General features: G+C 71.4%; 56 protein-coding genes and 1 pseudogene. 29 read left to right on the top strand and 28 right to left on the bottom strand.

All coding sequences use genetic code 11. The annotated features are described in order from the left end of the window. Positions 1–208: 208 nt before the first annotated feature. The 7 genes from ACFV6X_RS09180 to mshD all read right to left on the bottom strand — a co-directional run bounded on the left by ACFV6X_RS09180 (position 209) and on the right by mshD (position 8,236). The gene (locus ACFV6X_RS09180; protein WP_385379866.1) at positions 209–634 is read right to left on the bottom strand and encodes an NUDIX hydrolase; all 426 of its coding nucleotides are present in this window, start codon (positions 632–634) and stop codon (positions 209–211) included. 25 nt (positions 635–659) lie between these two features. After that, positions 660–1,772: a CHAD domain-containing protein gene (locus tag ACFV6X_RS09175; protein ID WP_385379863.1), complete on the bottom strand. Its 1,113-nt coding sequence runs from the start codon at positions 1,770–1,772 to the stop codon at positions 660–662. Beyond that, positions 1,753–4,107 (bottom strand): RNA degradosome polyphosphate kinase, encoded by a 2,355-nt coding sequence (locus tag ACFV6X_RS09170; protein WP_385379860.1) that lies wholly within the window; start codon positions 4,105–4,107, stop codon positions 1,753–1,755. Before ACFV6X_RS09170 ends, ACFV6X_RS09175 begins: the two co-directional genes overlap by 20 nt. An 833-nt stretch (positions 4,108–4,940) precedes the next feature. Next, a complete protein-coding gene (locus ACFV6X_RS09165) occupies positions 4,941–5,915 on the bottom strand; it encodes an ABC transporter permease (protein ID WP_385379857.1) in 975 nt (324 codons plus the stop codon). Continuing rightward, positions 5,912–6,799 (bottom strand): ABC transporter ATP-binding protein, encoded by an 888-nt coding sequence (locus ACFV6X_RS09160; protein WP_385379854.1) that lies wholly within the window; start codon positions 6,797–6,799, stop codon positions 5,912–5,914. Before ACFV6X_RS09160 ends, ACFV6X_RS09165 begins: the two co-directional genes overlap by 4 nt. Next, positions 6,796–7,200, bottom strand: a complete 405-nt coding sequence (locus ACFV6X_RS09155; RefSeq protein WP_385379851.1) for a GntR family transcriptional regulator — start codon at positions 7,198–7,200, stop codon at positions 6,796–6,798. The genes ACFV6X_RS09160 and ACFV6X_RS09155 overlap by 4 nt, the downstream gene beginning before the upstream one ends. Before the next feature lie 103 nt (positions 7,201–7,303). Continuing rightward, positions 7,304–8,236 carry a mycothiol synthase gene (gene mshD, locus ACFV6X_RS09150; protein WP_385379848.1) on the bottom strand — a complete coding sequence of 311 codons (933 nt, stop codon included), beginning with the start codon at positions 8,234–8,236 and terminating at the stop codon, positions 7,304–7,306. Positions 8,237–8,414: 178 nt separating this feature from the next. On the opposite strand from mshD, the gene ACFV6X_RS09145 reads away from it, so the two are divergent. Together ACFV6X_RS09145 and ACFV6X_RS09140 are read left to right on the top strand one after the other, a co-directional pair. Continuing rightward, positions 8,415–10,223 (top strand): bifunctional metallophosphatase/5'-nucleotidase, encoded by a 1,809-nt coding sequence (locus ACFV6X_RS09145; protein ID WP_385379845.1) that lies wholly within the window; start codon positions 8,415–8,417, stop codon positions 10,221–10,223. A gap of 109 nt (positions 10,224–10,332) precedes the next feature. Next, entirely contained in the window at positions 10,333–11,487 is a 1,155-nt protein-coding gene (locus ACFV6X_RS09140) for a DUF2993 domain-containing protein (RefSeq protein WP_385379842.1), read from the top strand. 86 nt (positions 11,488–11,573) lie between these two features. Here the strand turns inward: ACFV6X_RS09140 and ACFV6X_RS09135 are convergent, their stop codons facing one another. From ACFV6X_RS09135 to ACFV6X_RS09115, 5 genes are all read right to left on the bottom strand, one after another. After that, positions 11,574–13,016 carry a sensor histidine kinase gene (locus ACFV6X_RS09135; RefSeq protein WP_385379839.1) on the bottom strand — a complete coding sequence of 481 codons (1,443 nt, stop codon included), beginning with the start codon at positions 13,014–13,016 and terminating at the stop codon, positions 11,574–11,576. Next, a complete protein-coding gene (locus ACFV6X_RS09130; RefSeq protein ID WP_385379837.1) occupies positions 13,013–13,750 on the bottom strand; it encodes a response regulator transcription factor in 738 nt (245 codons plus the stop codon). The genes ACFV6X_RS09135 and ACFV6X_RS09130 overlap by 4 nt, the downstream gene beginning before the upstream one ends. A gap of 85 nt (positions 13,751–13,835) precedes the next feature. Beyond that, positions 13,836–14,876: a S1C family serine protease gene (locus ACFV6X_RS09125; RefSeq protein ID WP_385379834.1), complete on the bottom strand. Its 1,041-nt coding sequence runs from the start codon at positions 14,874–14,876 to the stop codon at positions 13,836–13,838. A gap of 91 nt (positions 14,877–14,967) precedes the next feature. After that, positions 14,968–15,987 (bottom strand): LacI family DNA-binding transcriptional regulator, encoded by a 1,020-nt coding sequence (locus ACFV6X_RS09120; protein WP_385379831.1) that lies wholly within the window; start codon positions 15,985–15,987, stop codon positions 14,968–14,970. A 105-nt stretch (positions 15,988–16,092) separates the two neighbouring features. Then, entirely contained in the window at positions 16,093–16,872 is a 780-nt protein-coding gene (locus ACFV6X_RS09115; RefSeq protein WP_385379828.1) for a response regulator transcription factor, read from the bottom strand. A gap of 180 nt (positions 16,873–17,052) precedes the next feature. Between ACFV6X_RS09115 and ACFV6X_RS09110 the strand changes: the two genes are divergently transcribed. The 8 genes from ACFV6X_RS09110 to ACFV6X_RS09075 all read left to right on the top strand — a co-directional run bounded on the left by ACFV6X_RS09110 (position 17,053) and on the right by ACFV6X_RS09075 (position 22,213). Then, positions 17,053–17,904 (top strand): alpha/beta hydrolase, encoded by an 852-nt coding sequence (locus ACFV6X_RS09110; protein WP_385379825.1) that lies wholly within the window; start codon positions 17,053–17,055, stop codon positions 17,902–17,904. Between the two features lie 47 nt (positions 17,905–17,951). Then, positions 17,952–18,206 carry a MoaD/ThiS family protein gene (locus ACFV6X_RS09105; RefSeq protein WP_385379822.1) on the top strand — a complete coding sequence of 85 codons (255 nt, stop codon included), beginning with the start codon at positions 17,952–17,954 and terminating at the stop codon, positions 18,204–18,206. An 8-nt stretch (positions 18,207–18,214) separates the two neighbouring features. Then, positions 18,215–19,441, top strand: a complete 1,227-nt coding sequence (locus ACFV6X_RS09100) for a hypothetical protein (protein WP_385379819.1) — start codon at positions 18,215–18,217, stop codon at positions 19,439–19,441. Between the two features lie 98 nt (positions 19,442–19,539). Then, positions 19,540–20,271: a DUF2993 domain-containing protein gene (locus ACFV6X_RS09095; RefSeq protein ID WP_385379816.1), complete on the top strand. Its 732-nt coding sequence runs from the start codon at positions 19,540–19,542 to the stop codon at positions 20,269–20,271. A 198-nt stretch (positions 20,272–20,469) separates the two neighbouring features. After that, on the top strand, positions 20,470–20,550 hold the full coding sequence (locus tag ACFV6X_RS09090; protein ID WP_361019091.1) for a putative leader peptide: 81 nt from the start codon (positions 20,470–20,472) through the stop codon (positions 20,548–20,550). 125 nt (positions 20,551–20,675) lie between these two features. Beyond that, positions 20,676–21,515: a sulfurtransferase gene (locus ACFV6X_RS09085; RefSeq protein ID WP_385379813.1), complete on the top strand. Its 840-nt coding sequence runs from the start codon at positions 20,676–20,678 to the stop codon at positions 21,513–21,515. 46 nt (positions 21,516–21,561) lie between these two features. Continuing rightward, positions 21,562–21,852 (top strand): DUF1416 domain-containing protein, encoded by a 291-nt coding sequence (locus tag ACFV6X_RS09080; RefSeq protein ID WP_365444639.1) that lies wholly within the window; start codon positions 21,562–21,564, stop codon positions 21,850–21,852. 100 nt (positions 21,853–21,952) lie between these two features. Continuing rightward, a complete protein-coding gene (locus tag ACFV6X_RS09075; RefSeq protein WP_385379810.1) occupies positions 21,953–22,213 on the top strand; it encodes a DUF3099 domain-containing protein in 261 nt (86 codons plus the stop codon). Positions 22,214–22,311: 98 nt separating this feature from the next. Here ACFV6X_RS09075 and ACFV6X_RS09070 read toward each other — a convergent pair whose 3' ends face one another. Beyond that, positions 22,312–22,674, bottom strand: coding sequence for a DsrE family protein (locus ACFV6X_RS09070; RefSeq protein ID WP_385379807.1), 363 nt, complete (start codon positions 22,672–22,674; stop codon positions 22,312–22,314). A gap of 377 nt (positions 22,675–23,051) precedes the next feature. On the opposite strand from ACFV6X_RS09070, the gene ACFV6X_RS09065 reads away from it, so the two are divergent. Genes ACFV6X_RS09065 through ACFV6X_RS09055 form a run of 3 tightly spaced genes read left to right on the top strand, consistent with a single transcriptional unit; the run spans position 23,052 to position 25,120 of the window. After that, entirely contained in the window at positions 23,052–23,627 is a 576-nt protein-coding gene (locus ACFV6X_RS09065; RefSeq protein ID WP_385379804.1) for an FABP family protein, read from the top strand. Positions 23,628–23,643: 16 nt separating this feature from the next. Next, complete coding sequence (locus ACFV6X_RS09060) at positions 23,644–24,144, top strand: Fur family transcriptional regulator (protein WP_385379801.1); 501 nt, start codon at positions 23,644–23,646, stop codon at positions 24,142–24,144. Positions 24,145–24,154: 10 nt separating this feature from the next. Further along, entirely contained in the window at positions 24,155–25,120 is a 966-nt protein-coding gene (locus ACFV6X_RS09055) for a YgfZ/GcvT domain-containing protein (RefSeq protein ID WP_385379798.1), read from the top strand. A 21-nt stretch (positions 25,121–25,141) separates the two neighbouring features. Here ACFV6X_RS09055 and dtd read toward each other — a convergent pair whose 3' ends face one another. Next, complete coding sequence (dtd, locus tag ACFV6X_RS09050) at positions 25,142–25,567, bottom strand: D-aminoacyl-tRNA deacylase (RefSeq protein WP_385379795.1); 426 nt, start codon at positions 25,565–25,567, stop codon at positions 25,142–25,144. A gap of 170 nt (positions 25,568–25,737) precedes the next feature. On the opposite strand from dtd, the gene ACFV6X_RS09045 reads away from it, so the two are divergent. After that, entirely contained in the window at positions 25,738–26,361 is a 624-nt protein-coding gene (locus ACFV6X_RS09045; RefSeq protein WP_385379792.1) for an aerial mycelium formation protein, read from the top strand. Positions 26,362–26,471: 110 nt separating this feature from the next. Then, positions 26,472–27,722 carry a GNAT family N-acetyltransferase gene (locus ACFV6X_RS09040; RefSeq protein WP_385379790.1) on the top strand — a complete coding sequence of 417 codons (1,251 nt, stop codon included), beginning with the start codon at positions 26,472–26,474 and terminating at the stop codon, positions 27,720–27,722. Between the two features lie 171 nt (positions 27,723–27,893). Here ACFV6X_RS09040 and ACFV6X_RS09035 read toward each other — a convergent pair whose 3' ends face one another. Then, positions 27,894–28,079 (bottom strand): hypothetical protein, encoded by a 186-nt coding sequence (locus tag ACFV6X_RS09035; RefSeq protein ID WP_385379787.1) that lies wholly within the window; start codon positions 28,077–28,079, stop codon positions 27,894–27,896. Between the two features lie 201 nt (positions 28,080–28,280). On the opposite strand from ACFV6X_RS09035, the gene ACFV6X_RS09030 reads away from it, so the two are divergent. After that, positions 28,281–29,126 carry a winged helix-turn-helix domain-containing protein gene (locus tag ACFV6X_RS09030; RefSeq protein ID WP_385379784.1) on the top strand — a complete coding sequence of 282 codons (846 nt, stop codon included), beginning with the start codon at positions 28,281–28,283 and terminating at the stop codon, positions 29,124–29,126. 11 nt (positions 29,127–29,137) lie between these two features. Here ACFV6X_RS09030 and ACFV6X_RS09025 read toward each other — a convergent pair whose 3' ends face one another. After that, entirely contained in the window at positions 29,138–29,326 is a 189-nt protein-coding gene (locus tag ACFV6X_RS09025) for a hypothetical protein (protein ID WP_385379781.1), read from the bottom strand. A gap of 156 nt (positions 29,327–29,482) precedes the next feature. Here ACFV6X_RS09025 and ACFV6X_RS09020 point away from each other — a divergent pair, with 156 nt between their 5' ends. The 4 genes from ACFV6X_RS09020 (at position 29,483) to ACFV6X_RS09005 (ending at position 33,877) form a co-directional block, all read left to right on the top strand. Next, positions 29,483–30,370: a winged helix-turn-helix domain-containing protein gene (locus tag ACFV6X_RS09020; protein WP_385379778.1), complete on the top strand. Its 888-nt coding sequence runs from the start codon at positions 29,483–29,485 to the stop codon at positions 30,368–30,370. Between the two features lie 54 nt (positions 30,371–30,424). Further along, a complete protein-coding gene (locus ACFV6X_RS09015; protein ID WP_385379775.1) occupies positions 30,425–31,132 on the top strand; it encodes an HAD family hydrolase in 708 nt (235 codons plus the stop codon). 177 nt (positions 31,133–31,309) lie between these two features. After that, on the top strand, positions 31,310–32,188 hold the full coding sequence (locus ACFV6X_RS09010) for a GntR family transcriptional regulator (RefSeq protein WP_385379773.1): 879 nt from the start codon (positions 31,310–31,312) through the stop codon (positions 32,186–32,188). 270 nt (positions 32,189–32,458) lie between these two features. Next, positions 32,459–33,877, top strand: coding sequence for a phosphotransferase family protein (locus ACFV6X_RS09005; protein WP_385379770.1), 1,419 nt, complete (start codon positions 32,459–32,461; stop codon positions 33,875–33,877). Positions 33,878–33,995: 118 nt separating this feature from the next. Here the strand turns inward: ACFV6X_RS09005 and ACFV6X_RS09000 are convergent, their stop codons facing one another. Beyond that, complete coding sequence (locus ACFV6X_RS09000) at positions 33,996–34,844, bottom strand: nitroreductase/quinone reductase family protein (RefSeq protein WP_385379767.1); 849 nt, start codon at positions 34,842–34,844, stop codon at positions 33,996–33,998. 191 nt (positions 34,845–35,035) lie between these two features. Between ACFV6X_RS09000 and ACFV6X_RS08995 the strand changes: the two genes are divergently transcribed. Beyond that, entirely contained in the window at positions 35,036–35,509 is a 474-nt protein-coding gene (locus tag ACFV6X_RS08995) for an HAD domain-containing protein (protein ID WP_385379764.1), read from the top strand. Positions 35,510–35,566: 57 nt separating this feature from the next. On the opposite strand, the gene ACFV6X_RS08990 is transcribed toward ACFV6X_RS08995, so the two are convergent. Continuing rightward, positions 35,567–36,454: an NAD(P)-dependent oxidoreductase gene (locus tag ACFV6X_RS08990; RefSeq protein ID WP_385379761.1), complete on the bottom strand. Its 888-nt coding sequence runs from the start codon at positions 36,452–36,454 to the stop codon at positions 35,567–35,569. Positions 36,455–36,509: 55 nt separating this feature from the next. Between ACFV6X_RS08990 and ACFV6X_RS08985 the strand changes: the two genes are divergently transcribed. Next, complete coding sequence (locus ACFV6X_RS08985; RefSeq protein WP_385379758.1) at positions 36,510–36,860, top strand: winged helix-turn-helix transcriptional regulator; 351 nt, start codon at positions 36,510–36,512, stop codon at positions 36,858–36,860. A 95-nt stretch (positions 36,861–36,955) separates the two neighbouring features. Here the strand turns inward: ACFV6X_RS08985 and ACFV6X_RS08980 are convergent. Together ACFV6X_RS08980 and ACFV6X_RS08975 are read right to left on the bottom strand one after the other, a co-directional pair. Beyond that, positions 36,956–37,888, bottom strand: a pseudogene (locus tag ACFV6X_RS08980) (helix-turn-helix transcriptional regulator). An 86-nt stretch (positions 37,889–37,974) separates the two neighbouring features. Further along, the gene (locus tag ACFV6X_RS08975) at positions 37,975–38,580 is read right to left on the bottom strand and encodes a DinB family protein (RefSeq protein WP_385379755.1); all 606 of its coding nucleotides are present in this window, start codon (positions 38,578–38,580) and stop codon (positions 37,975–37,977) included. 109 nt (positions 38,581–38,689) lie between these two features. Here ACFV6X_RS08975 and ACFV6X_RS08970 point away from each other — a divergent pair, with 109 nt between their 5' ends. The 3 genes from ACFV6X_RS08970 (at position 38,690) to ACFV6X_RS08960 (ending at position 40,451) form a co-directional block, all read left to right on the top strand. After that, positions 38,690–39,295 carry a helix-turn-helix domain-containing protein gene (locus ACFV6X_RS08970; protein WP_385379752.1) on the top strand — a complete coding sequence of 202 codons (606 nt, stop codon included), beginning with the start codon at positions 38,690–38,692 and terminating at the stop codon, positions 39,293–39,295. Between the two features lie 59 nt (positions 39,296–39,354). Continuing rightward, a complete protein-coding gene (locus tag ACFV6X_RS08965) occupies positions 39,355–39,951 on the top strand; it encodes a hypothetical protein (RefSeq protein WP_385379749.1) in 597 nt (198 codons plus the stop codon). A 167-nt stretch (positions 39,952–40,118) separates the two neighbouring features. Continuing rightward, the gene (locus ACFV6X_RS08960) at positions 40,119–40,451 is read left to right on the top strand and encodes a DUF2516 family protein (RefSeq protein WP_365444577.1); all 333 of its coding nucleotides are present in this window, start codon (positions 40,119–40,121) and stop codon (positions 40,449–40,451) included. 113 nt (positions 40,452–40,564) lie between these two features. Here ACFV6X_RS08960 and ACFV6X_RS08955 read toward each other — a convergent pair whose 3' ends face one another. From ACFV6X_RS08955 to ACFV6X_RS08945, 3 genes are all read right to left on the bottom strand, one after another. Next, a complete protein-coding gene (locus ACFV6X_RS08955; protein WP_385379746.1) occupies positions 40,565–41,914 on the bottom strand; it encodes a PP2C family protein-serine/threonine phosphatase in 1,350 nt (449 codons plus the stop codon). 286 nt (positions 41,915–42,200) lie between these two features. Further along, positions 42,201–43,295 (bottom strand): NlpC/P60 family protein, encoded by a 1,095-nt coding sequence (locus ACFV6X_RS08950; RefSeq protein ID WP_385379743.1) that lies wholly within the window; start codon positions 43,293–43,295, stop codon positions 42,201–42,203. A gap of 262 nt (positions 43,296–43,557) precedes the next feature. Beyond that, complete coding sequence (locus ACFV6X_RS08945) at positions 43,558–44,349, bottom strand: class I SAM-dependent methyltransferase (protein ID WP_385379740.1); 792 nt, start codon at positions 44,347–44,349, stop codon at positions 43,558–43,560. Between the two features lie 278 nt (positions 44,350–44,627). On the opposite strand from ACFV6X_RS08945, the gene mshA reads away from it, so the two are divergent. Both mshA and ACFV6X_RS08935 read left to right on the top strand, forming a co-directional pair. Beyond that, a complete protein-coding gene (gene mshA, locus ACFV6X_RS08940; RefSeq protein WP_385379738.1) occupies positions 44,628–45,968 on the top strand; it encodes a D-inositol-3-phosphate glycosyltransferase in 1,341 nt (446 codons plus the stop codon). Positions 45,969–45,982: 14 nt separating this feature from the next. Further along, positions 45,983–46,507 (top strand): YbjN domain-containing protein, encoded by a 525-nt coding sequence (locus ACFV6X_RS08935; RefSeq protein WP_385379735.1) that lies wholly within the window; start codon positions 45,983–45,985, stop codon positions 46,505–46,507. Here the strand turns inward: ACFV6X_RS08935 and ACFV6X_RS08930 are convergent. Beyond that, positions 46,468–47,283: an AraC family transcriptional regulator gene (locus ACFV6X_RS08930; protein WP_385379732.1), complete on the bottom strand. Its 816-nt coding sequence runs from the start codon at positions 47,281–47,283 to the stop codon at positions 46,468–46,470. The genes ACFV6X_RS08935 and ACFV6X_RS08930 overlap by 40 nt on opposite strands. Between ACFV6X_RS08930 and ACFV6X_RS08925 the strand changes: the two genes are divergently transcribed. After that, positions 47,282–47,770, top strand: a complete 489-nt coding sequence (locus ACFV6X_RS08925; RefSeq protein ID WP_385379729.1) for a DUF2000 family protein — start codon at positions 47,282–47,284, stop codon at positions 47,768–47,770. The genes ACFV6X_RS08930 and ACFV6X_RS08925 overlap by 2 nt on opposite strands. 8 nt (positions 47,771–47,778) lie before the next feature. On the opposite strand, the gene ACFV6X_RS08920 is transcribed toward ACFV6X_RS08925, so the two are convergent. The 3 genes from ACFV6X_RS08920 to ACFV6X_RS08910 all read right to left on the bottom strand — a co-directional run bounded on the left by ACFV6X_RS08920 (position 47,779) and on the right by ACFV6X_RS08910 (position 52,658). After that, the gene (locus tag ACFV6X_RS08920; protein WP_385379726.1) at positions 47,779–49,035 is read right to left on the bottom strand and encodes an MDR family MFS transporter; all 1,257 of its coding nucleotides are present in this window, start codon (positions 49,033–49,035) and stop codon (positions 47,779–47,781) included. Between the two features lie 73 nt (positions 49,036–49,108). Next, a complete protein-coding gene (locus ACFV6X_RS08915; protein ID WP_385379723.1) occupies positions 49,109–50,875 on the bottom strand; it encodes a stealth conserved region 3 domain-containing protein in 1,767 nt (588 codons plus the stop codon). A gap of 13 nt (positions 50,876–50,888) precedes the next feature. Then, entirely contained in the window at positions 50,889–52,658 is a 1,770-nt protein-coding gene (locus tag ACFV6X_RS08910; RefSeq protein WP_385379720.1) for a stealth family protein, read from the bottom strand. 230 nt (positions 52,659–52,888) lie between these two features. Here ACFV6X_RS08910 and ACFV6X_RS08905 point away from each other — a divergent pair, with 230 nt between their 5' ends. Further along, the gene (locus ACFV6X_RS08905; protein ID WP_385379717.1) at positions 52,889–53,650 is read left to right on the top strand and encodes a phosphoglyceromutase; all 762 of its coding nucleotides are present in this window, start codon (positions 52,889–52,891) and stop codon (positions 53,648–53,650) included. 144 nt (positions 53,651–53,794) lie between these two features. On the opposite strand, the gene ACFV6X_RS08900 is transcribed toward ACFV6X_RS08905, so the two are convergent. Continuing rightward, positions 53,795–54,205 carry a cupin domain-containing protein gene (locus ACFV6X_RS08900; RefSeq protein ID WP_385379714.1) on the bottom strand — a complete coding sequence of 137 codons (411 nt, stop codon included), beginning with the start codon at positions 54,203–54,205 and terminating at the stop codon, positions 53,795–53,797. Between the last annotated feature and the right edge of the window lie 92 nt (positions 54,206–54,297).

Here is a 54,297-nt window from a genome sequence, read left to right as displayed (position 1 = left end):
GCCCAGGTCAGGACGGGCCGGAGCACCGCACCAGCACGGTCGAGCAGGGGCCCTTCTGCGTGGCCCGTTGCGTCTGCGGCTGGCGTGGGCCCGCGCGCCGGGCGCGGAGCCTGGCCCGGACGGACGCGGCGGGGCATGTGGCCGGATCTTGACGGTCCCGGCGGCTCAGCGGGGCCCGGGCGGCCCGAGGCAGGGCGCCGGGGACGTCCTAGGCGCGGCGCATCGTCGCCAGGAGTTCGTCCACCAGTTCGCGGTCGCGGGGCTGGGTCAGGCGCAGCCGGGCCGCGGTGGGAGGCAGCCACAGGATGCGGTCGATCTCGTCGTTCGGGGTGAAGCCGCCCGTGGTGGCCTCGGCCGCCCAGTAGCGGACCTGCTTGGGGCGGCCGTTCGCCATGTAGTGCACGGTGGGCAGCTCGGCGCCCGGCTCCACGGCGTAGCCGCTCTCCTCCTCGACCTCGCGCAACGCGCCCGCCAGCGGGTCCTCACCGCGCTTCAGCTTGCCCTTGGGGTGGGACCAGTCGTCGTACTTCGGGCGGTGGACCAGGCAGAGCTCCAGGCCCTCGGCGACGTGGGAGCGGCGCCACAGTACGCAGCCGGCCGCGTGGACCGGGGTGTTGTCCTTCGTACCGGTCAACGGCTGTTCACGCCCCCTCGCGCGCTCAGGATGTACCTACCGTGTGCTTCTGCCACGACTGCTGGAACTCGAACCTGGCCGCCTCCACCTCGTGCCGCTGGTCGGCGTGCAGCACGCCGAGCGCGTACGCCGTCGCCGGTGCGATGCGGGGCGTGCGGGCCGCCGCTGCCGCCGCCGCTGCCGCCTCGGAGGCGTCGCGGTGCCGGTTGAGCGCCTGTCCGGCGGTCAGCAGGCGGACGTCGACCGGGGCGTTCGCGCTCTCCAGGACCTCGCGGGCGTAGCGGTGCAGCCGCAGCAGGAGGCGGACCTGGTGCCAGGGGGCGTCCTGCGGGTGCGGGGCGGGGTCCGGGGAGAGGCCGTGGATCAAGGCCGCCGCGTTGTACGGGTGGCCGGCCGTGACCAGGGGCAGCGCGGCCACCGCGTCGGTGAGGCGCTCCCGGGCCGCCGCCGCCTGCGGACGCAGGTCGGCACCGGCCGCGGCGGGCGTGAGCGGGACCTCGCTGGCCAGTACGGCGACCTTGTCGGCGACCGCGTGGAAGCGGGAGGAGCCGAGGGCCTGCAGGGCGCTGGAGTGCGCCCGGGTCCGGGCGAGGGTGAGCTGGCGTTCGAGCAGGGCGCCCGCCTTGGCCGCGCCGACCGTGAGGTTGCCGCGCTCCGGAGTCGTCGGGGGACCGGCGGTGGGCGGTGCCCCCGCGGCCACCCGTGCCCCGCCGACGGTGCGACCGCCCGCGGCCACTCCGGCCGCGGCCGCGTTCACCGACTGGGCCGGGAAGGTCGCGCCCGACAGCCGGTGCAGTGCCTGCAGCAGCCGCTCCAGGCGGGCCGCGTAGGCGTGCTCCAGGGCGAGGGTGCCCGAGAGCCAGGCCAGTTCCGGGCGCATGCCCTCCGACCAGTCGGTGTCCAGCAGCGGACGGAACGTGTGCAGGCTGCCGCTGATGCGGCGGGCCGAGCGGCGCAGGGCTCGCGCCGCGTCGACGGTCTCCTCCGTGCCGTTGTTGCCGGAGCCCGCACCGGTCTCCCGGTGATGCCGCAGTGCACGGAGGAACTCCGTGGCCTGGGCGCGCAGGTAACGCGCGAGGGCGTCTCCCGTCACCGTCCCGGCCACCGGGTCCGTCGGGTCAAGGTGTTGCTGTGCCACGCCGGCGCCTCCGGGCGTCTATGAGCATCTCCTGGATGTTCCGCAGGGGCCCGCCGTCCGCGTCCACCGCGTGCCGGGACCACTCGCCGTCCGGGCCCAGGTGCCAGGAGGCGGTGGAGTCGGACATACCGGTATCGAGGAGCCGGTTGAGTGCGGCGCGGTGCGCCGGGTCGACGACGCGCACCAGGGCCTCGATACGGCGGTCGAGGTTGCGGTGCATCATGTCGGCGCTGCCGATCCACACCTCGGGCTCGCCGCCGTTGCCGAAGGCGAAGACCCGGGAGTGCTCGAGGAAGCGGCCGAGGATCGAGCGGACCCGGACGTTCTCCGACAGGCCCGTCACGCCCGGCCGGATCGCGCAGATGCCGCGGACCCAGACGTCGACCGGGACACCTGCCATGGACGCGCGGTACAGGGCGTCGATGACGGCCTCGTCGACCATCGAGTTGACCTTGATGCGGATGTAGGCGGGACGTCCGGCGCGGTGGTGCTGGACCTCCTTGTTGATCCGCGCTATCAGGCCGTCGCGCAGCGACTTGGGGGCGACCAGCAGCCGGCGGTAGGTCTCCCGGCGGGAGTAGCCGGAGAGCCGGTTGAACAGGTCGGACAGGTCCGCGCCGACCTGCGGGTCGGCGGTGAGCAGGCCGAGGTCCTCGTAGAGGCGGGCCGTCTTCGGGTGGTAGTTGCCGGTGCCGACGTGGCTGTAGCGCCGCAGCGTGTCGCCCTCCTGGCGGACCACCAGCGACAGCTTGCAGTGGGTCTTCAGGCCGACCAGGCCGTAGACCACGTGGCAGCCGGCCTCCTCCAGCTTGCGCGCCCACTTGATGTTGGCGTGCTCGTCGAAGCGGGCCTTGATCTCGACCAGGACGAGCACCTGCTTGCCGGACTCGGCGGCGTCTATCAGCGCGTCCACGATGGGGGAGTCGCCGGAGGTCCGGTACAGGGTCTGCTTGATGGCGAGGACGTCGGGGTCGGACGCCGCCTGCTCCAGGAAGGCCTGCACGGAGGTGGAGAAGGAGTCGTACGGGTGGTGCAGCAGGACGTCCCTCGCGCGCAGCGCGGCGAAGATGTCGGGCGCGGACGCGGACTCGACCTCGGCGAGGTCGCGGTGCGTGCCGGCGACGAACTTCGGGTACTTCAGCTCGGGCCGGTCCAGGCGGTGGATGCGGAACAGGCCGGTGAGGTCGAGCGGGCCGGGGAGCGGGTAGACCTCGGCCTCGCCGATCTTCAGCTCGCGCACCAGCAGGTCCAGCACCTCGCGGTCGATGGACTCCTCGACCTCCAGGCGGACCGGCGGGCCGAACCGGCGGCGCATGAGCTCCTTCTCCAGGGCCTGGAGCAGGTTCTCGGCGTCGTCCTCCTCGACCTCCAGGTCCTCGTTCCTGGTCAGCCGGAAGGCGTGGTGCTCCAGCACCTCCATGCCGGGGAAGAGCTCTTCGAGGTGCGCGGCGATGACGTCCTCGAGCGGGACGTACCGGCCGGGGGCGGCCTCCAGGAAGCGGGAGAGCAGCGGGGGCACCTTGACGCGGGCGAAGTGCCTGTGGCCGCTGACCGGGTTGCGTACGACGACGGCCAGGTTGAGGGAGAGGCCGGAGATGTACGGGAACGGGTGCGCGGGGTCCACGGCCAGGGGGGTCAGGACCGGGAAGATCTGGTGCCGGAAGAGGGTGAACAGGCGGGCCTGTTCCTTCTCGGTCAGCTCGCTCCAGCGGACCAGGTGGATGCCCTCCTCCGCGAGTGCGGGGGCGACGTCCTCGTGGTAACAGGCGGCGTGCCGGGCCATCAGCTCGCGGGAGCGGGCCCAGATCATCTCCAGCACCTGCATCGGCTGCAGGCCGGAGGCGGAGCGGGTGGCGACGCCGGTGGCGATACGGCGCTTCAGTCCGGCCACCCGGACCATGAAGAACTCGTCCAGGTTGCTGGCGAAGATCGCGAGGAAGTTCGCGCGCTCCAGGAGGGGCGTGTTCGGATCCTCGGCGAGTTCGAGAACCCGCTCGTTGAAGGCGAGCCAGCTGCGCTCCCTGTCGAGGAAACGGCCTTGGGGCAGCTGAACGCCGTCGACCGTCGTCTCCTCGTAGACATCGAGGTCGGCGTCGAGGTCGGGTTCCAGGTCGGAGACGGTGGCCGAGACCGTGTGCGGCCGGTGCGCGGCGATGGAGCCCACGGAGGGCTGCGGATGCTGGACCTCTGCCGGGGCGTTCTGCTGGCTCATGAACCCATTCTTCCGCGCCTGGGGCGAAACGGGCGCGTCGGAGCGGGCGGGCGGGATCATCGGGGCCCCGTTTCCCGCGAGGCCCTCGGGGGGCGGCGAAGGCTCTGGCACGGCGGGCGTCATTGGCCGAGCGTCGCAAGCTTGGCTGAATCGATGGTTACGGAGACATGACGTGCGGGATAGCGGGGGGCGGCTCCCCGGGGTCCACGTCGGCGGGTGGCCCGACGCGAGCGTCCCTGACGGCCATCATGCACAGGCGGGGTTTCGGGGTGGCCTGGCGGGGCGGTGGTCCGGTGGCCGGGGCGCGCGTGACGGCCGACGGCCGTCACCCCCTCGGGGCCGGCGGCCTGAGTGATGTCCGCATACACGTCATGCCCGGCGGGCCGGTGCCTCGGCGCCCTGGCGGCCCTCGCCGCCCTGCGGCTCGGGCGCTTCGGTGCGCTGGGGTCCGCGTGTGCGACGCTCCGGCGTCGGCGGCGACTTTTCGCGGCTGTCGCGTTCCCGGTGGCCCTCGCGCCCCGGCGCCTTGGTGTCCACGTCCTGATCACGGCCCCGGCACGACGGCGGGCCGGGGCCTTGGCGGGTCCGGCGGTCCTGCGGGCCGCGCTCCACGATCTGGTGTCTGCGGTGCCATTCGTGGCCCTTGCACCCCGGCGCCGTGCTCTCCGCGCCCTCGGCATGCCCCGCCGCATCGGCGGTCCGGCGGTGCTACGGGCCGCGCGTCTCGACCTCCGGTGTCGGCGGTGCCTTTCGCCGGCCTCGTGCCCCCGGCCGACCCCGCGCCCTGCTGTCCGCGTCCTGTCCGGCGGGAGGGGCCGTCGTGGCTCCGCAGCCCTTGCGGCCCTGGCGTCTCCGGCATCGGCGGACGTCACGGATCCGGCGGTTTTCGTCGGGTCATCGCGGTGGGCACCGCCGGGCCCGTCGCTTCCCGACTGCGCACCGCCCCCCGATCACACTCAGGGCGTGCGGCGTTTCAGGAGGTGGAAGGCGGCCACGGCCGTCAGGGCGGTCAATGCGAGGACGATGGCTGTTTCCGTCAGCTGGAGCGGCCAGAAGTGGGCCGGGGGGTGGTAGTCGCGGTAGAAGCCGGTGACGTCGTGTTCGGTGAGGCAGCTGAGGTCGTCCCTGCAGAGGGGGTCCTTGACGCGGGCGCCGGTGGACGTGAGGGCGCCCTCGTCGACGAGCATGCCGGGCTGCTCGGGGTAGCCGCTCCGGCCGATCAGGGTGCGGACCGGCCACAGGTGGGGTCGCAGGGTGGAAAGGGCGGACGAGAGGACCAGCAGGCCCAGGGCGCCTGTGGCGAGTCCCGGGAGGCTGCGTCCCAGGAGCAGGCCCGCGAGGGCGCCGACGGCCAGGCCCAGCAGGGCGTAGGCGGGGGCCAGGGTGCCGGTGGCGAGGTAGGAGCTGTTGGCGTACACGTCGTGCCAGCCCAGTTCGCGCAGCTCCGGGCCCTCAGCCGTCAGGGCCAGCCGGTGCAGCAGGGCGAGGACGGTCGTGCCGGAGACGAGCAGTGCCGCCGGGACCGCGAGCTTGGCGGCCAGCCAGCGGGCCGGCGTGACGGACTGCGTCCAGGCCAGCCGGGCCGTCCCGTTCTCCAGGTCGCGGCCGATCAGCGCGCCGCCGGCCCAGGCGGCGGTGAGGATCGGGACAAGGGTGATCAGCCCGCCGCCGACGTCCATGAGCGTGCTGTAGCGCTGGTAGGCGGGGCCTGTGGAGTCGCAGTACACGTCCGAACCGGGCCAGGGGCAGTTCAACCGGCGGTACTCCTCGACCGCGTAGTACGCGCTGGGGTAGTACGCCCACAGCAGGGCGCCCGCGGCGACGGTCACCAGCAGCACCCAGAACCACAGCGCCGAGCGGTGCAGTCGGAGCATCGCCCAGGTCAGGCCGTGCGGACGGCCACCGCGCGCGGGAACGGTCACGGCGGTCATACGGCGGCCTCCTCGGGGACGTCGAGGCGGAGTTCCGGTGCCTCGGCGGAGCGCAGATGGGACAGCACCAGCTCCTCCAGGGACGGCTCGGCGGTCTCCCAGCCGGCGCCGACCGGGCCCCGGGTGCGTATCAGGGCGGTGAGCTGGCGGCCGGTCGTGCGGGACTCGACGACGGTGTGCGGGCCGAGGTCGCCGCTCGCCGGGCCGGTGACGAGGGTGTGCGCGGCGAGCAGGTCGTCCAGCGGCCCGGCCAGCCGGACGCGTCCTGCGCCGAGCAGCAGGAGGTGGTCGCAGGAGCCCTCCAGGTCGGCGACGACGTGCGAGGACATCACGACCGTGGTGCCGCGCTCGGCGGCGTCGGCCATCAGCGTGCCCATCAGCTGGTGCCGGGCGAGCGGGTCGAGGTCGGCCATCGGCTCGTCCAGCAGCAGCAGCGCGGGCCGCTTGCCGAGCGCGAGGGCGAGCGCGACCCGGCTGCGCTGGCCGCCGGAGAGCGTGCGGATCCGTTCGTCCGGGTCCAGGTCGCCGTCCGCGACGATCCGCTCGGCGACGGCCGCGTCCCAGACCCGGGGGTTGAGTTCGCGGCCAAGGCGCAGGGTCTCGCCGACGGTGAGCTGCGGGTGCAGGGGCTTGTCCTGGGCGACGTACGCCAGGCGCTCGCGGGACTGGGCGGGGGTGCCGCCGAGCACCGTGAGCGTGCCCTCGGTTGGCGTGCTCAGCCCGGCGGCGAGGTCGAGCAGGGTCGACTTGCCGGCGCCGTTGGGGCCCATGACGGCGCAGACGGAACCGGACGGCAGCCGGAAGGTGCAGGACTCCAGCGCCTGCCGCCCCCTGCGCCGAAACCTCTTGCACAGTGAGGCCGCCTCGACGGCGGTGTCGGTCATGCCTGGTCCCCCTCGTGCTGCCGGTCTGCCGTGAACTGCTCGTCGAGCACGGCGGCGAAGAGCGCTGCCACGTCCTCCCTTTCCAGCCCCGCCGTGCGCGCCCGTTCGGCCCACGCCACCAGCTCCGCCCGCAACGGGGAGTCGGCCGGGGCCGCGCCCAGGGACCGCCGTACGAACGTGCCGAGACCGCGCCGCGCCTCGACGAGGCCGTCGCGCTCCAGTTCGCGGTAGGCCTTCAGGACGGTGTTGGGGTTGATGGCGGTGGCCTCGACGACCTCGCGGGCCGTCGGCAGCTTGTCGCCGGGCTGCAACAGGCCCAGCCGCAGTGCGTGTTTGGTCTGCTGGACGATCTGGACATAGGTGGCGACGCCGCTGCGCCGGTCGATGCGGTACTCGACCACTCGTACACCACCCTTTCACTAATTGAGTAGTGAAAGGGTGGTGTACGAGTGGGGGCGGCGTCAAGATCGCCGCCCCCATCGGGGGATTATGCGCCGAAATTTCCTACGTCTCGGTGCGGTACATCAAGTCCGTCTCGTACGTCGTGAAGCCCAGCCGCTCGTACACGCCCACCGCCGCCTTGTTGTCGGCGTCGACGTACAGCATCGCCGTCGGCAGCGCCTGGGCCGCCAGATGCCGCAGGCCGATCGAGGTGAGCGCCTTGCCCAGCCCGGTGCCCTGCGCGCCCGGCGCGACACCGAGCACGTACACCTCGCCGAGCTGCTCCTCGGCGTGCACCTTCGTCCAGTGGAAGCCGACGAGTTCGTCGCCGCGGAAGGCGAGGAAGAAGCCCTCCGGGTCGAACCACGGCTCGGCCCTGCGGGCGTCGAGGTCCCGCTGGGTGAGCGAGCCCTGCTCGGGATGGTGGGCGAAGGCGGCGGCGTTGACGGCCAGCCAGGCCGCGTCGTCCTGTCCGGGCACGAAGGTGCGCACGGCCACGTCCTGCGGCAGCAGCGGCTCGGGCAGGTCGAGACCGGTCAACGGCCGCCGCATCTGGCGCAGTTCGCGAAAGAGCGTGAGGCCGAGCACCTGGGCGAGGTGCCGGGCGGCGGCGTGGCCGCCGTGCGCCCACACCCGCAGCCGCTTGCCGGACGCGGCCAGCAGCGCGGAGCCGAGGGCGCGGCCGTGTCCATGGCCTCGGTGCGCGGGATGGACGACCAGTTCGGCGGCCGGCGCCTCCACCGGGTCGGTGTCCTCCAGCTGTGCGTAGCCGACGAGTTGGTCCCCGGCGGTGAGCAGCAGATGGGACACGCCCTCCCGGGCGCCGCCACGGATCTGGAGCCGGCCCTGCTCGGACACCGCCTGCTGGCCATCGGTGCGCGCGGCCGTCGCGAGCAGGTCGAGGACGACCTCGGTCTGCTCCGGGGCGAGCGCGGCGCGGGTCTCGAGGGAACGGGAGAGGGGGCCGCCGGGCCGTGCGCTGTCGTCGCTGGTCATGCCTATGAGGGTACGGGGCGGGCGCGGCAAAGTGGCGGTACGGGGAGCAGAGGGGGGAAAGCACGGGAAAACGTCTGTGGATACCAGGATGTAACCCTGAACCCCCTGTGCCGCTACGCGCGTTGACTCTAGGCTTCGGCCGATCGAACAAAGGCCTGAGAAGACCACAGGGGAGCACATGCCGGCCACACCTCAGCCACACCGCAGACGACGCACGACCCGCCTGCTCGCCGCAGCCGCCGGACTCACCACCGTCGGCGCGCTGGCCGCCGCGCTGCCGTCGACCGCGAGCGCCCACGACAACCACGGCGGGCACGGCGGGCACGGGCCGAGCCGCTACCAGGACGTGCAGCTGCTGTCCTTCAACGACCTGCACGGCAACCTCGAACCGCCGGCCGGCTCCTCCGGCCGCGTCACCGAACTCCAGCCCGACGGCACCACGAAGACCATCGACGCGGGTGGCGTCGAGTACCTCGCGACGCATCTGCGCGAGGCCCGCGAGGGCAACAGGTACTCGATCACCGCGGCCGGCGGCGACATGGTCGGCGCCTCCCCGCTGATCTCGGGCCTCTTCCACGACGAGCCCACCATCGAGGCGTTGAACAAGCTCGACCTGGACGTGACGAGCGTCGGCAACCACGAGTTCGACGAGGGCGCCGAGGAGCTGGCCCGCCTCCAGAACGGCGGCTGCCACCCCACCGAGGGCTGCTACACGGACAAGAAGTTCAAGGGCGCCGACTTCCCCTACCTCGCGGCGAACGTCATCAAGGAGAAGACGAAGCAGCCCCTTCTCAAGCCCTACTGGGTGTGGAAGAAGAACGGCGTCAAGGTCGGCTTCATCGGCGTGACCCTGGAGGCCACCCCGGACATCGTCTCCGCCGAGGGCGTCAAGGGCCTCTCCTTCAAGGACGAGGTCGAGACGATCAACAAGTACGCGAAGGTCCTCCAGCGGCAGGGCGTGAAGTCCATCGTCGCCCTGATCCACGAGGGCGGCTTCCCGGCCGGCACCGCGTACAACTACGACTGCGACTCCCCGGGCGCGGGCGACGGCGTCTCCGGCCCGATCGTCGACATCGCCAAGAACGTCACCCCGCAGGTCGACGCGCTCGTCACCGGCCACACCCACGCGCCGTACGTGTGCACCATCGACGACCCGGCGGGCAAGCCGCGCATGGTCACCTCGGCGTCCTCCTTCGGCCGCCTCTACACCGACACGACGCTGACGTACGACCGGTGGACCGGTGACATCGCCCGTACGGCCGTGCGGTCGGCGAACCACGTGGTCACCCGGGACGTCCCCAAGGCGCCGGACATGACCCGCCTGATCGACCGGTGGAACACCCTGGCCGCGCCCATCGGCGACCGCGCCATCGGCCACATCTCCGCCGACATCACCAGCACCGGCACCGAGTCCCCGCTCGGTGACCTCATCGCCGACGCCCAGCTCGCCTACGGCAAGGAGCTGGACCCGGAGGCCGACGTCGCGCTGATGAACCCCGGCGGCATCCGCGCGCCGCTCACCTACGCGGCCAAGGGTGGCGAGGGCGACGGCGTGGTGACGTACGCCGAGGGCTTCACGGTCCAGCCGTTCGCCAACACCGTCAACCTCCAGGACCTCACGGGTGCCCAGCTGATCCAGGTCCTCAAGGAGCAGGTCAGCGGGGCCAACGAGGCCGCGCCGAAGGTGCTCCAGCCGTCCGCCGGGCTGACGTACACCCTGGACCTGACCAAGAGCGGCGCCGACCGCGTGGTCACGGACTCCATCAGGCTGAGCGGCGCGGCGATCGACCCGTCGGCGGTCTACCGTGTCGCGAGCAACAGCTTCCTCGCGGGCGGCGGCGACGGCTTCCCGACGCTGGGCCAGGGCACCAACGACCTCGTCGGCGAGGACGACCTGACGGCCCTGGAGAAGTACCTCACGGCCAACTCCTCGGCGACGAACCCGATCGCGCCGCCGGCGGCGGACCGCATCACGGTCGTGCGGTAGCGGGAGGGACCGCGACCGGTTCACCGCCGTCGGGAGTCCGCAGTGAACTGGATCGCATACCTCCGATTCAGGTTGCGGGTGGGGCGGGTACGCATGTTCGGATGGATCGATGCGTACCCCCCACCACACCTTGACGCATCCCCCGACGGACCTCCCGGGTCTCGACCAGCCCGAGGAGGACGATCCATGGGCCCCGCCCAACCACCGCCGCGGCGGCCGTCGCCGACGGCGGCGCGGCCGGTTCGCGGGGCTGCCGTTCGCCCTGAAGGCGACGGTGGTCCTGCTGACCGGCGCGGCCTTCCTCACCCTCGCCGACCGCTGGGCGGTGCTCTACGCCGAGCACCGGGCCGCGGACACCCTGCGGGACCGGTTGCAGCTGGCCGCGGCCCCCGAGGTGGAGATCGACGGCTTCCCCTTCCTGACCCAGCTCGGTGACAAACGCCTGGACGCGGTACGGCTGACCGTCCCCGACGTCGCCGCCGACCGGGTCTCGCTGGCCCGGGTGTCGGCCACCGCGCGGGACGTGACGCTCACGGCCGACGGCCCGACCGCGGTGCGCGGCGCCCGGGTGCCCCGGCTGGACGGTGACGTCCTGCTCTCGTTCGCCGACCTCAACCGTGAACTCGGCGCGTCCCAGGTGACGTTCACCGGGGAGGGCCGCGACCGGGTGCGGGCGAGCGGCACACTGCCGGTCGCCGGGCACGACCTGCGGCTGCGGGCCGAGGCACAGATCCGGCGGCAGGGCGAGCGCGGCATCGCGACGCACATCGGCGGCATGCGCCTGGACATCGGCGACCTGGCGACGTACCGCCCGGGCACCCGCGCCTCCGAGGGCCTGCACCTGACTCCGAAGGCGGCCGCCGGTCTCGCCCGGGAGACCCGCAAGGCGAAGGCGCTGCTGGCCGTCCCGGCCGTCGTCGAGCGGCTCGGCGTGTCCGACTCCGCCGTGCGCGAGGCGCTGGCCGACGACGGCAAGCTCGCACAGCTGACCGGCTCGACGCGCTTCGCCCGGCAGGCCGTCCGCCTCAACCTCGTCGACCTGGCGCTGGACCACCCCGAGGTACTGAGCCGGCTGGGCCTCGCACCCGACCTCCTCGACGCGCTGCCCCGGCTCACCCGCCCGGTCCTCGCCGACCGGCTGTCCCTCGCCTTCGAACTGCCCGAGCCGAAGCAGGGAGAGCTGCGGCTGCGGGACGTGCGGGTGGAGAAGGACGGGATCCGGGTCCGGCTGACGGGCTCCGGACTGGCGGTCGGCGAGAACTGAGTGCGGCGCCGCCCGGCGGACAGTGCCACGGGGCGGGACCCGTAACCGTATTCCGGGTCCCGCCTTGGCCTGGTGTACGTCGGCGCCTACGGCACCTCGGGTGGCGGGGTCGGGGCCCCCGGCAGCCGTACCGTCACCGCCGTGCCGCCCCCCTGTGCCGGGCTCAGCGTCACCTCGCCGCCCGACTGCTGCACCGTACGGGCCACGATGGACAGGCCGAGGCCGGAGCCGGGCAGGGCCCGGGCGGAAGGTGAACGCCAGAAACGGTCGAAGACGTGGGGGAGTTCGTCGGCGGGGATGCCGGGGCCGTGGTCGCGGACGGTGAGGACGCCGTCGTTCAGCACCACCTCGATCGTGCCGCCCTCCGGGCTGAACTTCACCGCGTTGTCCAGGATGTTGACCACCGCCCGCTCCAGCGCGGACGGCTCCGCCCGTACGTACCAGGGCCGCACGTCGGCCGTGATCGTCAGCTCCGGGCCGCGCAGGCGGGCGCGGCGCAGGGCCGACTCGACGGTGTCGTGCAGGGCGATCACCTGTGCCTTTCCCGCCTGCTGGTCGGTGTCCGGGCGGGACAGCTCCTGCAGATCGCCGATCAGCGCGGCGAGCTCCGTCATCTGGGCCTTCACCGAGGCGAGCAGCGCCTTGCGGTCGGCCTCGGGCAGGGGGCGGCCGGTCTCCTCGCTGCGGGTGAGCAGTTCGATGTTCGTGCGCAGGGAGGTCAGCGGTGTCCGGAGTTCGTGACCGGCGTCCGCGATGAGCTGCTGCTGCAGGTCGCGGGAGCTGGCCAGCGCGGAGGTCATGGAGTTGAAGGAACGCGAGAGCCGGGCGACTTCGTCCTCGCTGTCGTCCTCCACGGGGATGCGGACGTTCAGGTCCTCGGTACGGGCCACGTGTTCGACGGCTTCGGTGAGCTTGTCGACGGGGCGCAGGCCGGCGCGGGCGACCGCGAGGCCGGCGGCTCCCGCGCCGATGACGCCGACGCCGGAGACGAGGAGAAGGAACAGGGCGAGGTCGTTGAGGGTCTCCTGGGTGCTCTTCAGGGACACGGCGACGACGAGTCCGACGTTGGGTCCGCTCTCCCCGGTGGCCGTGGTGGTGGCGCCCAGGGGCCGGGTCAGCACCCGCACGTCGGTGCCGTCCCTGGCGGCACCGTTACGGAAGTACAGGTCGTGGGTGTCGCCGTCCTTGATCTCGTCCTTGTCGGCCTGGTTGACCTTCACCGTTGCCGGGGAGTCCTGGAGGATGCAGACGGTTCCGTCCTCCTGGACCAGCTGGGAGTAGCTGTTGCGGAAGAGCCCCGTGCCGTACGGGGTCTCGGTGCAGTTGTCGAGGGCGTCCTGGAGCTGCCCGGGCATCCTGATCGACGCCTTCTTCAGGTCGTCGTCGACCTGCCCGTACAGCTTCCCCTGCACGATGAACCAGCAGGTGACCGAAACCGCCGCCACCGCGAACGCCACCGCCGCCGCCACCAGCAGCGCCAGCCGGGAGCGGATGGGCAGGGCGCGGAAGCGCCGGGTCACCGTGTTCACTCCGCGCCGCCCTGCCGCAGCGCGTAGCCCACACCTCGCACGGTGTGCACGAGCCTCGGCTCGCCCCCCGCCTCCGTCTTGCGGCGCAGGTACATCACGTACACGTCCAGGGAGTTGGACGACGGCTCGAAGTCGAAGCCCCACACCGCCTTCAGGATCTGCTCCCGGGTGAGGACCTGCCGCGGATGGGCCATGAACATCTCCAGGAGCGTGAACTCCGTGCGCGTCAGCTCCACCGGCCGCCCGCCTCGCGTCACCTCCCGCGTCGCGAGGTCCATGCGCAGGTCGGCGAAGACCAGTGCCTCGTCCTCCCGCGCACCGGCCGCCGCCACCGCCGCGGCGTAGGAGCTGCGCCGCAGCAGCGCGCGGATCCGGGCGAACAACTCGTCCAGTTCGAAGGGCTTGACCAGGTAGTCGTCCGCCCCGGCGTCCAGGCCCGTCACCCGGTCACCGACCGTGTCGCGCGCCGTCAGCATCAGGATGGGCGTGGTGTCCCCGGTGCCCCGGATGCGGCGCGCGGCGGTCAGGCCGTCCATGCGGGGCATCTGGATGTCGAGGACGACCAGGTCGGGCCGGTAGGCGGACGCCTTCTCCAGCGCGTCCGCGCCGTCGACCGCCACCTCCGTGTCGTACCCCTCGAAGGCGAGGCTGCGCTGGAGCGCTTCACGCACCGCCGGCTCGTCGTCGACGATGAGAATGCGCTGGGGGTCACGGTCGCCTTCGGCGGGGCTCATGGCTCGGGATTCCTCGGGTGCGGTGGAGACGCAGGCTGACGCTGCCAGCGTCGCATGTTCGCGGACGGCGGTCGGTCCGCCGGCCTCAGTCCGTCGCCCCCGCCCGGAGCTTCGCCAGGTCGGCCTTGACGGTGTCGACCGGGATCGCGAAGCCGAGGCCCACGCTGCCCGCGTCGGACGACGAGCCCGCCGCCGAGTACATCGCGGAGTTGATCCCGATGATGTTGCCGTTCATGTCGATCAGCGCGCCGCCGGAGTTGCCGGGGTTGAGCGACGCGTCGGTCTGGAGCGCCTGGTACGTCGTCGTGGACGACCCGGTGTCGCCGTTGAACTCCCTGCCGTCGAACTCGAACGGCCAGCCGCCGCCCGGCTGCTGTCGCTGCTGGCCCTCCTCGGTGGAGACGGTCACGTCACGGTCCAGCGCGGAGACGATGCCGCTCGTCACCGTGCCGGTCAGGCCCTCGGGCGAGCCGATCGCCACGACCTCGTCGCCGACCTGCACGCCGTCGGAGTCGCCGAGGGTCGCCGCCGTCAGCCCGGAGACGTTCTCCAGCTTGATCAGGGCGAGGTCCTTGCTGCTGTCGGTGCCGACGACGGCGGCGGTGTACTCCTTGCCGTCGCTGGTGGTCACCTTGACCCGCGAGGCGCCGGAGACCACGTGGTTGTTGGTGATGATCTCGCCGTCGTCGGTGATGATCACACCGGAACCGGTGGACGACCCGGCGCTCGTGGCGGCGCTGATCTCGACGATGCTCGGGCTGACCGCCTTGGCCACGCCGGCGACCGTGCCCTTCTGGCTCGACGGCACGACGTTGGTGCTGGTGCTGGAGGAGGCCACCGTGTCGCCGCCGGTCAGCTCCTGGAAGCCGTAGGCCGTGCCGCCGCCGACGGCCGCGGCGACGATGGCCACGGCGGCCAGCAGCGCCCCGGTCCCGCGGTTGCGCCTCCTCGCCCTGGGCGGCGCTGCCACGGGCTCGGCGAGCAGCGCGGTCGGCGGCTGTCGCGGCGGGAACGCGGGCGGAGGCGGCCACTCGGGGTCGACAGGAGAGGAGGCGTGCCGCTGCCCGCCCTGGTACGGGTTTCCGTGGGTCTCGTACTCGCCGTCGCGGCGGAAGCTCTCGGTCATGTCCATGAGCTTGTCGCCCGTCCATGAGAGCTTGCTGAGTGCTGCCTGAGAAGCCCGGCAGAACCTTGTATGCCCGATATAAGGCCAGGCGCTAGCAGCCGCAGGAGCTGCGCACCACGAGCCGCGAGGGGAACTGCTTCAGCCGCTCCCGGCGCGACCCCGCCACCCGCAGCCCGTCGTCGAGGACGAGGTCCACCGCGGCCCGCGCCATCGCCGAACGGTCGGAGGCGATCGTGGTCAGCGGCGGGTCCGCGAGCGCCGCCTCCTTGATGTCGTCGAAGCCGGCCACGGCCAGCTCCCCGGGCACGTCGATCCGCAGCTCGCGCGCCGCGCGCAGCAGGCCGATGGCCTGGTCGTCGGTGGAGCAGAAGACCGCGGGCGGCCGCTTCGGGCCGGACAGGATCTCCAGGGCGACGCGGTAGGCGTCGTAGCGGTTGTACGGCGCCTCGAAGAGCCGTCCCTCGGTCGGCAGCCCGGCCTCGGCCATGGCGCGCCGCCACCCCTCGACGTGGTCGGAGACCGGGTCGCCGACGGCGGGCGTCTCGGCGGTGCCGCCCATACAGGCCACGTACTCGTAGCCGTGCTCCAGCAGATGGCGCACGGCGAGCTGGGCGCCGCCCAGGTCGTCCGTCACGACGGCGACGTCGTCCATGGCCTCGGGGCGCTCGTGGAGGAGGACGACACGGGCGTCCCAGGCCTCGATCTCGGCGGCGGCCATGTCGTTCAGCGCGTGGCTGACCAGGATGAGTCCGGAGACCCGCATCCCGAGGAACGCCCGCAGATAGTGGACCTCGCGCTCGCCGACGTAGTCGGAGTTCCCGACGAGCACCATCTTTCCGCGCTCGGCGGCCGCCCATTCCACCGCGTGCGCCATCTCCCCGAAGAAGGGCTGGCGGGCGTCCGGGACGATCAGGCCTATGAGGTCGGTGCGCCGGGAGGCCATCGCCTGGGCCACCCGGTCCGGTCGGTAGCCCAGCTCCTTGATGGCGGCGAGGACACGCTCGCGCGTGGCCGGGGCGACCGGCCGGGGTCCGTTGTTGATGACGTAACTGACCACGGCGGTGGAGGTCCCCGCCAGCCGCGCCACATCATCCCGAGTCACCTTGGCCACGCGCGGAGTCTACGCGGATGGACCCGCTCTGGGCAGGGCGTACGGAGCGTTGTGCGCAGCCGTGCGCGGGCGGGCGCACCCCCTTGAGGGGCGCCCGCGCGCCCGCTACACGTCCACCGGTACCTCGGAGGCGCCCAACGGGGTCGTCTCGCCCGCATCCTCCGGCTTTGGCCGGGCCGCCCTGGCCTTGGCCTCGTCCGCCGCGCGGTCCACCTTCTCCGGCGTAACGAATCGATAACCGACGTTGCGGACGGTCCCGATCAGCGACTCGTGCTCGGGGCCGAGCTTGGCGCGCAGCCGCCGTACATGGACGTCGACCGTGCGGGTGCCGCCGAAGTAGTCGTAGCCCCAGACCTCCTGGAGCAGCTGGGCGCGGGTGAAGACGCGGCCCGGGTGCTGCGCGAGGTACTTCAGGAGCTCGAACTCCTTGAAGGTGAGGTCGAGGACGCGGCCCTTGAGCTTGGCGCTGTAGGTGGCCTCGTCCACCGACAGATCACCGTTGCGGATCTCCATCGGGGAGTCGTCGTTGACGATCTGCTGCCGACCGGTGGCCAGGCGGAGGCGGGCCTCGACCTCGGCGGGTCCGGCGGTGTCGAGCAGGACGTCGTCGATGCCCCAGTCGGCGGTGACGGCGGCGAGGCCGCCCTCGGTCACCACGAGGATGAGGGGACAGCCGGGGCCGGTGGAGCGCAGCAGCTGGCAGAGGCTGCGGACCTGGGGGAGGTCGCGCCGGCCGTCGACGAGGATGACGTCGGCACCGGGGGTGTCGACGAGGGCGGGTCCCTCCGCCGGAGCCACGCGCACGTTGTGCAGCAGCAGGCCGAGCGCGGGCAGCACCTCCGTCGACGGCTGGAGAGCGTTGGTCAGGAGCAGCAGAGAACTCATACGTCTGGTTCCTCCTCGGTCCCTGCGAGGACGTTGTGCGATGCGGCACTGCTCTGCGATCCCGGGGCCCGTACACCTGCGGTCACCTGCGGTTCTCCGCCTCGTATACAACGCTTCCGAAAGCACAAAAGGACCCGGGGGCAACGCTGCCCGAGTCCTCTACACAGCAGAATAGCCCACATGAGCAACGGTCCGGCAGGCCAAGCGGCACGTTCCACCACCGTTCGTCCGGCATATGAGACGGCTGGGGCGGGCAGACGCGCCTCCTCGCGGACGTTTCTGCACACCGCGGACGGTGTGCGGATCGACGCCCTCTACGAGCCGGGTGCGGCCGTATACGAAACCCTGACGCCATCCACCGACCACCCGGCGTTCGTCGTGGCGCACGGTTTCACCGGCGATGTGGACAAACCGCACGTGCGCCGGGTCGCCACGGCGTTCGCGCGGTACGGCGCCGTGATCACGTTCTCCTTCCGGGGCCACGGGGCGTCCGGCGGGCACTCGACCGTCGGCGACCGTGAGGTCTTCGACCTGGCGGCGGCGGTGGCGTGGGCGCGGGAACAGGGGCACGCGCGCGTGGTGACCGTCGGCTTCTCCATGGGCGGCTCGGTGGTGCTGCGGCACGCGGCGCTCAACGCCCGGCAGACCGAGGCGGTGGTGTCGGTGAGCGCCCCGGCCCGTTGGTACTACCGGGGCACGGCCCCCATGCGCCGTGTCCACTGGCTCGTCACCCGCCCCGAGGGCCGCCTGCTGGGCCGCTACGGTCTGCGCACCCGTATCCACCACCGGGGCTGGAACCCCGTTCCGCTCTCGCCGGTCGAGGCGGTCCCCCGGATCGCGCCGACGCCGCTCCTGCTGGTCCACGGCGACCGCGACGGCTACTTCCCGGTCGACCACCCCCACATGCTGGCCGAGGCCGCCGGTGACCACGGCGAACTCTGGCTGGAGCCCGGCATGGGCCACGCCGAGCACGCGGCCACCGACGCCCTCCTGGCCCGTATCGGGGACTGGGCCGTCGGTGCGGCGGGCTAGCCTGACCGTAGTCACAGCCAGGTTCCGCCGATTGACGTGAGGACGAGATGGCAAAGGTCACGGTGCGCTACTGGGCGGCCGCGAAGGCCGCGGCCGGTATCGCCGAGGAGCCGTTCGACGCGGCGACGCTCGCCGAGGCGCTCGACGGCGTGCGCGAGCGACACCCCGGTGAACTTGTGCGCGTCCTGCAGCGATGCTCGTTCCTCGTCGACGGTGACCCCGTGGGCACCCGCGGGCATGAGACGGTACGGCTGGCCGAGGGCGGCACGGTCGAGGTGCTCCCGCCGTTCGCAGGAGGGTGACCACACCGATGAGCAACCAGCCGTACGAAAGCCCGTACGAAAGCCCGTACGACGGCGGGTACGACCCCTACCGGCAGGGACAGCCGCAGTACCGGCAGGAGCAGCAGCCCCAGTACCAGCAGGGCCGTCCCGAGTACCAGCAGGGGCGCCCGGAGTACCAGCAGGAGCAGTCCTCGCAGCAGCAGGGGCGCCCGGAGTACCAGCAGGGGCAGCCCTCGCAGCAGCAAGGACAGACCTTGTACCAGCAGGGCCGGCCCCACCCTCAGCCGGCGCCGCGGTACCAGCATGCCCCGTACCCGCAGCAGCCCCAGGGCGGCGACCGGTACACCCAGCAGTGGGAGGGCCGGACCTGGGACACGCAGGCCCAGCAGACCCCGGCGTACGTCCCGCCGCAGCCGCCGGAGAGCGGGCAGGGGGCGCAGCAGTACGAGCGGCCCCGGCCGGCCCCCGAGCCCCCGGCCACCCCTGAGGCGCCGCTCACGGCCGCTCAGCGGGCCCGGCTCGAAGGGCGGTCGCCGATCATCGAGCCCGGGCTGCAGCCTGCCGCCCTCACCGCGGTGCTCGGACTGCTGATGGCCGGCGGCGCGGCACTCGGCTCGTACGCCCTGCTCGTCCCGCTGGTCCTGCTCCAGGCCGTCACGGCCGCGGGCTGGTTCCGGCTGAACGGCATGTGGCCGGCCCGGCAGGGCATCGCGCTGGCGTTCGCGGGCGCGATGACCGCGGACGTGGCGCTGCTGGTCGCGGGCCGCGACCAGGCTCCGGCCGCGATCCTCGGCACGCTCGGGGTGTGGGTGCTGCTGACCCTGGTGCTGCAACTGCGCTCGCACGCCGACCCGGACACCCGGATGTACGGCCTGATGGCGACCGTCGTCTCGGCCGCGCTGGCCGTCATCGCGACCGGCTACCTTGCCGCCGAGCCGGACGCGGTCACTCTTGGCGCCCTCGCGGTGGCCGTGGCCGTCCTGGCCCGTGCGCTGCCGCTGCCGACGCCGGCCTCCGTGGTCGTCGCGCTGCTCGCGGCGACGGGTGCGGGCATCGCGGTCGGCGGGATGACCGGCGTCGGGAACGGCGCGGGTGCGCTGCTGGGCGTGGCGGCCGGCGGGTGCGCGCTGATCGGCCACCGGGTGGCGAGCTACGACTACCCGTCCCGGTTCGTGCACTTCACCGCCGGTGTGGCCCTGCCGCTGAGCGCCGCGGCGCCGGTGCTGTGGGTGCTGGGGCGGGCGCTGGTCTGACCTGCCGCCTGTCACAGGTGATCGACAAAATCCCGGCAGGTGTTCGGTTTGGCGTTACGGTGACCGTCGTCCGTGACTGACCGCCTGGGTGGGGAAACATGCGCGCGCTGCGAATACTTCTGATCGTCGTCGTGATCCTGGGCGGCCTGTTCGTGGCCGCCGACCGGCTCGCCGTCAACTTCGCCGAGGGTGAGGTGGCTGACCGGCTGCGGACCACCGAGGGCCTGTCCAGCACTCCCGAGGTGGCCATCAACGGCTTCCCGTTCCTCACCCAGGTCGCCGGCGGCACGCTGGACGACGTCGAGGTGGGCATCCGGAACTACGAGGCGGCCGCGGGCGACGGCGAGCGGATCCGCATCGACGACCTGCGGGCCGACATGAAGGGCGTCGAGTTCTCCGGTGACTTCAGCTCCGCCACGGCCGCCTCCGCGACCGGCACCGCGACCATCGCGTACGACGAGTTGCTCAAGGCCGCGAAGTCCGAGCCCACCGATGTCGCCCCCGGCATCACCGCCCGGGTGGTGAGCCTTTCCGACGGAGGGGGCGGCAAGATCGAGGTCGGCCTGGAGATCGACGCCCCGGTGATCGGCACCAAGCAGCTCTCGGTGCTCAGCACGGTCAGCGTCAAGGGCGACAACGTCGAGGTGCGCACCGACTCCCTGCCGGACCTGGCGGGCCTCGACCTCGCCGAGAACTCGGTCCGTGAGATCACCGACTTCCAGCAGGCCATCGACGACCTGCCGGGCGGCGTCGAACTCGACAAGGTCGAGGCGGCGCGGAACGGTCTGGAGATCTCGGTGCGGGGTTCGAACGTGCGGCTGGCCGGGTAGGACCGGGCCGGACGCTGTCCGGCAGTCCGATAGGCGAGACGCCCCCGTCCGTACCGCAGATGTACGAACGGGCACCAGCGCCCGGAAGCCGTGCCACGGCTCGCCGGGCGCTCCTGTATTCCCGTATGGCGGACGATCCTGTCTCACGATGCGACACACCGGTGACACGCCCGCCGGTCCGTCCCTAAGCTCGACGGCATGGAGCGACAGGCGGACCTCACGAAGCGGCGGGCAGTAGACCTGTGCCGCGTTGCCGCCATGCTCTGTCGCACCTTCTGAGCGGAAGCCCGACTTCCGCGTTCTCCAGCCCTGCTCAGGGCCATTCGTGCGCCATGCCGGCCTCGGCCACGCGCACCCCTTCGCACTCGCACGCCCCGCCGCAACTGCCCCGGAGGAGAAAGAGCATGAGCCGTAGCGACGTCCTGGTCGACGCCGACTGGCTGCAGGAGCACCTGGACGACTCGAACATCGCCATTGTCGAGGTCGACGAGGACACCTCCGCCTACGAGAAGAACCACATCAGGAACGCCGTCCGGATCGACTGGACGAAGGACCTCCAGGACCCGGTCCGCCGTGACTTCATCGACCAGGAGGGCTTCGAGAAGCTCCTGTCGGCGAAGGGCATCGCCAACGACACGCTGGTGATCCTCTACGGCGGCAACAACAACTGGTTCGCCTCGTACGCCTACTGGTACTTCAAGCTCTACGGCCACGACAACGTCAAGCTGCTCGACGGTGGCCGCAAGAAGTGGGAGCTGGACGCCCGCGAGCTGGTCGAGGAGGTCCCCGAGCGGGCGGCCACCGACTACAAGGCCAAGCCGCAGGACACCTCGATCCGCGCCTTCCGTGACGACGTGGTCGCCGCCATCGGTTCGCAGAACCTGGTCGACGTCCGCTCGCCCGACGAGTTCTCGGGCAAGCTGCTCGCCCCCGCGCACCTGCCGCAGGAGCAGTCGCAGCGTCCGGGGCACGTCCCGAGCGCCCGCAACATCCCGTGGTCGAAGAACGCCAACGACGACGGCACCTTCAAGTCGGACGAGGAGCTCAAGGAGCTCTACACCGAGGAGCAGGTCGACCTCGCCAAGGACACCATCGCCTACTGCCGCATCGGTGAGCGCTCCGCGCTGACCTGGTTCGTCCTGCACGAGCTGCTCGGCGTGGAGAACGTCAAGAACTACGACGGCTCCTGGACCGAGTACGGCTCCCTCGTCGGCGTGCCGATCGAGCTCGGCGCCAACAAGTAATCGACCGCGACCGGCCTTCCGGTCAGACCCCCTTCTGGAGAAAGACATGTGTGGAGCGAAGGCCGGCGGCCCCGACGCCTCGACGATCAAGCCCGGTGAGACCACCATCCAGGGCCAGGTGACCCGCGACGGCGAGCCCGTGACGGGTTACGTCCGTCTGCTGGACTCGACCGGCGAGTTCACGGCGGAGGTGCCGACGTCCGCGACGGGCCAGTTCCGCTTCTACGCCGCCGAGGGCACCTGGACGCTGCGCGCCCTCGTGCCCGGTGGTGCCACCGCCGACCGCACGGTCGTCGCCCAGCAGGGCGGCCTCGCGGAGGTCGCGATCGCGGTCTGACGACCCGGCGCCGAGCGCCTGGGCCGCGTCCCTCCGGGTCGGACACCTGGGACGCGGCCCTTTCGCATGCGCTTCGCGGGCGCGGACCTACGCTGGAGGTATGTACGCGCGCCGACGGCACGTCTACTTCGCGATGATGGGCGTCTGCATCGGGCTGTTCGTCCTGGCCTGGGGAGTCGTGCGCCTGTGGTCGACGCCGGCGGCCGTGGGCATGTGCGTGGTGGCCATGGTGATCCCGCCCGTCGCGGCGATGGTCGCCAACCGCAGGGGGGCCGACGACCGCTGGTGGGACGATCCGTCCGGTGATCCGCAGTCCGACGAGTGGTGGGACGAGCTGGACGGCAAGAAGAAGCCGCGCTAGGAAGGCCCAGGCCGACGTACGGTCCTCCACGACGCGTCGGGCCACCCGTTCCGCCTCTGGACAAAATCCCCTCGGTCGCCCGAGTCGACCCAGCCCTCTCAGTAGACGAGGGCCTGCGTGTCCTCCGCGAGCGCCTCCTGCACGAACACCTGCGCGCCCGCGATCCGGACGCCCTCGATGACATCCTTCTCCGTGATGTCCCGGCGGGCCGCGCACTGCGTGCACAGCGTGAGGTGCCCGGCGGCCAGTACCGAGTCGATCAGGTCGGGCAGCGGGGCGGCGTGCGGCAGCTCGAACTCGGCGGCCCGCCCCGGCAGCGCGAACCAGGCGGACTCACCGGTCAGCCAGACGGAAACTTCCACACCGCTCGCCACGGCCACCGCAGCGACGGTGAACGCCTGCGAACACCGCTCCGGGGCATCGGCCCCCGCCGTCACCTTGATCACCAGCTTCTTCGCCATGGCTGAATCGTAATCAAGATCCTCACAACTCGGGTGGGGCCGTGGCTCCCCTGTGCGGCGCGGTGACGGAATCCGCGCTTCACAGTCCGTGGCGGGAGACAGGGCGAGTCTCGCCGCCGGCTACCCGCAGAGCCAGCTGCTGGGCTGAGGGCGTACCTCGCAAGGAGGGCCGGGCCGTGGCCGCGTAAGCTGGGGCCCGGCCTTGTGTACCACGCATCCCCGCTCACCTAGGAGCATCCCGTGATCCTCTTCTTCGAAATTCTCCTGGTCCTGGTCTGCGTCGGCGTCCTCGCCTTCACCGGTCTGGCCGTGAAGAAGCTGTATCAGGGCCAGCGCTGACCCACCCCCCTTGTCCGTACGAGAAGTCTGAGCTGCTCATGATCGAGATCCCGTCCGACCTCCACAAGGACCTCGTCCCCCTCGCCTTCCTGCTCGGCAACTGGGCGGGAGCGGGCGTGCACGACTTCCCCGGTGCCGAGAAGTGCAACTTCGGGCAGGAGGTCACCTTCACGCACGACGGCCGGGACTTCCTGGAGTACCAGTCCCACAGCTGGGTGCTCGACCAGGACGGCAACAAGGTCAGGCCCCTGGAGTCCGAGCACGGCTTCTGGCGCATCGACGCCGCTCGCAAGGTCGAGGTCACGATGACCCGCGACGACGGTGTCATCGAGATCTGGTACGGCGAGCTGGCCGACCAGAAGCCGCAGATCGACCTGGTCACGGACGCCGTGGCGCGCACCGCGGCCTCCCGCCCGTACAGCGGCGGCAAGCGGCTGTACGGCTACGTCAAGAGCGACCTGATGTGGGTCGGCGAGAAGCAGACCCCCGAGGTCGAGCTGCGGCCCTACATGTCCGCCCAGCTGAAGAAGGTCGTCACGCCGGAGGACGTCGAGCGCTGGGCGAAGGCCCTGCCGGGCGACCTGCCGGACGACGGGATCGCTTTCTTCAAGTAGCCATAGACTCGTGGGTGTGGTGAGCACCGACTGGAAGAGTGACCTCAGGCAGCGCGGCTACCGGCTGACGCCGCAGCGGCAACTCGTGCTCGAAGCCGTGGACACCCTGGAGCACGCGACCCCCGACGAAATCCTCGCCGAAGTGCGCAGGACGGCGTCGGGGGTCAACATCTCCACCGTCTACCGGACCCTTGAGCTCCTGGAGGAGCTCGGGCTGGTCAGTCACGCCCATCTCGGGCACGGGGCGCCGACGTACCACCTGGCCGACCGGCACCACCACCTCCACCTCGTCTGCCGCGACTGCACCAACGTCATCGAGGCGGACGTCTCCGTGGCCGCCGAGTTCACGGACAAGCTGCGGGAGACGTTCGGTTTCGACACCGACATGAAGCACTTCGCGATCTTCGGCCGGTGCAAGGACTGCGCGGCCGCGACGTCGGCCCAGAGCGCTGCGCGCCGTTCTGCCCCAGGCCCTGCGCCGGGCTCGACCGGCAAGAGTTCAACTACCGAGTCGTAGGCTTAGGCGTATGAAGAGCCCCCTGCTGTCCCTGCCCGGCGCCGTCCCCGCCGAAGGGGTGGACGAAGGTGTCGCCGCCCACTACGGCGACCTGTTCCGCGAGCAGCGCGCCCTCGCCGACGGCACCGGTTTCGTCGACCTCTCGCACCGCGGGGTCGTCACCGTCACCGGCGACGACCGGCTGAGCTGGCTGCACCTGCTGCTCACCCAGCACGTCAGCGACCTGCCCGTGGGTGAGGCCACCGAGGCGCTGGTGCTGTCCGCGAACGGCCACATCGAACACGCGCTCTATCTCGTGGACGACGGCACGACCGTCTGGGCCCATGTCGAACCCGGCACCCAGGAAGCCCTGATCGCGTACCTGGAGTCCATGAAGTTCTTCTACCGGGTCGAGGTCGCCGACCGCACCGCCGATGTCGCCGTGGTCCATCTGCCGGCCGGTTCCATCGCCGAGGTGCCCGACGGGGCCGCCGTACGGGAGACGGCGCACGGCCGTGATCTCTTCCTGCCGCGCGCCGACCTGGAGTCGTACGCGGCGAAGACCGGACCGGCGGCCGGGATCCTGGCGTACGAGGCCCTGCGCGTAGAGCAGCACCGGCCCCGGCTCGGCTTCGAGACCGACCACCGCACCATCCCGCACGAGCTGGGCTGGATCGGCACCGCGGTGCATCTGCAGAAGGGCTGCTACCGGGGGCAGGAGACGGTCGCCCGGGTGCAGAACCTGGGCAAGCCGCCGCGCCGGCTGGTCTTCCTCCACCTCGACGGCAGCGAGGTGCACCTGCCGCCGCCCGGCACCGAGCTCCGGCTCGCGGACGAGGGCCCCGACGGCCGCAGGATCGGCTTCGTGACGACATCCGTACGGCACCACGAGCTGGGTCCGGTGGCCCTGGCGCTGGTGAAGCGGAACGTGCCGGTGGACGCGCGCCTGGTGGCCGACACGACGGCCGCCGCTCAGGAAGTCGTCGTCGAGCCGTAGGCTCCGCCCGCCCGCGGCCGGCTAGATCTCCAGCAGGACCGTGAACGGGCCGTCGTTCGTCAGCCCCACCCGCATCTGCGCGCCGAACCGGCCCGTCTCGACCGTGGCTCCCAGCGCGCGCAGTTGGGCGACCACCTCGTCGACCAGCGGCTCGGCCACGTCGCCGGGGGCGGCCGCGTTCCAGGTGGGGCGGCGGCCCTTACGGGCGTCGCCGTAAAGGGTGAACTGGCTGATCACCAGGAGCGGGGCGTCGACGTCGCTGCACGACTTCTCGTCGTGCAGCATCCGCAGCGACCACAGCTTGCGGGCGAGCTGGGCCGCCTTCTCCTTGCTGTCCTCGTGCGTCACACCGACCAGGACGCAAAGCCCCTCGCCGGTGATCTCCCCTACGGTCTCGCCGCCGACGACGACGCTCGCGCCGTCCACCCTCTGCACCACTGCACGCATGCGACCCATCATGCCGGGCGGTGTCACGCTGCTTCGCGGGTGGTCCGTACCAGCGCTCTTTTTGATCCCTAAGCCCCCATCTGGGGCTGTTCGGGGGCACTCGGTCACATAGCGGCCACTTGGGGTGGCACGATGCTGCCACACGCCGGTCGAGGGGACGGTTGAGGCACATGAGAACACCGAGTACCGGGCAGCCGCCTGGGGCTGTCTCGTTGAACCGAGCGGGAGCCGGGGAGTCACTCCGGCCACCCGTGCAACGCACGGACAGTCCACAGCTGCCGCCCGATCCGCCCGCGCACGATCTGACCACGCTGAGACTGGCCGAATTGCGCACCCTGCGCCGGGACGCCCAGCGCGACGAGGCGGATCTCAGTTACGTACGGCGGCTGCTCCAAGGGCGTATCGACATCCTGCGCGCGGAGCTGGCGCGCCGGGGGCCGGCGTCGCTGATGGACACGGGCACGGCAGAGGCGTCCGTCGTCCAGCGGCTGCCGGAGATCCTCACGGACGCCCCGGCCCGGCACCGCTCCTCCGCGCGCCACGTCACGCTGGGCACGCCGCACAACGAGGAGTACCGGCGGCTGGCCGCGGAGATGCTGGCCGAGGTCGAACTGTCCGCGTTGGACGCCCGCACCGACGTGGAACTCACCACCGCGATGGGGCGCCTCGTGCGGTACGAGCAGCAGGTGTCCCGTCGCCGGCAACGGCTGCAGCGGACCGCGGACGAGTGCAGCGCGGAGATCGCGCGACGGTACCGGGAGGGGGAGGCACAGGTCGACGACCTGCTGATGTGAGGGCCGGGGGGACGTGGTCCGCGTGGTCCCGCCCGGGGCGGCTCGCACGCGCACCGCCCCGGGCGGAAAATCCCGCGACACCTGTGCCTTCGTATGCCTACCGTGCACTCATGACGCGTCGCCACGAGCTGCCCGTACGCCCGATCACCGAGGCCGAGTTCGAGGACTGGCATCGCGCCATGCGGGTCGGCTTCCTGCAGAAGCCCACGCTGACCGAGGAGCAGTTGCAGGCGCGGCGCGCCGAGTTCGTGCCGGGGCGGCTGCTCGGGGCGTTCGACGGGGACCGGTGCGTGGCGACGTTCCGTTCCTTCGCGCAGGAGGTCACCGCCGTGGGCGGCGCCTACGTGCCCGCCGACGCCGTCTCCAACGTCACCGTCAGCCCGACGCACCGCCGCCGTGGCCTGCTCAGCCGCATGATGAACCAGGACCTGACGGCGGCGAAGGAACGCGGGGACGTCGTCGCGACGCTCATCGCCGCCGAGTACCCGATCTACGGCCGCTACGGCTTCGGCGCCGCCACCACGGCCGCCGAGTGGACCGTCGACGTGGCGCGGACCGGCCTGGACCGCCGCTGGTCGGGGCCGGAGGACGGCGGGCGGATCGACCTGGTCGACGCCGAGGACGTCCGCAAGCTCGGCCCCGAGCTGCACGAACGCCTGCGGCGGGCGCAGCCGGGCGCGGTCAGCCGCACCGAGCTGTGGTGGCGGATCAACACCGGCGCCGCACGCTTCGGCAGTTCCTGGACCGAGCCCTACTACGCCCTGTACCGCTCGGCCGCCGGTGAGATCGAGGGCCTGGTCTCCTACGAGTCGGACGACAAGTGGCACGGCAAGCAGCCACAGATCACGGCCGACGTGAACTGGCTGATCGCGGTGACGCCGGCCGCCGAGCGCGCCTTGTGGCACTACCTGTGCTCGATCGACTGGATCGCGCACGTGAAGACGGGCTTGCGGGCCCCGGACGACCTGCTCCCGCTGCTTTTGCCGGACCCGCGCGCCGCCCGCCTGACCATGCAGGCCGACTGGCTCTGGGTGCGGGTGCTGGACGTCGTACGGGCGCTGCAGGCGCGGACGTACGAGGGCTCGGGGGAGCTGGTGCTGGAGATCGTGGACGCCGGAGGTTTCGCGGGCGGGCGGTACCGCCTGGAGGCGTCGGAGCAGGGCGCGTCCTGCGCGCCGAGCAACCAGAGCGCCGATCTCACGCTGGACGTCGCCGACCTGGCGGCGCTGTGGCTGGGTGACGAGTCGGCGGTGCGGCTGGCCGCGCTGGGCCGGGTCCGGGAAGAACGAGCGGGCGCCGCCCGTTCGGCCGACGCCCTGCTGCGCACGTCCAGGCGACCGTGGTGCCCGGACCTCTTCTAGTGCTCCCTTCTGCCGGCGACGGTGGACGGTTTCGCTATCCGTAGCGTGCTCTTCAGTTGTGGCTGTGCCTGTGCTTGTTCAGTTGTGGCTGTGCGTTCTTCGGTTGTCGATCTTCAGTTGTGTCTGTGCAGACTGACCGAGCTCCCGGCTCCCCTCCGGAAGGGAGCCCGGTCAGCCGGACTGGGTGAGCAGCAATACGAGGATCACTGCTCCTATGCCGCCGAGAGTGACGTTCTTGGCTTTGATGCCGAGGGTCATGGCGACGAGTGCGATGATCCCCATGGCGCCGAGCTTCGACTGGACGAACTGCTCGAATCCGATGGCGAGAGCGGCGACGACGAGAGCGATGAACGGCATGGGGTGCGTCCTTCCAGCGCCACCAACCATCGGAAAGTGCAACCACATTCATTTAGTTGGTTGCCAACTTATGCCCGGTTGGAGCGTCTTTGAAGTGTCCGGTAACCATCTGTCGGGCAACTGCCCGAAGATGGCTCAAAGTTGTAGTGTTCCGATGTGACGTCGGAACAGATTGCCGCGAACGAGCGGGGAAGGGGCCCGTTGTCGCCCCAGGAGGTGGCCGACGAACTCCGCGACAGGATCAGGTCGGGCACACTCAAGGCGGGCCAGCGCATGCCCACCCAGGCCGCCCTGGTCGAGGAGTTCGGCGTGGAGCGCGGCGCCGTCCGGCAGGCACTGCGCATCCTGCAGTCGGAGGACCTGCTCACCAACGTGTCCCGCGGGGCGCCGGCGACGGTCGCGCCCGACGGGGCGACGGCCTTCTTCGGCCCGACCGCGCAGCCGGAGTCCACGCTGGCCGCACTGCCCGCCCGGATGGCGGCCGCCTTCGAGGCCAAGCACGTCAGGATCGACGCGCTGTGCCTGACGTCGGCCTCGCTCAACCTGGCCGTCAGCGAGCCGCTGCGCCGGCTGCACACCGGGGTGCCGAAACCGGCCACGGTGCACCTGCGCGTCCTGCTGCCGTCCCGGGACATCGACCTCGCCTTCCCCCCGTCCGTCGGCTCCGACGGCGACTCCCCCGCGCATCGGAGGGCGCTGCGCAACGCCCAGGGCCTGGTGCTGAGCCACAACCTGATGGCGTTGCGGTCCACGCACGGCGTCGACGTCCGGGTGCACTTCCGCGCCCTGCCCTTCACGCCGCCGGTGAAGCTGTACCTCCTGAACGAGACCGAGGCGCTGTTCGCCTTCTACACACCCAGCCGGCGTGCGGAGAGGACCGACGGCGGGGGCCCGGACACCTACGAGGTGCAGGGGGGCGCTTCGCCGCTGTTCGCCTTCCGGCAGGGCGACGGCGGGGTGCGGGACAAGTCCTTCGTGGAACAGTCCCGTCTGTGGTTCGACCGGCTCTGGGAGACCATCAGCACGGAACTGGACCTGGCGGGCTGATCGCGCGCGGGTCACAGCGCCGGCCCCGTGACCGAGAGGCTGAGCCCCACGGCGCCGATGGCGCTGCAGGTGTGGTTGCGGCGCTGCAGTCCGACGAGGAGCAGGACGAGAGCGACGAGGCCTGTGGTGCCGTATCTCCACTTGGCTAGTTCCTCGACGGTGAGGAGTAAGACGGTGGCGGCCGCTTTGATCCATGACACGGTGGCGTCTCCTTGGCATGGGGAGGGAACACCCCCCTTCGGCAGAAGTGGTCGAGTACCTTGCTGACTTGGTGCTAGTTGGCACCAAGTCTGCTAAAGTCGTTCCAACTTGGCAGGGATGGATAAACAACTATCCGGGCAACCCCTACAAGTGGGATGCAGCCTTTCGGTTTCCGGGTGCGGGAGGAGATGGCGGCAGTGGTCGGCAGCAGAAGGCTCACGCCTCAAGAGATCGCGGACTCTCTGCGCGAGCGGATCCGGCAGGGGCGGCTGAAAGCGGGCGACCGCCTGCCCACCCAGGCCGAACTCGCCGAGGAGTTCGGTGTGGAGCGCGGCGCCGTCCGCCAGGCCCTTCGCGCTCTCCAGGGCGACGGTCTCCTGAGCAACGTCAGCAAGGGCAGCCCGCCGCGCATCGCGGAACCGGAACCCGCATGGCGCGAGCCGCAACCGACGATGGTGAGCCTCGGGCCCCGCCTCACGGAGGCGTTCTTCGCGCGTCACGTACGCGTGGACGCCGTCTGCCTGACCGCCGAGACGATGATGCTGGGCCTCGGGGAACCGCTCCGGAGGATCCACGAAGGACGGGTCTGCCCGGACTCGATCGACGTCCGGGTGCTGCTGCCCTCCCGAAACATCGACCTGGCATTCCCCACCTCGGTCGAGGGGAGCGGCGACGACTCGGTGCACGAGCGCTGGTTGACGATGCGCAACGCCCAGGTCCAGGTCCTGAGGCACAACCTCCGCGCCCTGCGCGCCACGCACGGCATCGACGTGAGCGTCACCTTCCGCGCGCTCCCGTTCACCCCTCCGGTGAAGCTGTACCTTCTCAACGGTCGCGAGGCCCTGATCGCCTACTACATGGTCACCCGCCGAGCCGCGGACGACGTCGAATCCCAGGATGTGTACGACGTCCTGGGCACCCAGGCCCTCCTCTTCTCCTTCGAGCAGGAGACGGGCCGCCGTGACGAGGCCTTCGTGGAGCAGTCGCAGTTGTGGTTCGACGCTCTCTGGGACACCGTCACCTCTGAGTTGACCCTGGACTAGTGTCATGCGACCCGGTGGACGCGCGGCCACCCCATCGTGTCGCAGACTGAACCGGTGACAACGCACACGGAGAACCTCCAGGGACTCATCACGCGGGCCCGCTACGTGCTTTTCGACTTCGACGGGCCGATCTGCCGCCTGTTCGCCGGACATTCCGCGCGAGACGTGACGCGCGTGCTCGTCGGCTGGCTGGAGGCGCGAGGACTGCGCGATCTGCTCACGGAAGAGGAACGGTGGTCGACGGACCCCTGGGACGTCCTGCGCGCTGTCGACAGCCGCCACCCACGTCCCGGCGCCGTGGTGGCCACGCTGGAGGAGCGACTCACGCAGGAGGAGCTGAAGGCCGCCACCTGTGCCACGCCCACTCCCTACGCGGATCCGCTCCTGCGCACGTGGGCGGCCAGGGGGGTTCGACTGGCCGTGACGACGAACAACTCGCCGCGTGCGGCCCGGCAGTACCTCTGCGACCGCGGCCTGGAGGGCGCGTTCGGTCCGCATGTCTACGGCCGGTCCCGGGACCTGAGCCTGCTCAAGCCCGACCCGCACTGCCTCGACCAGGCCTTGCGCGCCTTCGGCGCCTCGCCCGGGGACACCCTGATGATCGGTGACGCCCCCACGGACCTGATGGCCGCGCGCAGCGCCGGCGTCGGCTTCCTGGGGTACGTGCGCAACGAGCGCAAGGAGAAGATCCTGCGTGATGCCGGCGCCGGATATCTGGTGCCCACGCTGCAGGACGTGCTGTCCGTGCTGTCCGCCGGCTGACACTCGCATGCCCACCTCCCGCACTCCCTGTCCGTCCGTCAACTCTCCGACCAATTGGATTGGTTGGTCTGATTGGTTGGTTCCCTGGCGGACTGATCCCCAACCATTTTTGAGTGTTGGTCGGGTGAAGTGGTTGAGAGAGGTCCGCTATTGGAGGAATGGCGGTAGGGTCGTAGGGTGAGTGATGAGCGGAGCGGTACGACCGGACGCAGGCAGCGGTTCGACGACGTCATGTCGACGTTGCGAAGCCGTCTGCTCGACGGCGAGTACCCGCTCCACAGCCTTCTGCCGGCGGAACGAGACCTGGCCGCCGAGCTCGGGGTGGCCCGGGACACCGTGCGAAGCGTGCTGACGGAGCTGGCCAACGAGGGCTGGGTGGAGCGGCGGCAGGGCAGTGGAACCCGGGTGATACGGGTGCCGGAGGGCATCCGTTCGGCGCGGTCGACGGACCAGTCGGGGCAACCGGCCAGCCTTGAGTGGTTCATGGACCAGGCCTTCGCCCGCGCGGAGGTCACCCTGGACGTGTTCACGCTCACGGCCGAGTCGTTGAACAACCAGCTCCGCAGACTGGACGAGCGCATCCAACGCGGCAAGCTGGAAGCCCCGCAGCGCATCGTGCTGCGCATGATGCTTCCTGACCCCGACCTGGACATGCCGTATCCGCAGTCACTGGACCCGCAGTACCGGGACGCGATGCGCGAGCGCCAGCGGGAGCTGGCGGAGTGGCATTCCGGCGAGGTCAAGGGGCGGCTCCTGACCTTCAAGGCCCGGGGAGCGGTCGAGACGGTCGACGTGGAGATCCGCCACGTGCCCCTGACCCCGCCGCTCAAGGTCTACTTGATGAACGGCGAGGAGATGCTTCAGGCCTACTACGTGGTGGGCGAACGCCCGCTGGTCCTGAAGAGGCTGGAGACCGAGATCCAGGCGCTGGACGCCCTCGGCCTCATCGCCAAGTTCACCCACTTCGTCAAGGACAGCGAAGATCCGAACCACGCGTTGCTCGTGGAGGGCACGCAGGCCTGGTTCGACTCCCTGTGGAAGAACCTCGCCAAGTAAACCGATCGTCAGGTGATCTGCCCCAGAACGGCACCTTGTCACGGCTATCGTGGTACTCCCGTCATCCTTGCGTGACAGGAGCGACGACTGGTGGTACCGCTCGTACCCAGATGGGACTGCCGACCCGGTGGCGCCCGGCCGGCAGCCGTCGATGTCCGTGGTCTGTTCACCGCTCCGGGTGTGCCGGGGGAGGCACTGCGCCGGTTCGACCGCACATTGCCGGCACCCGTCCCCCGGCCGTCCGCGCTCCTTCGCCTCTACGGCGATTCCTTGCACCATCTGGCCACTCACCTCGTCCGCAGGCGGTATCCGGAGGCTCAATGGGGCGAGGTCGGCCAGGCCTGGACGCAGGCCGTGTCCCGGGAACGGCCGCGAGCGGCCGACGGACTGGAACGAGATCTTCGCCGTCATGTGGACTTCGAGTGGGCGCAGTCCGTCTACTGGGCTGTGATGTATTCCGCCCGGTGCCTCGCCACCAGCCCGGACCCCGAGGCGTACCTCGATCTGGCCGCCTCGTCGGTGCGCCGCGCCCTGAGCGCCGCCGCCGAACCGATCCAACTCACCGAGCCGCCGGACGAGCCCGACACGCTGCCGGTCCCGCACCGCCGGCAGGCCGCCCGGCGCTCCCGGGTCGGCCGCCGCCGTGCCACTCCCGACCCCTTCGTTCCCGATCCGCGTGTTCCGGAGCGGGCCGACTTCCCGCATGCCCTGGTGGGTTCCGTGCTGGCAGCCGAGGGCCGTGCGAGCGCCGATCACGTCTTCCGGGGCACGGCCCATCTCAACACCGTGGTCCGCGTTCCGGGCGTCGGTGCGGTTCTCGTACGCCGCGACGCGGCCCCGGCCCACCGCCACGAGAGCGTCTTCACGACGCTTGAGGAATACCCGGTGCTCATGGCCATCGAGGCGGCAGGCGTCGAAGTGGCGGCACCGAGGGTTCTGGTACGGGGCGAGAGCGAGCCCGCAGAGCAGTTCGCCGTCCTCACCTACCTCGGTCCGCTGCCCGGCGAGCGACCCCCGGACGGGCGGTCCACCGTGCACCCGGTGGCGGGCCTGCTGCCGCACGAGGCGGACCTGCTCGTGGACCAGCTGTGCGCGCTGACCGAACTCGACTGCGCCACTCTGGACCCGTTGGCCGCGCACGCCGCCCACGACTTCCACCCCTGGCTGGCCGACCGCGTGGCCGCGATGGTCGCCGGACTCCCGGAACGAACCCAGCTCGCCGCCCGCCGCCTGGGGCTGCCCGACGCGGCCCGGCTGGCCGACCTGCTCGCCCGCCACCGTGTCACCCCCCGTCGGCCCGCGCTGCTGCACGGCGACCTCAACCCTTGGAACCTCGTCCGGACCGACGACCCCCGCCACGGCACCGGACTCGCCCTCATCGACTGGGAGATGGCCCTGATCGGCGATCCCCTCTACGACTTGGTCCGGCACCTCCATCTGACGCCGGCACGTGGCGAGGTCCGGCACCGCATGTTCGCCCGCTGGGAGGAGCGCGTCGGCGCCGAGCACAGCCGAGGCTGGCAGCGCGACTGGCAGGTGTACCAGCTGATGGAGGTCGTGCGTTCCGCGTACGTGGACCTGGACCGCATCGTCCACGGCATGAGTCTGGACGTGCCGGCGGTGCGCCAGGCCGCGGACCGCTACACGCACACGCTGAAGCGCACGACTCGTCTGCTCGACGCCGCCTGACCCGCGCCGCGCAGACATGACGGGTCGACGCGGCTGGACGTGGTGCACGCGGGCGGGCCGCCGTTGTGAGGTCGGGCGCCTCCAGGTGGCTTTCCGGAGGCGCCCGCCGAAGGGGTTCTCAGGCGTCGAGCAGGGGGATGAGGTGTTGCTCCTCGTAGGTCAGATGCGCCTCCAGTTCCGTGGTGAGGCGCTCGACCTCCGAGCGGGCGATGGCGGGGTCCTGCGTCCCTATCGCCGCGCGCAGCTCCTCCACCAGGGCGGCGATGTGTTCGTGTTCCTCGCGGAGGCGTTCGATGGTGGGGGCGGCCGTGGGGTGGCGGTCGGCGAGGAAGGGGAACAGGCCGAGGTCCTCGCCGGTGTGGTGGTTGTGCAGTCCGTGGCAGAACGTGAGGCAGTTGACGCGCAGCTGGGCACCCAGGGGGCCGCCGCTCTGCGTTTTCTTGTTCATCTCCTCGCGGATGAGCGAGAGTTCGCGTCGGAAGGCGTCATGAACGACCTTGATGGCCTCGCCCATGGAGCCGGCGTTGATGTTCGGAGGGCCGCCCGCGATCTCGTGGAGCGCCACGACCGGTATCACCCGCCCCGCCCTCTCCTGGTACTCCGCCCAGCCCGCGTCCGTCTCGACGGCCCGCGCGAACGCCTGGTCGCGCTCGTCGCCGCTCAGCACCTCGGCCCGCGCCTGGTACGTGAACGCGCCGCTCTCCACGGTCACCTGGGGGTGGGCGAGGAGGTTGTGGTACCAGGCGGGGTGTCTGGGGGCGCCGCCCGCGGAGGCGATGACCAGGATGCGGTCCGCGCCGTCGGGGAGATAGGCCACAGGGGTGGTGTGCTCCGCGCCCGTGCGGGCGCCGCTGGTGGTCAGGAGGATGAGGCGGGCGCCCTCGAAGTAGCCGCCTACGCGGCCCCGGTTGGCGCGGAACTCCTCGATGACCTGCTGGTTGAAGTCGCTGATGGTGTCGTTGGGCATGCTCGGTGTTCTCTTCTCTCTCCGGCCGTGCTCGTCACTGGTGATCGGTGGACGAACGCGCGCGAACGCGCGGAGAGAGACCGGCGGACTCCTGGCCCGCCTCAGCCTCATTCAGAGGCCGGGCACCCAACTCGCTCGCGGCACTTGGCCGCAAACCCGGCAGTCATGAGAGCAACAGTAGCCTAGGCGCGATGCTTCTCTTCCTGGATATCGACGGGACGCTTCTCCCCTTCGGGTCGGCGGATCCGTATCCGGCGTACGGGGCACGGCTCGGGCGGGGCGCCGGTAACCCGCTGCTCAGCAGGGTCGATCCGGCGCTGGGCCCCCGGCTGTGGGCGCTGGGCTGCGAGTTGGTGTGGGCCACCACCTGGCTGGAGGAGGCGAACGAACTCATGGCGCCCTGGCTCGGCCTGCCCCCGCTCCCGGCCGTGGACTGGCCGGAGGAGGCCGCGCGGCCCGGCCCGCTGCACTGGAAGACCCGGCCGCTCGTGGCCTGGGCGGCGGGCCGGCCCTTCGTCTGGCTCGACGACGAGATCAAGGCGGCCGACCGGGACTGGGTGAGCGCCCACCACCCCGCACGGGCCCTCCTGCACCGCGTGAACCACCGGGTGGGGCTCACGGATGCGGACTTCGCCGTGGTGGCGGGGTGGCTGGGCGCCGGGTGAGACCGGTGGGGCGGGGGAGCGGCTCGGCATGGAACCGGGGCCCTGCTCCCCGGCCCCTCACCCCCGGCTCAGCAGATCCGTGACCCGCATGAACCCGTCCGTTCCGTGGCCGAGGCCGATGACACGGCGGGCCTGGCCCTCCGCCGCGCGCATCACGCTCGCCTCGATGCCGTGTCCCTCGGAGGCCTCGATGATGTGGGACATGGAGGAGACCGCCGAGGTGATCGGGTTGAGCTCGCCGGAGTAGGCGGCGTCGTCGACGTCGCCGGCGAACTCCTCGAACAGCGGCGGCAGGATCGCGGAGATGCCCTGCGCGAAGGGCGCGAGTTCCCGCCCGCTGATGCCCTCCGCGCGGGCCACGGCCAGGGCGTGCGCGTAGCCCGCCATCGCCGTCCAGAAGATGTCGAGCAACGCGACGTCGTAGGCCGCCGCCCGTCCGGCGTCCTCGCCGAGGTGGGTGTGGGTGCCGCCGAGGGTGTCCAGGGCGGCCCGGTGCGCGCGGTACAGCTCCTCGGGGCCGCTGTGCAGGAACACCGCGTCGGGGGTGCCGATGCTCGTCGTCGGCGTCATGATCGCGCCGTCCAGGTAGCGGATGTCGTGCGCGGCGGCCCAGCCGGCGGTGTCACGGGCCCGGGCCGGGGTGTCGGCGGTGAGGTTCACGAGGGTGCGGCCTTCGAGGGCGTCGGTGACGGCGGGCCGGCGCAGGATCGCGTCGGAGGCGTCGTAGTTCACCACGCAGACCACGACGAGGTCGCTCGCCGCGACGGCCTCCTCCGGCGTCACGGCCGACGTGGCTCCCCGGCCGGCCAGTTCGCCGTCCCGGCCGGGGGTGCGGTTCCAGACGGTGGTGCGCAGGCCGGCGTCCAGGAAGGCGCCGGCCAGGGCGCGGCCCATCGGCCCCAGACCGAGCACGGTGACGGCAGACTTGTCGTCGTAGGTGGACATGCTTGTTCAACTCCCTTGAGAACGGCACGAACAATTCATCACAAAAGGGGTGGAAATGACGCGCAGGCAGGCCCAGGATCCGAACGTCTGCGGAGTGACCGCCGCGATCGCGGTGATCGACGGCAAGTGGAAGACGTCCCTGCTGTGGCTCCTGGAGTCAGGCCCGTACCGCCCCGGCGAACTGCGCCGGAGGCTGCCGGGCCTGACCGAGAAGGTGCTGACCCAGGCGCTGCGCGAGATGGAGACGGACGGCCTCGTACACCGTGAGGTGCACGACGTGATGCCCCTGAAGACCGTCTACTCCCTGACCGGCTTCGGCCGCGAACTCTCCGAGGCGCTGGCCCCCCTCTCCGACTGGGGCCACCGCCGTCTGGAGAGCCTGACCGCGACCTCGTCGGCCTCCTGACCACCCGCGACCAGCCTCTCCCCGGACGGCGCGCGGCGCCAAGTACGCACAAATAAGTGGGTACGAGGGCGTACGGCGACCGGCTCCCCGGTGTCTCAGGTGGCGTCCTGCCTGGGGTCGGCGGCGTCGGCGTAGCGGCGGGCCAGGTGCGCGGAGGCGTCCCGGAGCTCCGGCGGTCCGACGACCTCGATGCCGGTGTCGAACCTCCCGATCAGGGCGGCCAGGCCGGCTCGTGACCAGGAGCCCAGGACGAGCCGGCAGCGGTGCGGGCCCAGTTCCTCGACGAGTCCGTCGTGGCTGTGACGGGACACGACGGCGGCGGGCAGGTCGAGGATCACCTCGCCGCGGCACGGCCGGTCGCCGACGCCGCCGGAGCCGCGGAACCGGTCGGTGACGAAGGCCGCCACGTCGCCTCCGGCAGTTCACGCGGGGTGAAGCGGGGCCCGGTGGGGACGCGTGGGGTGATGCGGTCGGCGCGGAAGATGCGCCAGTCCGCGCGGTCGAGGTCCCAGGCGACGAGGTACCAGTGGCCGCCGCAGGTGACGACGTGGTGCGGCTCCACCCGGCGCGGCGCGCGCGGGGTGCCGCCGTCGGCCACGCCGGGCGGGTAGCCGAAGCGGAGCACCTCCCGCGCGTGGGCGGCCGCGCCGAGCGCCGTGAGCACGCCGCTCCCGACCGGGGGTTCGGGCCGGGACCTGGGCCGTTCCGCGGCGGTGACCTGCACGGTGTCGATGCGGTGGCGCAGCCGTGCGGGCATGACCTGCCGGACGGTGGTCAGCGCGCGGGCCGCGGACTCCTCGATGCCGGCACCGGCGGTGGTGGCGATCCGCAGGGCCACGGCCTGCTCGTCGTCGAAGAGCAACGGGGGGCAGATCGCTGCCGGCGGCGAGCCGGTAGCCGCCGTCGGGGCACTTGACGGTGACGATGGGATAGCCCAGCTCGCGCAGGCGTTCGACATCGCGGCGCACGGTACAGGGGCTGATCCCCAGCCGCTCGGCCAGCAGCGCGCCCGGCCAGTCCCCCTCCAGTCGTGATCTTCGGGCCCGGCTCCGGCCAGGGGACTTCGGCCTGCGGTCCCTTCTACGACTTCTAGAACTTCTACGACGTCACGACGTCACACTCCCCGTCCCGCCGCCCCGTCCGCCTCCCGGGCCACCCTCTCCAGCCGGCCGCGATACCCCTCCCACCAGGCCGTATCGCCCTCCGGGATGCTCGTGTTGCCTGCCTGCATCCCCACAGCCCCGTCGATGAGTTCGCGAACGATGTCGGCGTGCCCGGCGTGCCGCTGGGTGTCGGCGATCACGCGGACGACGGCGTGATGCAACGTCACCTCGTCCTTGCCGGCGGGCCACCACGACACCTTGCCGACGGTGTCCAGCGACAGCGCGTCGATCGTCGCGTCCGCGTGCGCCCACGCCCGGCGGTAGAGGCCCACGACGAACTCGCGGGACTCCTCGGCGGTGGCCCACATGTCCGCGTTCGACTCGGCGTCCCCGTCGAGCCAGGGCAGCGGATCGTCGGAGGGCCGCCCGAAAGTCTCGCCGAGGTAGCCCAACTCCACGCTCGCCACATGTTTCACGAGGCCCAGGAGGTTGGTACCCGTCGGGGTGAGCGGGCGGCGGATGTCGTACTCCGAGAGCCCTTCCAGCTTCCACAGCAGGGCGTCGCGGGCGGACTGCAGATAGAAGTGAAGATCGGCTTTTGCGTCCGTTGCGGTCATGGCGGTCAGTCTGCCGCGCGGGGCGCCCGGTGCTGCCGTGCGAGTGGCATGGCGCACTTTTGCAAGCGGGTTGCTTGCAATTGTTAGCACGGCGCGGCATGGTGGAGGTATGGCATCGCTCAACGTCGGCAATCTCGGTGAGTATCTGCGCGAACAGCGGCGCAACGCGCAGCTGTCGCTCAGGCAGCTCGCCGACGCCGCCGGGGTGTCCAATCCGTATCTGAGCCAGATCGAGCGCGGGCTGCGCAAGCCGAGCGCGGAGGTGCTGCAGCAGGTCGCCAAGGCGCTGCGGATCTCCGCCGAGACGCTGTACGTGCGGGCCGGGATCCTCGACGCCGAGCGGGACCGGGACGAGGTGGAGACGCGTGCCGTCATCCTCGCCGATCCCACGCTGAACGAGGGGCAGAAGCAGGTGCTTCTCCAGGTCTACGAGTCGTTCCGCAAGGAGAACGGCTTCGAGTCCGGCAAGGCGGACGCGGCGCAGGACGGTGACCTGAGTGACGACAGTGACGACAGCGACTACAGCGGCTACAGCGACAGACGCGACAGACGCGACAGACGCGACAGCCGTGACAGTCACGACGGCAGCGATCCCAGCGATCGCAGCGGCATAAGAAGCGGCGACGGCAGCCGCGCCAGTGGCGACGGCGCCATACGCGACACCCGTGCTGCCGACGGCGACGACGCCGACCCGCAGCAGCGCTCCGCCGGCTGAGCCGGGCGGACGCGGCGGACCCCGAACCCTCACAGAAAGCCACCGGGAGGACCAGCACCATGGCCATCACCGAAGACCTGCGCAAGACCCTCACCGACCCGCGGCCGCTGTACTTCGCCGCCGGCACCGCCGACCTCGCTCTCCAGCAGGCCAAGAAGGTGCCCGGTCTGGTCGACCAGCTGCGCAACGAGGCGCCTGCCCGCATCGAGGCCGTGCGCAACACCGACCCCAAGGCCGTCCAGGAGAAGGCCACCGCTCGCGTCAAGGAGACGCAGGAGAACGTCCAGACCCGCGTCAACGAGTTCTTCGGCTCCCTCGACTCCGACATCAAGAAGCTGGGCGAGAGTGCCCAGGACTTCGCCCTGCGCGGTGTCGGCATGGCCGCCGAGTACGCCGTGAAGGCCCGTGAGACCTACGAGAAGGTCGCCGAGCACGGCGAGCAGGCCGTGCGGACCTGGCGGGGCGAGGCCGCCGAGGAGATCGAGGAGCTGGCCATCGCCGTCGAGCCGGAGAGCAAGTCGGCCGAGGCCAAGCAGGACAAGCCCGCCGCGGCTGAGGCCGAGGCCGCCGCGGCGAAGAAGCCCGTCGCGAAGAAGGCTCCGGCCGCTCGCAAGGCCACCACCCCGGCGAAGAAGACGACGCCGTCGGCCAAGTGACACTCCGCGCGCCGCGTCCGCGGTCACGACGGGTGACACGGACGGGTGATCGGTAACGGGTCGGGCACTCCTTGGGTGCCCGGCCCGTTCTTCGGGTAGCGGTCGGACGGTTGCGGGTACGGTGACCGCGTAGGGACTAGCCGATACGGGTGGTGGACGTTGTGCTGATGCAGGGATTCGTCGGGTTCATGTGGCTGCTGAGCATGGCCCTGATCCTTTTCAGCGGCTTCGCGATGATCGACGCCGCCACGCGTCGCGAGGACGCCTACCGCGCGGCCGACAAGCAGACCAAGCCCTTCTGGCTGATCGTCCTCGGGCTCGCCTTCGTGGTGAACCTGATCTTCAACATCCTGTCGTTCCTGCCGATCATCGGCCTCATCGCGACGATCGTGTACATGGTCGACGTGCGCCCGGCCCTGCGTGGCCTCCCGGGCGGCGGCCGCGCCCGCCGCGGTTCGAGCAGCGACGGCCCGTACGGCCCGTACAACGGCGGACGGTGACCGACGGCCGTCATCGGCTGCGCGGCACCTGAGGGCGCCCCCGCACGGCGGCACCCTCCACGGCTGCATTCCGCCCGTCCGCGCCCCGCACGGCCGCAGTCGCGCCCCCGCCGCTACGGCACTCGATCCAGCAGCAGCACCGCCACGTCGTCCGTGAGCTCACCGCCGTTGAGTTCCCGCACCTCGTTGACCGCCTCGCGCAGCAGCTGCTCGCCGCGCAGGCCCTGGGACAGCTGGCGGCTGATCATCTCGACCATGCCGTCCTGGCCGAGCCGCTCGCGGCCGGCGCCGACATGGCCCTCGATCAGGCCGTCGGTGTAGAGCATCAGACTCCACTCCCGGCCCAGCTCCACCTGCATCCGCGGCCAGCGCGCGCCCGGCAGCAGGCCGAGGGCGGGGCCGTTGTTGTCGTACGGCAGCAGCCGCGGCGCGCGACCGGGGCGGGCGACCAGCGGGGCCGGGTGACCGGCCAGGCACAGACCGGCCCGGCGGCCGTCCGGCGCGATGTCCACCGTGCACAGGGTCGCGAAGATCTCGTCGTCCGAGCGTTCGTGCTCCAGCACCTGCTGGAGCGTGTTCAGCAGCTCGTCGCCGCACAGGCCCGCCAGCGTCAGCGCGCGCCACGCGATGCGCAGCTCGACGCCGAGCGCGGCCTCGTCGGGGCCGTGCCCGCAGACGTCGCCGATCATGGCGTGCACGGTGCCGTCCGGCGTGCGCACGACGTCGTAGAAGTCGCCGCCCAGCAGCGCGCGCGAGCGGCCGGGGCGGTAGCGGGCGGCGAAGCGCAGCGGGGAACCGTGCAGCAGCGGCGTGGGCAGCAGGCCGCGCTCCAGCCGGCGGTTCTCCTGGGCCCGCAGTCGGCCCTCGGCGAGCCGCCGCTCGGCCGTGTCGGAACGTTTCCGCTCCACGGCGTAGCGGATCGCGCGGCTCAGCAGCCGACCGTCCAGTTCGTCGCGGAACAGATAGTCCTGGGCGCCCACGCGCACGGCCTCGGCACCGCGCTCGGCATCGCCGGACGCGGTGAGGGCGAGGACGGCGTGCCGGGGCGCGAGCTCCAGCACGTGCCGCAGGACGTACAGCTCGTCGTCGCTGTCGTCGGTCCGGCCGGGGGCGGGCAGCGCGAGGTCCAGCAGGATGCAGTGGACGTCGTCGGTCAGCAGCCGCGCGGCCTCGGTGAGGTTGCGGGCGGTACGGATCCGGATCGGCTTGCCGGACTGGTCGAGCAGTTCGGGCACGATCGGTGAGCCGCCGGGGTCGTCCTCGATCAGCAGCAGCGTGAGGTTGGTGTCCGTGGTCGTGCTGGTGGTCTTCTGGGCCTTCTCTTCCTTGTGCGCTTCCTTGCGCGGAGCCTCAGTACCGGGATCACCGGATGCACCGGAGAGGCCGCGGACTGCGGGCGCGGCCTGCGCCTGACCACTTTCCACGGCCGGGATCGCTCTCTGCCGCGGTACGGGTACGGGCATTGTCCTGGGTTCCTTCCCTCCCCCCGAGGGCATGGCGGGTGCGAGGGACCTCGACCCACCGACCGGGACGATAGCGGGTGTCGGCGCCGCAACGGAATGGTGTGAGGCACGCCGCTCGGTGGTCGGCCACTGTCATATGCCGCGATCCGTACCGCAGTTGGACAGGACAGTGTCCGGTCCGTGATGACGAAGGTCACGTCGGTCGCCGGTTTGGCCGCGGAGGAGCGTGGGGTGGGTCACGTGGGCCACGTCACCGGAGTCCGTGGGGCGTTACCGCCCCGGCCGCTCAGTCCGTCTGCGGGCGTACGACTCCCAGGATCGGCATCGAACCGGCCCCCGCGATCGTGATCGTCCGCCCCGGCCGCGGGGCGTGCACCATCGCGCCGTCCCCCATGTACATCCCGACGTGGCTGGCGTCCCCGAAGTAGATGATCAGGTCGCCGGGCTGCATGTCCTCGACGGCGACGCGCTTGAGCTGCCTCCACTGTTCCTGGGAGGTGCGCGGGATGGCGCTGCCTGCCGCCGCCCAGGCCTGAGAGGTCAGTCCGGAGCAGTCGTACGTCTTCGGGCCCTCGGCGCCCCATTCGTACGCCTTGCCTATCTGCTGGGTCGCGAACTTCACGGCCTTCCTGCCCTGCTCGGTGGCCGTGCCGTCGATCTCGTCGAGGACGCCGGAGTCGAGCCAGGCGGTCTGCGCCTCGTAGGCGGCCTGTTCCTCCAGCTCCGCCAGGCGCTTCCTCTCCTCCTTCTCCAGCTGGGACTCCAGCTTCTTGGCCGCCGCGATCCGCTGCTCGATCTTCTTCTGGGCGGCGGCCTTCGCCTTTCGGCCCGCCTCCAGCTTCTTCCACTGGGCGGAGGCGTCCTTGGCGTACTGCTCCAAGTCCTGCTGGGTGCGGGTCAGCTCCTGCAACAGATGGTTGGTGGCGCGCTCGCCCTGGCGGACCCGGCTGCTGCCCTCGAGGAACTCGCCCGGGTTGTCGCTGAGCATCAGATGGGCCTCGGGCGGGAGGCCGCCGGTGCGGTACTGGGCGGCGGCAGCGGAGCCGGCGCGCTTCCTCAACTCGGCGAGCTTCTCCTTGCCTTCGACGATCAGCTTCGCCAGCGCGACGATCTCGGCGGACTGCTGCTCGGCTTTCTCCTCCGCCGCGTTGTAGGCGTCGGTGGCCGAGGCCGCCTCGCGGTAGAGGAGGTCGAGCTGCTCGCGGACCGCTTCCAGCTCCTCGTTCGTCGCGGGAGTCGAACCCGGGTCTGTGCCGGGGGCCGTGGACGGGGTGGGGGTCGGTGCGGGCGCCGCGAAGGCCGCGCCGGGTGCCGCCAGCACGGTGACGGCGCAGACCACGGTCACCGCTGCCGCGATCAGGCCACGCTTGCCCCTTGCCATACCCCTGCCCCCAAACTGATTGCCCGTCAGTAACATCGAACGCCCGGGCGATCGTGCCATGCCGTGGCGCAAAACGACAGAGGCAGTGACTCCCTCCCCCATTCCGGCCGTCGCACGACGATCCCCCCGCCTTTGTGACGAACGGCTCACCGAGATCGTTCCGTGTGATCCGGCGCTCAGGGGAAACGAGGGGGAAAGGCCGAAAGGCCGGGGCACCAACGCCGTTGGGGCCGTGCCCGCACCGATGCGGCGGGCGGGCCCGTCACGCGCGGGGCGCCAACGCTCCCCAGGAGACCGTCACTTCACCCTGGCGCCAGCGCGCCGGACCGTCCGTCACCGGCCAGTCGGCCGTCAGGTCCCGCACGGCCCGGATCCAGCGCTGGCGGGCGCCGTACGACGCGTAGGGCGCGGCGGCGGCCCAGGAGCGGTCGAAGTCGCGCAGGAAGGCGTGCACCGGCTCGCCGGGGACGTTGCGGTGGATCAGCGCCTTGGGCAGGCGTTCCGCCAGGTCGGAGGGGCGTACCAGGGAGCCGAGGCGGGTCGCGAAGGTCACCGTGCGCGGGCCCTCCGGGCCGAGCGCGACCCACACGTGCCGCCGCCCGATCTCGTCACAGGTCCCCTCGACCAGCAGCCCGCCCCGCGAGCCGGACGCCGGGTCGGCGGGCGCGAGCCGCGCGCACAGCCGTTCCCAGACGCCGGCGACCTGCGCCTCGTCGTACTGCCGCAGGACGTTGGCCGCGCGGATGAGGTGGGGCCGCCGGGGGAGCGGGATCTCGAAGCCGCCGTGCCGGAAGGCGAGCCCCTCGCGCGCGTAGGGCTGCGCGGCCGCCACGCGCGCGGGTTCGATCTCGACGCCGACCACGCGCGCGTGCGGCGCGGTCGCACGCAGGCGGGTGAGGAGCTCGACGGCGGTCCAGGGGGCGGCGCCGTAGCCGAGGTCGACGGCGACCGGGGCGGGGGCGCGGCGCAACTCGGCCCCGTGCGTGGCGGCGATCCAGCGGTCCATGCGCCGCAGCCGGTTCGGATGGGTCGTCCCGCGCGTCACCGTGCCCACGACGGAAGTCCCCCCGCTCGGGCGAAGCCGAGAGGGGGAGCGGGTCGCTGGGCGGGCTGTCATACCCACGAGGGTATGGGTGCCCGGCGGATGCTTCGCCGGACGTCTCCGCCCCGCTCCGGACAGACGCTTCCCGGCCTCGAACGGTTGAGCGATCGGCGGTAATGATTCAGCAAAAAACCAATCTCCGGAAATGGAGCACCGACCTCCGGTGTTGGAGAGGTTCGGAGGGCCTGGTGTCCTCGATCAGGCATGCCCACGGCAGGGAGGAACGGCACGTGAGCCATTACGTCAGCAGGCTCGGTCGCCGCTCGCCGGCGTCCGCCTCGCGGCTCCGTCTGGGTCACCGCCGCGCCCGCCGCGTGGCCATGCTCTCCGTGCACACCTCACCGCTCCACCAGCCCGGCACCGGCGACGCCGGCGGCATGAACGTGTACATCGTGGAACTCGCGCAGCGCCTCGCCGCCCTCAACATCGAGGTCGAGATCTTCACGCGCGCGACCACCGGCGCCCTCCCGCCCGCCGTGGAGCTCGCCCCCGGCGTCCTCGTCCGGCACGTCGACGCGGGCCCCTACGAGGGCCTCGCCAAGGAGGACCTCCCGGCCCAGCTGTGCGCCTTCACACACGGCGTGATGCAGGCCTGGGCCGGCCACCGCCCCGGCTACTACGACCTCGTCCACTCGCACTACTGGCTCTCCGGCCACGTCGGCTGGCTCGCCGCCCAGCGCTGGGGCGTTCCCCTGGTGCACGCCATGCACACCATGGCCAAGGTCAAGAACGCCAACCTCGCCGACGGCGACACCCCCGAGCCCGCCGCCCGGGTCATCGGCGAGACCCAGATCGTGGCCGCCGCGGACCGGCTGATCGCCAACACCGCCGAGGAGGCCGACGAGCTGGTACGGCACTATGCCGCCGCCCGCGCCAAGGTCGCCGTGGTCCACCCGGGCGTCAACCTCGACCGGTTCCACCCGGCCGACGGCCGCGCCGCCGCCCGTGCCCGCCTGGGCCTGCCCCAGGACGCGCTGATCCCCCTCTTCGCGGGCCGGATACAGCCTCTGAAGGCCCCCGACGTGCTGCTGCGCGCGGTCGCCGTCCTGCTCGACGAGCGCCCCGACCTGCGCTCCCGGCTGGTCGTCCCGGTCGTCGGCGGCCCCAGCGGCAGCGGCCTCGCCAAGCCGGAGGGCCTGCAGAAGCTGGCCGCGCGGCTGGGCATCGCCGATGTCGTACGGTTCCGCCCGCCGGTCGGCCAGGACCAGCTCGCCGACTGGTTCAGGGCCGCGTCCGTGCTGGTCATGCCCTCGTACAGCGAATCGTTCGGCCTGGTCGCCATCGAGGCGCAGGCGGCCGGTACGCCGGTGCTGGCCGCCGCGGTGGGCGGGCTCCCGGTGGCCGTGCGCGACGGCGGGACCGGCTTCCTCGTCCAAGGGCACGATCCGGCGGCCTACGCGCGCGTGCTGCGGGACTTCGCCGACGATCCGCAGCTGTGCGCCCGGCTGGGCACGGCCGCCGCCCACCACGCCCGCTCCTTCGGCTGGGACGCCTCGGCAGCCGCCACGGCGGAGGTCTACACGGCGGCCCTGCAGTCCCACCGCCGCCGCTCCCGGGCCCACCACGGCTGACGTACGCTGCCGCCATGGGCGATGCACAGCAGCGGGCCGCGCAGGTCATCGAGGGCGTGTTCAAGGACGCCGAGCTGGAGTGGGAGAGTCCCACGCCGGGCCACTACGTGGTCAAGCTCCCCGGCACCCGCAAACTGTCGACGACGGTCTCCCTGATCGCCGGCCGCCACTCCCTGTCGCTGAACGCCTTCGTCATCCGCCACCCCGACGAGAACGAACCCGCCGTCCACCGCTGGCTCCTGGAGCGCAACCTCAAGCTGTACGGCGTGAGTTACGCCGTCGACCCGCTCGGCGACATCTACGTCACCGGCAAGCTGCCACTCGCCGCCGTCACCGCGGAGGAGATCGACCGGCTGCTCGGCCAGATCCTCCAGGCCGCCGACGGCGCCTTCAACACCCTTCTGGAGAAGGGCTTCGCCTCCGCGATCCGCAAGGAGTACGCGTGGCGCGTCTCGCGCGGCGAGTCGACCCGCAACCTGGACGCGTTCGCGCACCTGATTCAGGACGAGGGACCTGAGAGCGGCGAACCCGCCCGGTAGCGCCCCGGGGTCACGCCCACCAACCGCCGGAAGTGCCGGGTGAGATGGGACTGGTCGTAGAACCCGGTCGCGGCCGCCGCCTCGGCCGGGCGGACGCCCGCCAGCAGCAGCCGCCGGGCGCGCTCGACGCGCCGGGAGTTCAGGTACTGGTGCGGCGCGATGCCGTACGCCCCGCTGAACGCCCGTACCAGATGGGCGGGATGGGCCTGCAAAAGCCCGCCCGCCTCGTCCAGCGAGAGGCCGTGGACGACCCGCTCGTCGAGGAGCTCCCGCAGCCGCCGGGCGAGGGCGGGGTCGGTGCGCGGTCCGGTGGTGGCGAGCCGGGGGCGCAGATGGGCGCGCAACCGGTCCCCGACGAGCGTCAGCCGGCTCTCGGCCTCCAGCTCGTCACCGGGGCCGCGGAGCGCGGCGTGCAGCTGTCCGACGCGCCGCCGCAGCACCGGGTCGCGCAGGTCGGGCGCGTCGACGGCGGGCCCGATCAGTTCGTCGCCGAGCAGCGGGCCGTCCAGGTACAGCACCCGCTTGCGGAAGCCGTTCGGGGTGGCCGCTGAGCCGTTGTGCGGGACGTGCGGCGGCAGCAGGGTCACGGTGTCGTGCGGGGTGCCGTGCTCGTGCCGGTCCAGGTCGTAGCGCACCGCGCCGTCGTCCACGATGAGCAGCGTCCACGCCTCATGGACGTGCATCGGATAGGCGTACTCGGTGAAGTGGGCGTGGAAGACCTCGACGACGCCCGCGACGGGCGGCCGCCAGGCGGACACCTCCCGTTGCTGGGCCATGCAAAAAACGTACAAGACGGGCCCGTACGACGGTCGGCAGGCTGCTCCCATGAACGATTCCGCACCTGTCCGCGCCGACCGCTTCGACACCAAGATCGCCATCCTGCTCCGTGAGGACCTGGAGACCTGGCAGCGGCTGAACGTCACCGCCTTCCTGGTCAGCGGCCTCGGCCGGGAGGTCCCCGAGGTGATCGGCGAGCCCTACGAGGACGCCGACGGCGTGCCCTATCTGCCGATGTTCCGCCAGCCGGTGCTGGTCTTCGAGGGCACCAAGGAGACGCTGACCGCGGCCCACGCACGCGTGCTCTCGCGGGCCCTGCCGCGCGCGGTCTTCACCTCGGACCTGTTCGCGACGGGCAACGACAGCGACAACCGGGCGGCGGTACGGGCCGTACGGACGGGTGAGCTGGATCTGGTGGGGCTCGCGGTCCACGGCCCGCGCAACGCCGTGGACAAGGCCCTCAAGGGCGCGCGGATGCACCCGTAGGCCCGGTGTCAGGCGGCGCCGACCTCGGACTTCGCCGGGGAAGGCGCCGCGACCACGGCCGGCTCTGGCCGGGGCGGGCGGCGCATCAGGACGCCGTACCCAAGGGCCGCCGCCGTACCGATGACCGCGCAGATCCCCCACAGCCACTGCGCGCCGTACCGGTCGATGACGAAGCCCGACATCAGCGGCGCGATCAGACCGGCGACCGACCAGGACATGGTGTGCATGCCCTGGTAGCGCCCACGCCCGTGGTCCGGGGAGAGGGCGACGACGAGGCCGGTCTGGGTGGGCGCCATGACGATCTCGGCGAGGGTCCACACACAGACGGTGAGCGCGAAGAGACCGACCGAGCCGGCGAACGCCGTGAGGCCGAAGCCGTACCCGGCGAGCAGCGACGAGATGATCAGCAGCCGCCGGGGGTCGCGGTGTTCGATGAAACGCGTGACCGGGATCTGGAGCGCGACGATCAGGACGCCGTTGACGGCGAGTGCCATGCCGTAGTCGGCGGGCGTGAACCCGGCCTCGCCCATGGCTATCGGCAGGCCGACCGAGCCCTGCTGGAAGATCAGCGCGAGCAGGAACGACAGCCCGACGACGCCCATGAAGCGGCCGTCGCGCAGCACGGTGCCGAGGGAGACGGCATCCGCCTGCTTCGCCGTGGCCGTCCGCTCGGGCCTGGACTCCGGCAGCTTCACGAAGACGACGATCGCGCAGGCCATGGTCATGCCGGCCTCGATCAGGAAGCCGGCGCGGTAGCTGACCTCGGCGATGAAGCCGGCGGCGGTGGAGGAGATCGCGAAGCCGAGGTTGATCGCCCAGTAGTTCAACGAGAACGCGCGGACGCGGTCCTCCGGGCGGATGATGTCCGCCATCATCGCCTGCACCGCGGGCCGGGAGGCGCTGGAGGCGGCGCCCACCAGGAAGGCGACGGCGGCGATGGCCACCGGGTGCCGCACGAAGCCCAGCAGCGCGACGGACACCGCCATGGACGACTGGGCGATGAGCAGCGTCGGCCGCCGCCCCAGCCGGTCGGCCATGACGCCGCCGCCTAGGGAGAGGACGACGCCGCCCAGCCCGTACAGCGCAGCGACCAGTCCGGCGTACGAGGCGGAGTGGCCGCGGTCGATGGTCAGGTACATGGCCATGAAGGTGGCCACGAACCCGCCGAGCCGGTTGATCAGCGTGCTGGTCCACAGCCACCAGAACTCACGGGGGAGCCCTGAGACGCTCTCCCGGACCACACGTCTCAGGGTTGCTGACGACATCGCGGATCCCCCACAGCTGTAAGCGGCGCAAGCAGAGCCCACAACTTACAAACGGGATCCGCGGGACCGCCACTCAATTGACGGGGAGCGTCAATCGAGTGGGCTGCGGGGCGACTCCCGCCGCCCGTTCGAAGCGACTGGCGAACGGATACTTCCGCTCCAGGAAGCCATGGATGGCAGCCTGGGCCGCCGCCCGCTCCGCCGGGTCGGTGTCCACGTCGTTGAGACAGTAGAAGTCGATGTCCTCGCCCGCCTCCAGACGGGCCAGCCGGCGCCGCATGTCCGGCGTGCCCAGCTGGACGTAGCGGAAGCGGTAGTCGGCCGGCACGGCCCGGCCGGTGGCGATCGCCCAGTGGTGGTGCAGCGTGGACGCCGGGGCGACGTCGCTGGTGGAACGGAACCGCGAGTACGACGTCCGCTCCAGCTCCTCGATGCCGAGCTGCTCCATCTCCCGCATCACCGACATCAGTTGCGGATGCGGGGTGTGCAGCGACTTGTGCGTGATCTGGCGGCCGTGGAAGCGCCGGATCACCTCGCGGGTGTTCTTCCCGGCGGAGTTCGGGGCCGGCTCCAGCGGGTGCGGGTCGCCGATCCCGAGCTTCAGCGGGGACAGCGGGATGCGCGCGATGCCGTTGCCGTGGAAGAAGTGCTCGGCCCGCACCGGGCGGTTGATGAAGACGTCGTCGTTGAAGTAGAGATAGCGCTCCGACAGGCCCGGGATGTGGTGCAGCCGGCTCTCGATGGCGTGCGAGTTGAAGACCGGGAGCGCCTCGGCCGGGAGGATGTCCCGGTGGTCGACGACGGTCAGGCCCTCCGCCTCGGGATCCAGCCAATCGGGGACCTGCGAGTCGGTCACGAGGTAGACGTGCCGGACGAACCCGGCGTTCATCTCCAGCGAGCGCAGCGCGTACTTCAGCTCGTCATGGCTGGTGTAGCGGGAGTCGCCGGTCTCGCGCGGGGCGATGACGTTCTCGGAGGCCGCCTGGTGGGCGCGGCGCTTCGCGGCCATCGCCGGATCCGCGCCGTCGACCCAGGTGTACACGGCGTCGACGGGGAAGCACACCTCGTCGATGCGCGGCTCGGCGAACGGGGCGAACGTCGGCACGCTCCGGCTTTGGGCGTCCACCACGGCCGGCCGCTGCGCCGACACCGGGAGAACCTCCGAGACCGGGTTGCGGCGCGGCGCTACGAGCGCCGTCCCGAAGGCGTCCGGCAGCTGTACGCCGGGCACGGTCAGATGGCCGGGGTCCGCGCCCAGGTCCCGGCCGTGCCGCCAGAACTCGATGTCGCACCCCGACTCCAGACCGCCGAGCACCTGCCCCTGCGGGCCCAGACGCACCTCGCCGGTCCGCAGCACCGACGACCGCCGCAGCGCCCGCGGCAGCCCTCCGTCGGCCCACAGCACCGCCGTGGTGACGGTGCCGTCCGGGCCGACGGCACCGGCGAACGCCGCCGTGCGGGCGAAGTGCCGCGCGGCGGCGTCCAGCACCGTGCCGCGATGTGTCTGCGCGACGCCGATCACCTGGCGCAAACCGGCGTGCCCCTGGTCGGCCGGGACCAGGAAGTACGGCACGTCGGCCGCCTCCAGCAGGGCGCACACCCGCTCCAGATCCGTGGCGGCGGCCTCCGCGGCGGTGAAGCCGGTGACCGTACGCCCGTACAGCCGCGCCGGGCCGCAGGCGACCCGACGCAGGCCGGGGACGTCGGCGCGCAGCCGCCGACGGGCCCGGGACGCGCGCAGCGCCCAGAGCCGGGCCCACAGCCGGAGCCGAAGGCGCAGCGCGAGGTCCCGGGCGGCCCTCAGGCCCGGGGGTGCCGCGAAACGGTGACGGATTCCCATGGCCGTGGCCCGGTCAGCTCTGCTGCTCGGAGGGAACGGCCGGCTTCTGCGTGGGCTCCGTCAGCTCCGTCGGCTCCGCGGCCTGCCGGCCGATGGGCGCTCCGGCCTTCTTCCCGCTCTGCTTCTCGTACGGGCTGGGGAACGGGAAGTAGTTCTCCAGGAACTGGTTCATCCGGACGCTGACCCGCGCCCGCTCCTCCGGCGGCACGTCGACGTCGTTCAGGCAGAAGAAGTCGAAGCGGCGGTTCTGACGCAGGTCGTCCAGGCGGCTCTCGGCGTCCGGGCGGCTGATGTTCACGTACCGGAAGCCGAACTTGCCCGGCACGCCCCGGCCCGTCATCAGCGCGTACTGGTACAGCAGCGGAGCCGTCATGGCGATGTCCGTGGGCGAGCGGAAGCGGGACGCCATGGTGCGGGTGACGTCCTCCGGGAACAACTCCTCCAGCGCCAGCAGCGTCTCGCGCTGCTGCGGCAGCGGGGTGTGCATGAAGTTGTTCGTCGTCATCCGGCCGAACTTCTCCAGCAGCAGCGCGCGGACGTTCTTGCTGGCGGAGTTGGTCGCCGTCTCCTCGGAGTGCGGCTTGCCGACACCGATCTTCAGCGGGGACACCGGGATCTTCATCAGGCCGCTGCCGTGGAAGAAGTGCTCCGGGGTGATCCGGCGGCCGACGAACACGTCGTCGTTGAAGTACAGGTAGTGCTCCGAGAGCCCCGGGATGTGGTGCAGCCGCGTCTCGATCGCGTGCGAGTTGAAGACCGGCAGGACGTCCTCGGGGAAGATGTCGCGGTGGTCGACGACCGTGATGCCCTCGGCCGAGTCGTCGAGCCAGTGCGGCTTCTGGCCGTCGGTGACGATGTAGATGTGCCGGACGAAGTCCGCGTACATCGCCAGCGAGCGCAGCGAGTACTTCAGCTCGTCATGGCTGGTGTAGCGGGAGGCGTTGGTCTCCTTGTCCAGGATCTCGGCCGTGCCGCGCTCCTGGTACTGAGCCCGCTTGGCCCGCATCTCCGGCTGCTCGCCGTCCACCCAGGTGTAGACGACGTCCACCGGGAACGTGACGCGGTTCACAGTCGGCAGGGTGAGCGGCGCGAAGCTCGGCAGCTCCCGGTCGCCGACCCGCACGGTGGCGGGCTGCTGCTCGGAGGCCGGCAGCACATCCGTGACGCCGTTGTTGCGCGGCGTGATCAGGGACTCGCGGAAGACGTCCTCGGAGGCCTGCGGCTGCACCTTCGCCAGCCGCTGCTCCCCCTCCTCGGTGGCGAGCAGCTCGGCCCCGTCCTCCCAGAACTCGACGTCGCAGGCCAGCTCGGGCCCGGCGAGCAGCTGGCCGGCGGGCCCGAGGTGGTTCTCGCCGATCCGCAGCACGGGAGCCTTGCGCAGCTTGGCCGGCAGCACGCCGTCCAGGAACATCGCGGGGTGCTTGAGCTGGCCACCGGAGACCGGCCTGCCGATGAACACGGCCTGCCCGGCGTGCCGCGTCTCCAGGGCGGTGAGGAACCGCTCCCGGTCGACGGCGTTCACACCCACGGTGTGACGGGTACGGGAGACCGGCACGAGGAAGTACGAGATCCCCTCCTGCTCCAGCGCCGAGACCACCAGGTCGAGGTTGGCGGCGGCGGCCTCGGCGGCGGTGAACCGGGTCACGACCCGGCCGTACAGCTGCTGGCCTCGCACGGCCACCGGGCGCAGGACGGGATCACCGACCGCTGCTCTGCGGCGCCGCCGCATGGTACGCAGCTGCCACACCCGCTCGGCGGCCTTCCGCTCGACTCGCGGTTTCATCCGCCGCGCAAAGGAACGCACGGTCACGTTCAGAGCTCCTCTTCGTGTACCCCCACACCCGTCCTGCGATTACCAGACAGCCGACTGTGGGGGAAGGTTGCTTAGGAGTTAACCAAAAATTCAGTCGGAAGGTGGACACGGCGGGTGCGTGCTCCAGGCCACACGGGGCCGTTTCGGCCGCCGCCCCTCGGGCCGCTCACGCCGCTCGGGGCTTAGGTAGGCTCGAAGCCATGGCCGACGCACCGTACAAGCTGATCCTCCTCCGCCACGGCGAGAGCGAGTGGAACGAGAAGAACCTGTTCACCGGCTGGGTGGACGTCAATCTCACCCCGAAGGGCGAGAAGGAGGCGACGCGCGGCGGTGAGCTGCTGAAGGACGCCGGCCTGCTGCCCGACGTGGTCCACACGTCCCTCCAGAAGCGCGCCATCCGCACGGCGCAGCTGTCGCTGGAGGCCGCCGACCGCCTCTGGATCCCGGTCCACCGCTCGTGGCGCCTGAACGAGCGCCACTACGGCGCCCTGCAGGGCAAGGACAAGGCGCAGACGCTCGCCGAGTTCGGCGAGGAACAGTTCATGCTGTGGCGCCGCTCCTACGACACCCCGCCGCCCGCGCTGGACCGCGACGCCGAGTACTCCCAGTTCTCCGACCCGCGTTACGCGACCCTCCCGCCGGAGATCCGCCCGCAGACGGAGTGCCTGAAGGACGTCGTCGTCCGCATGCTCCCGTACTGGTTCGACGCCATCGTCCCCGACCTCCTCACCGGCCGCACGGTCCTGGTCGCCGCCCACGGCAACTCCCTGCGCGCCCTGGTCAAGCACCTGGACGGCATCTCGGACGCCGACATCGCGGGCCTCAACATCCCGACGGGCATCCCGCTCTCCTACGAACTCGACGCCGACTTCAAGCCGGTCGTCCCCGGGGGCACGTACCTCGACGCGGACGCGGCTGCGGCGGCGATCGAGGCGGTCAAGAACCAGGGCAAGAAGAAGTAACGCGACGCCGGTAAGCCCCCGACCTGCGAGTCTCTCGCGGGGCGGGGGCTTCGGGATCACTTCGGCGCTCGCGGGTGCTCGCTTCCACGCCTCGTCATTGAGTGACGTACGCCATACATGCCCGCCGCGCGGTCCCGCGAAGAGTCAGGGCTGGGTAACCCGCAGGTGCCGTCGTTCGGCCAGTTCCTCCGCGCTGACCACGGTCAGGATCGGGGTACCCGGCGGCGCGAACATGGTCACCACCAGCTGCGACTGCGCGTTCGGAAGGTTGTTGGCGCCCTGGTAGTGGATCACGTCGCCTCCCGGCTCGAACAGGGCGTCACCGGCCTTGAGCACCCTGGGCGCTTGTCCCTCCAGTTCGAAGAGGATCTCGCCCTGGGTCACGTAGCCGAAGATCGCCCCGGGGTGCCGGTGCGGGGGCGCGCCGGGGTCGCCGGGCGACAGGGTGACCCGGATGGTCCTGGCTTCGGCGCCGGCCGGGATGCGGGCCGCCGCGTCCGGCAGGGTCGTGATCACCTCAATGCCTGGCGGCAGGTGTGCGTGCTCAGCGCTCATGTATTCCTCCCAGCAGAGACTGTTCGCCGGGAGGACAAGACGGCCTCCTCGTCTGTGACAGCCCCACGCGGTGAACACGGGTGTGCCGGGGG

This window comes from Streptomyces sp. NPDC059861, assembly GCF_042731435.1.
GTDB lineage: Bacteria > Actinomycetota > Actinomycetes > Streptomycetales > Streptomycetaceae > Streptomyces.
The sequence above is the reverse complement of the archived record's forward strand: the minus strand, read 5'-3'. Positions and strand labels throughout refer to the sequence as shown.

Excerpts from the sequence above, each read along its gene's own strand:
- ACFV6X_RS09170 (WP_385379860.1), bottom strand. The coding sequence starts at position 4,107 with ATGACGCCCGCCGTGCCAGAGCCTTCGCCGCCCCCCGAGGGCCTCGCG.
- ACFV6X_RS09165 (WP_385379857.1), bottom strand. The coding sequence starts at position 5,915 with ATGACCGCCGTGACCGTTCCCGCGCGCGGTGGCCGTCCGCACGGCCTG.
- ACFV6X_RS09160 (WP_385379854.1), bottom strand. The coding sequence starts at position 6,799 with ATGACCGACACCGCCGTCGAGGCGGCCTCACTGTGCAAGAGGTTTCGG.
- mshD (WP_385379848.1), bottom strand. The coding sequence starts at position 8,236 with ATGACCAGCGACGACAGCGCACGGCCCGGCGGCCCCCTCTCCCGTTCC.
- ACFV6X_RS09145 (WP_385379845.1), top strand. The coding sequence starts at position 8,415 with ATGCCGGCCACACCTCAGCCACACCGCAGACGACGCACGACCCGCCTG.
- ACFV6X_RS09140 (WP_385379842.1), top strand. The coding sequence starts at position 10,333 with ATGCGTACCCCCCACCACACCTTGACGCATCCCCCGACGGACCTCCCG.
- ACFV6X_RS09130 (WP_385379837.1), bottom strand. The coding sequence starts at position 13,750 with ATGAGCCCCGCCGAAGGCGACCGTGACCCCCAGCGCATTCTCATCGTC.
- ACFV6X_RS09125 (WP_385379834.1), bottom strand. The coding sequence starts at position 14,876 with ATGACCGAGAGCTTCCGCCGCGACGGCGAGTACGAGACCCACGGAAAC.
- ACFV6X_RS09115 (WP_385379828.1), bottom strand. The coding sequence starts at position 16,872 with ATGAGTTCTCTGCTGCTCCTGACCAACGCTCTCCAGCCGTCGACGGAG.
- ACFV6X_RS09110 (WP_385379825.1), top strand. The coding sequence starts at position 17,053 with ATGAGCAACGGTCCGGCAGGCCAAGCGGCACGTTCCACCACCGTTCGT.
- ACFV6X_RS09105 (WP_385379822.1), top strand. The coding sequence starts at position 17,952 with ATGGCAAAGGTCACGGTGCGCTACTGGGCGGCCGCGAAGGCCGCGGCC.
- ACFV6X_RS09100 (WP_385379819.1), top strand. The coding sequence starts at position 18,215 with ATGAGCAACCAGCCGTACGAAAGCCCGTACGAAAGCCCGTACGACGGC.
- ACFV6X_RS09095 (WP_385379816.1), top strand. The coding sequence starts at position 19,540 with ATGCGCGCGCTGCGAATACTTCTGATCGTCGTCGTGATCCTGGGCGGC.
- ACFV6X_RS09090 (WP_361019091.1), top strand. The coding sequence starts at position 20,470 with ATGGAGCGACAGGCGGACCTCACGAAGCGGCGGGCAGTAGACCTGTGC.
- ACFV6X_RS09085 (WP_385379813.1), top strand. The coding sequence starts at position 20,676 with ATGAGCCGTAGCGACGTCCTGGTCGACGCCGACTGGCTGCAGGAGCAC.
- ACFV6X_RS09080 (WP_365444639.1), top strand. The coding sequence starts at position 21,562 with ATGTGTGGAGCGAAGGCCGGCGGCCCCGACGCCTCGACGATCAAGCCC.
- ACFV6X_RS09075 (WP_385379810.1), top strand. The coding sequence starts at position 21,953 with ATGTACGCGCGCCGACGGCACGTCTACTTCGCGATGATGGGCGTCTGC.
- ACFV6X_RS09070 (WP_385379807.1), bottom strand. The coding sequence starts at position 22,674 with ATGGCGAAGAAGCTGGTGATCAAGGTGACGGCGGGGGCCGATGCCCCG.
- ACFV6X_RS09065 (WP_385379804.1), top strand. The coding sequence starts at position 23,052 with ATGATCGAGATCCCGTCCGACCTCCACAAGGACCTCGTCCCCCTCGCC.
- ACFV6X_RS09055 (WP_385379798.1), top strand. The coding sequence starts at position 24,155 with ATGAAGAGCCCCCTGCTGTCCCTGCCCGGCGCCGTCCCCGCCGAAGGG.
- dtd (WP_385379795.1), bottom strand. The coding sequence starts at position 25,567 with ATGCGTGCAGTGGTGCAGAGGGTGGACGGCGCGAGCGTCGTCGTCGGC.
- ACFV6X_RS09045 (WP_385379792.1), top strand. The coding sequence starts at position 25,738 with ATGAGAACACCGAGTACCGGGCAGCCGCCTGGGGCTGTCTCGTTGAAC.
- ACFV6X_RS09040 (WP_385379790.1), top strand. The coding sequence starts at position 26,472 with ATGACGCGTCGCCACGAGCTGCCCGTACGCCCGATCACCGAGGCCGAG.
- ACFV6X_RS09035 (WP_385379787.1), bottom strand. The coding sequence starts at position 28,079 with ATGCCGTTCATCGCTCTCGTCGTCGCCGCTCTCGCCATCGGATTCGAG.
- ACFV6X_RS09020 (WP_385379778.1), top strand. The coding sequence starts at position 29,483 with ATGCAGCCTTTCGGTTTCCGGGTGCGGGAGGAGATGGCGGCAGTGGTC.
- ACFV6X_RS09000 (WP_385379767.1), bottom strand. The coding sequence starts at position 34,844 with ATGCCCAACGACACCATCAGCGACTTCAACCAGCAGGTCATCGAGGAG.
- ACFV6X_RS08995 (WP_385379764.1), top strand. The coding sequence starts at position 35,036 with ATGCTTCTCTTCCTGGATATCGACGGGACGCTTCTCCCCTTCGGGTCG.
- ACFV6X_RS08990 (WP_385379761.1), bottom strand. The coding sequence starts at position 36,454 with ATGTCCACCTACGACGACAAGTCTGCCGTCACCGTGCTCGGTCTGGGG.
- ACFV6X_RS08985 (WP_385379758.1), top strand. The coding sequence starts at position 36,510 with ATGACGCGCAGGCAGGCCCAGGATCCGAACGTCTGCGGAGTGACCGCC.
- ACFV6X_RS08975 (WP_385379755.1), bottom strand. The coding sequence starts at position 38,580 with ATGACCGCAACGGACGCAAAAGCCGATCTTCACTTCTATCTGCAGTCC.
- ACFV6X_RS08970 (WP_385379752.1), top strand. The coding sequence starts at position 38,690 with ATGGCATCGCTCAACGTCGGCAATCTCGGTGAGTATCTGCGCGAACAG.
- ACFV6X_RS08965 (WP_385379749.1), top strand. The coding sequence starts at position 39,355 with ATGGCCATCACCGAAGACCTGCGCAAGACCCTCACCGACCCGCGGCCG.
- ACFV6X_RS08960 (WP_365444577.1), top strand. The coding sequence starts at position 40,119 with ATGCAGGGATTCGTCGGGTTCATGTGGCTGCTGAGCATGGCCCTGATC.
- ACFV6X_RS08955 (WP_385379746.1), bottom strand. The coding sequence starts at position 41,914 with ATGCCCGTACCCGTACCGCGGCAGAGAGCGATCCCGGCCGTGGAAAGT.
- ACFV6X_RS08950 (WP_385379743.1), bottom strand. The coding sequence starts at position 43,295 with ATGGCAAGGGGCAAGCGTGGCCTGATCGCGGCAGCGGTGACCGTGGTC.
- ACFV6X_RS08935 (WP_385379735.1), top strand. The coding sequence starts at position 45,983 with ATGGGCGATGCACAGCAGCGGGCCGCGCAGGTCATCGAGGGCGTGTTC.
- ACFV6X_RS08925 (WP_385379729.1), top strand. The coding sequence starts at position 47,282 with ATGCAAAAAACGTACAAGACGGGCCCGTACGACGGTCGGCAGGCTGCT.
- ACFV6X_RS08930 (WP_385379732.1), bottom strand. The coding sequence starts at position 47,283 with ATGGCCCAGCAACGGGAGGTGTCCGCCTGGCGGCCGCCCGTCGCGGGC.
- ACFV6X_RS08920 (WP_385379726.1), bottom strand. The coding sequence starts at position 49,035 with ATGTCGTCAGCAACCCTGAGACGTGTGGTCCGGGAGAGCGTCTCAGGG.
- ACFV6X_RS08915 (WP_385379723.1), bottom strand. The coding sequence starts at position 50,875 with ATGGGAATCCGTCACCGTTTCGCGGCACCCCCGGGCCTGAGGGCCGCC.
- ACFV6X_RS08910 (WP_385379720.1), bottom strand. The coding sequence starts at position 52,658 with ATGAAACCGCGAGTCGAGCGGAAGGCCGCCGAGCGGGTGTGGCAGCTG.
- ACFV6X_RS08905 (WP_385379717.1), top strand. The coding sequence starts at position 52,889 with ATGGCCGACGCACCGTACAAGCTGATCCTCCTCCGCCACGGCGAGAGC.
- ACFV6X_RS08900 (WP_385379714.1), bottom strand. The coding sequence starts at position 54,205 with ATGAGCGCTGAGCACGCACACCTGCCGCCAGGCATTGAGGTGATCACG.